Raw genomic sequence first — 57,078 nt, 5'->3', positions numbered from 1 at the left:
GGAGATTTCCAAATAATGGGGATATTGTTTCTCAGAAATCTCCTTAGTAAGCCAGGGTGTAGCATGTAATACTACGTCCTGGCTTTGTTGCTTAGAACCGTCCCATCCCGATCATGGAAGGAACCGATGGAATCTAACTTGTCTTTCAGATCGGCTACCCCATCAGACATTCCTCGGTTGCTGCCAATGATCCAGGCTTACTATGCCTACGACCAACATCCTGATCCCGGCGATCGCCTTCCTCAAGCCCTGGAAGATCTCCTCGCTCACCCTCACTGGGGTCGCATCTGGCTGATCTGCTGTCCTAACCCCATCGGTTATGTGATGCTAGCCCTGGGCTATAGCCTGGAAGCACTGGGCCAGGAAGCGTGTGTCGATGAAATTTACTTGCAGGAACCCTACCGGGGACAGGGCATTGGGCGAAAAACCTTTGACTTTATTGAAGGCTTTTGTCAGCAGCAGGGCATCAAACGGCTTTACCTGGAGGTCGAACGGCATAATTCATCCGCTCAACGCCTCTACCGAAACATTGGATTTGAGGATAATGATCGCCAACTTCTGACGCGATGGGTCAAGCCTTCACAGGCAGGCCAAGTATAAAAAGAGTGGCGCAGTACATTTCACTGTGCCACTGCTGAAGCTTGCTCAAGAATCACAAATAAAACAACCTGTCATTCTTTCTTGGAAGTGGTGGCTTAGCCACCACTTCCAAGAAAGAATCGCAGGTTGTTCAATGCACGATCCCAAGTGAATTGGATGTTATTGAGGGCGATCGCCCAACGACGTCACGTCCGAGCTGGTTACAGATACCTGCCTATAGGGCACACCCCGGTAAGTCAGCTGAATAACAGGTGCTGCCGCTTGAACCGGGACAGCAGGCTCAAGTTTTATTTCTGGAGGTGCAGGAATCTCAACTGGAGGAGCCTGTACAACTGGCGCTGGGCAGGGTGCTCCTCGATAGGTTAACTGCGGGGGAACTAGCCTTTCAGGTTCTGCGATTTGGTCAAGTATTTGAGCTAGCCGCCGTTCATAGACCTTCCGAGGCTGGAGCAAATAGCTAATAAACAGGCAGAAACCAACAAAGAGAGCCGCCGCAAGGGCTTCAACTAAACCGACTTCGATCAGGGTCTCCATGGATGCCTCCAACCTATTTTAGGTCGTGACTCGGTGACAGCTAATTTGATATTTCGGCCATTTCATAAATGCGCCCCTGCCAATCCTTTAAGAGGAAATTAAGAGGCTTATCGCGACGTATTTTATACTGAGCTCCCCGGGTCTGGGCGCGCATCAGCAACAATTCCATACAATCATGGTCGAAGCAGACATGGCGCTGTCGGTCGTTTTGGCCCATGCTGGCTCCTGAAACAACATGAAGCTGAGTGTTTTTTCTGAGTTGATACCACAGTCCTTCTGGAGCATTAGCTGCCCGTGTCGGTGTAGCACCGTAGGCGGCTGTTGAGAAAAACGTGGGGTCAATTGAGGCAGCCCCCAAAGTTTGCTCGTAGTTGTAGTAGTAGTGCAAAGGCACATCCGCCGCCGACAGATCGAGCACATCTTCATAGATGCGACGGGCCAAATCCAGGTCAGACACCATCACTGTGTAGACCTTAGGTGCACTGGTAAGAAACATCCACATGGCTCCGGCGTAGGCCACCAGGAGCATAACCATAACTCCCTGAGTGGACAGCAACCCATCAACTAAGGGTAGAGCCATCAACACTGAGGAGAGGGACGATAGGGATAAATCAAACGCTGACAGCAGCAACATTTAGGGTTCCGAAAGAAAATTTCCTAAATTAAAAGCAAGGGAATATCCTTGCTTGCTTCCAGTTTATCAGCATCTTTTCGAGGGTGTTGGAAAAGGCTTCGAAAGGGGCAATTTTTCATCCACAATCCCCACTTTGTAAATAACCCCGCTTTGGGATTACCTGAACTATCCATTTTTGTGTGCTTTTTGCACACAAAAATGGATCTTTTCTAGTGCCCCGCAATTCGCAACTCTCGAAAACGTCCTTAACCTGAACTCAAGTTGGATATATCAGGCGGCTTTCTGCTTAGGATCGTGTATTGAATAACCTGTACTTGTTTTTGAGGAAGAAGCAGTTTCGCCCGCCCTCAAAAACAAGTACAGGTTGTTTTATTTGTGCTCCCTAGTACGCTGAGGCGGAAATCCATCACCTATGTTTTGTGTGGGGTGCGAAGCACCCCACACAAAACATAGGTTGCGAACTTAGGCCGCAGCCTACTAGTCCTCACCTCTGTTGTTCTCTAGCACAGGTGAAAAGAGGGATCGGAGTTCTGGTGCAAGCTCCGCATCTATCTATTACTATGCTTCTCTGGAAATTGGGATTTTGGCACGGTACGGTAGGAAAGGGTGAATGCCAGGAGAACGGCAGCATTGAGCTCTATAGCCAAAGCATGCCCCTTTCCTTTCAACTGGTACTCCTGGAAACTCTTGCCCCTAAACTGCATACATGGTGGAGATACGCAAATGACTGGACAGTTGTTGCTGGTAGATGATGAACCAGGTTTACGGCAGGCCGTACAGGCTTACCTGGAGGACAGTGGATTTACCGTGCATGTGGCCAGTAATGCCCGCGAAGGATGGGATTTGTTGGAGCAAACTCTACCCGATCTGGTCATATCCGACATCATGATGCCCCAGGTCGATGGTTATCAGTTTCTCCAGCAAATGCGCGACGACCCCCGATTTGAAACCCTGCCGGTGGTGTTCCTTACAGCTCGCGGTATGACGACTGATCGGATTCAGGGGTATCAGGCAGGCTGTGATGCTTACCTACCAAAACCTTTTGACCCAGAAGAATTGGTGGCGATCGTCAATAGCTTGTTAGAGCGGCGAGCTTCTCTCAGTCGGGCAGCCACTGATGGCGACAAATCCGACATTGCCGACATCCGTGAACAAATTGCTCAAATTCGTTCGATGCTTACCCAAAAAGGCGGTGTGACTCAAACCCCAGCTCCGATCAAAATTGACTTTACTCCCCGAGAGCAGAGTGTGCTTAATTTGGTTGTTGAGGGTCTGATGAACAAAGAAATTGCCCGTCGCCTTGAAACCAGCGTACGTAATGTTGAAAAGTATGTAAGCCGCTTATTCAGCAAAACCGGCACAAATAGCCGTACAGAGCTGGTTCGTTATGCTCTGGAGCATGGCCTGACCAATTAGAACTGGAAACTCGTCTACCCATCCGGACAGTTTTTTCTGAATCCCCTAATTTAAGGAGCGCAGTATTTCAAAAGTCAGGGGTTTTAGAAAGACTGGCCAAAATATTGCTGAAAGTTCGGGGCTGGCACATGTGTGGTATGTAGCAGATTTCAAGCACCGTAAATTCTATGAATGCTTCTGAATGCTCGTATCTAGCTCACTTGTGTGAGCCCCGTGGTTAAACAAGACCCTATACAGGAGTCAGCCCTAGGATTTCTAGGTTCTTCCCTTGAGAAGACAGGCAGAGGAGCGGCAAACCGGTAGCATCGTCATGTTGCTGGGGCATTGGCTTCAGACACTAACAGCAGGAACGGTTCGCTCAAGTTCCCCCAGGGAAGGAGGTTGGTATGCGCATGTCACGGGAAATGATGCAGGGGTTATATCTGGCGGTAGTCCTTGTAGGGGCAAGTGCCGTTGTGTTGTACCTTATTGCACTTGGCACACCCTATGGACCCTTGCATTAGGGACAGAGCACAAGGGATAAGCTGTGGCGATCGCCACAGCTTATCCCTTAATACCCTAATCTCAAATCAATAGGAAGCTATACAGAATGGGAGGAGTGGAACTGCATGCCACTCCTCCCATTCTGTATAGCTTCAGAAAAACGACATTACCTATGAATTTCATGCGTAAAGAAGGTGAGTTGAAAGTAATGCTTTAGATCCATCCATATTTGGCTGTTGTGGAGGCATTCTGTACCCTTTCTTCTACAACACACTCGCGGCACGATAGTCTAATGGTTAAGTTGAACCCATCGCAGACTTATGCTTCGCCCGAAAGTCACTGGCTCAAAAATCCTGACTTAAATTATACAGGACTTTAAGTTATAGGTAAGAAAACAATAAAGACTTCACACAAGATTTGACGAGAGATCCTTAAGAAAACAGTTTCGATTAAGACGTGGCCCCCAGCGAACTGAGCTAAAGATTTTGTAATTTAATAGACATATCTCTAGACATCAGGTATTGCAGCAGTTCCTCGTAATGTTTTGCACTGCTTTAAGCGCTATAAAATGCTTGGGTAGCTGTTGCGATCTTAGACGTCCTTTCCTATTAGAGATGGTGCTTTTCGGAAACCGTCAGTGAAATTGCTTGAATTTAACCTGAGTTGTTTAAGCTCGAATTATGCAACCCTTATAAACTCCTAGAAAACAAGGGTTTTCCTCAACCAATCATTCGTTTCGCCAGTAGAATTACGGATGATTTTATAGGGGCTTATCGATCACTCTGAGCTTACTGCATGACGAGTTTAGACGAAATTCAGACCCTTTGCATGATGGTGCAATTCGCAAATTAACTTAGGGAATCCTGAAAATAGATCAAGGCAATTTGGTGTTTTGAAGTTCCAAACATCAGACCCTTTGTTCCACCCATCTTCGCGCCCACAACATTACCCCTGATCAGAGGGTTCCAATGCTAGACCCAAATTCTAAATTACTTTGCCATTACGACGATGCTGCTGAAGCGCTAGATGAGCATCGACGGACAAAGGCGATATCAGAATTAGGGCTGATGGATATCGAAAGCGTGCCCGTATTCGAGGAGGCAACGCAAACCGCAGCCCATTTATTGAATGCACCTATTTGTATCTTGGGTTTGATGGAGCCAGATCGACAGCTCTTCAAATCGGCCTTTGGGCTTTGCCGCATTGGGCTCATGAATGAGTTGGCAACCTCCCGCCAACTCCCACGTAATGAAGCGTTCTGCTCACAGGTTTTTGATACACAACAGGTTCTTACCTTATCTGATACTCGCTTAGATGAGCGGTTTGCTAACAGCCGTTTGGTTCAACGCTATGGGATTCAGGCTTATGCTGGAGTTCCCATATTTACGTCCAGTGGCTACTGCATTGGAACATTGGCTGTGATGGACCTATCTCCTCGCCAATTTACCAGTCGTGAACTCGAAATGCTGGAGTTGGTTGCTCGCTGGTGTATGAGCGAGTACGAGCGTAGCTATCTACGTAAGCAAACGATCGCAGAAAAAATGGCAGTTAGTGCCCCAGCACCTCTTACAAGTAACATCAGTGCCATTAAAGGAACTCTGCTATCCCACATGGCTCAAGAGCTAAGAACCCCACTTACCTCTATTCTCGGTATGGCTAGTGTTCTCAATCGCGAGATCTATGGCCCCTTGACCGATAAACAGAAGGAATACATGGACATCATCCACAACAGTGGCCAGTATTTACTCTCTGTGCTGAATGAAATGCTGGAGTTAGGGGCTCTGGAAGAGAAGAACGCTTCCCTGAACCTATCCACTGTTGATATTGAAATGCTTTGTCAGCAGTCGCTTACGGCTCTTCAGCAGGCTGCACAACGGCAAGAGCAGCAGTTGCGTTTGACAATGGGGCTGGGGCCGAGCGATCGCATCTGGCTACTCGACAAGGATAAAATTCGGCAAATGCTGTATCACCTGGTTCTCAGTGTGATTCAGGCCGCCAGCCCTGATAGCGATATCCGAGTTCATGTGTCTCGTCGTGACAACCATCTAACCCTGGCTATTTCTGTCTATCATCCCTGGCTAGGAGATGGGCTGCCCCATGCCGACTACTTGTTGCGGCAATTGATGGAAAGCACTCCCGGAAGCACCTGGGATAATGGAGCGAACTATCCTGAGCTTGCTTCAGAAAACATTGATGAAGAAAGCCCTCTTGCGGAAGTGCAACGAGCTAAGAAAATCGCTACCGTCTCCCGCCAAAGCCTGGAATTGAACCTCTGTAAGCAGCTCATTGAGCTTCATGGAGGTGATATCAAGCTACAGGGTACTCCGGAGAGCGGATATCGCTATCTTGTAACAATTCCTCAATTGTCGGAATAAGCCGCAAGCCCCTGAGTTGAAGGTGGGGGCAGATGTTAGCGGCCTCTTCATAGCAGGCAGGCTCAAAAAGTAATACTTGATCATTTTCGATGATTCGTTATGATCTATTTACTGAGATCGAAAGATTAGAGGTTTTGTCCCTGTTAAGCGATCGCTGCAGGGGCAGGGCTGCTCTAAGCTACCTAAGGAGCTAGCAGATCAATGGATTTCATTGAAAATGTACTGGAAAAGCTACGGGAATGGGCACAAAAGCTGATCGAAGCTATCCTTGGGCCTGATGTGCAGCCCGAAGCTGAGCCGATTCCCATTCCTGTTGATGATCGGGGGCGCCGCCGGTAAGCCTTGCTAGACAACACTTCGCCTCTCAATCTTTTGGTTCTTCATGGGCCAAATCTTAATTTGCTGGGGAAGCGTGAGCCCGAAACCTACGGTCGTATAACCCTTCAAGAGATTGATCGTCGCTTGCGGGAAGAAGCGAATGCCCTGGGTAATGTATCTCTCGAAAGCTTTCAGGAAAATCATGAGGGGGCCCTTATAGACCACATCCATGCTGCGATGGGAGTGCGTCATGGCTTGCTGATTAACCCAGGAGCCTATACTCACACCAGCGTTGCTATTCGGGATGCCATTGCTGGCACCGAAATTCCAACGGTTGAGGTTCACCTCAGTAATATCTACCGGCGTGAAGAGTTTCGTCACCACTCTTACATCGCTCCGGTTGCCATTGGGCAAGTGAGTGGGTTTGGAGCCGATAGCTATTACTTGGGCCTGCGTGCCCTTGTGCAATATTTGCGGCGTTGACCGCAACATCTACCTGAAACAGGGAGGGCGATCGCTCTCCCTGTTTTATTTATTCAGGTGCTCTTACATTGCACAGGAAATTTCTGCTTATCAGCATGTTTTTCGTTGGGATGCCCGTTACACGGGCGTTCCAACAAAAAACATACCGTTTCTAGAGGAAGCGGAGTTCATAGCAGGTGGTATTACTCCATTGAAATGGCTTTATCCAGAATTCGTTACACTGTTTGATAGTGTAGCCAGGGAAATTTGACTTGGCGGTCAAATGTTGGGGTGAGTCATGGATTTAACGACGCGAACCTTAGCAGAAAAGTATGAGCAGCTAAAAGCCCTGTTTCAGGAAATGGAACAGGCGCTCATTGCTTACTCTGGTGGTATTGATAGTACTTTAGTAGCCAAGGTGGCTTTTGATGTGCTGGGCGATCGCGCCCTCGCCGTCACGGCCGAATCCCCTTCGCTAATGCCTGAGGATCTGGAAGATGCGCGTAAGCAGGCAGCAGAGATGGGCATTCCTCACAAAATTGTCCAGACGCACGAAATGGACAATCCGGACTACACCGCCAATCCGGTCAACCGCTGCTACTTCTGTAAAAGCGAATTACACGACACGTTAAAACCTTTGGCTTTGGCCTGGGGCTACCCCTACGTCGTGGATGGGGTAAATGCTGATGATTTGGGTGACTATCGTCCAGGAATTCAGGCTGCTAAGGAACGGGGAGCGCGATCGCCTCTGGCAGAAGTTGGCATTTCCAAGTTAGAAGTGAGAGAGCTCTCCCGTAATCTGGGTCTGCCTTGGTGGGACAAACCTGCTCAGCCCTGTCTCAGTTCCCGCTTCCCCTACGGCGAAACCATTACCGTTGAGAAATTGCAACGAGTCGGTCGGGCTGAGCGCTATCTGCGGCAATTAGGCTTGAAGAATTTGCGCGTGCGTTCCGAGGGAGACACTGCCCGCATTGAACTGCCGGTTGAGGACATTCAGGCCTTTGTGCAGACTCAAGACCTACCTGCCCTGGTCGAACAGTTCCAGATTTACGGCTTTCTCTACGTCACCCTAGATCTGGAAGGATTTAGCAGTGGCAAGCTCAATCGAGCTTTGGCCTTGAAACAGTCCTAAAAATCAACACTTGAAGGATTGAAGGACTCAGAACTAGCACTATTCTTGCTGTGGCAGTTGACATAGGGCTTGTAACCCAAAGGAGACAGCAATTCTCAGTATGGGTTTCAAAGCTGAGAGTTCGTGCCCGAAGGGCACGAACTCTCAGCTTTGAAATCCAACCCGAAAATAGCCCGCCGAAGGCGGGCTATTTTCGGGTTGGATTTCAAAATGAGAATTGCTGCAAAGGAGACCGGTTTAAGCTAATCTCTCTCCTTCCGGTATAAGTTTTGCGATAGCGGTAGTGTGGGAAAGATCACTGACAAAAATGCGTAATACCAATCCAATGTGAGGATGCGTCTAATCCTAAAAAGATATAGGGCCAGGGATTTTTTAGGAATACTTCAGGCGAATTTAACCTTTGTAGCTTACTGCTATACCATGGGGTTTCATAGTCGTGTTCCGTATTGTCCTGCACCCCGTAATTTTCATGCGTGTATACGTCCTACTGTTCAACCCTGGCACTGAAAACGAAGGCATCTATACCCTCAAAATGCAGGAGGATGACCGTAATGTTGTGCTGATGTTTGAGTCAGAGGAAGATGCCACTCGCTATGGGCTGCTATTGGAAGCCCAAGATTTCCTGTCTCCTAGTGTGGAGCCTATTGAGTCGGAAGAGGTGGAGGAATTTTGCGAGGAAGCGGAGTACGAGTGTGTTCTGGTCCCTGAAGGAACCCTTGCTATCCCCCCTGAAACAAATTTGGACGACGTTGAGTGGGATCCTGAAAAGGGGCCAGAGCCGCCACCGGATGATTTCTCCACCTCAGAGCTAGATGCGATTCGCCGCCGCTTGGAGGGATTGCTGTAATGACGCAAGCCACAGGACTATCAGAGCGCGGTCACCTTCTGACCGAACAGGCCAACCCCGCCAGTGAGCAGCTTGATAGCTTATCTACCTTAGAGATGGTGACGCTGTTTAACCAGGAGGACCAAAAAACGGTTGCAGCTATCGCCGCAGTTCGAGAAAAACTGGCAGAGGCTATTGATCGAACCGCAGCAACCCTGAGCCAGGGAGGTCGGCTGTTTTATGTAGGAGCCGGTACCAGTGGTCGGCTCGGAGTCTTGGATGCAGCAGAGTGTCCTCCCACTTTTTGTACGCCTCCTGAACTGGTACAAGGCATTATTGCTGGCGGCGAGCCAGCTTTGGTTCGCAGTTCCGAAGATAAAGAAGATCGAGCAGAGGATGGGGCAGAGGCGATCGCCCAGCGTCAAATCACTTCGCATGATGTTGTAGTGGGCATTGCTGCTGGAGGCACAACCCCTTACGTCCACGGAGCTTTGGCAGAAGCCCGTCAACGCGGAGCTACCACCATCTTTATCGCCTGTGTACCAGCCGAGCAGGTATCCGCTGCGGTAGACATTGATATTCGCTTGCTGGTTGGCCCTGAAATTCTAGCGGGTTCCACCCGATTGAAGGCCGGAACCGTTACCAAAATGGCCCTGAATATTCTTTCTACTGGAACGATGGTGCGGCTTGGTAAGGTCTACGGTAACCGCATGGTAGATGTGGCTGTTACCAATCAGAAGTTGCTGGATCGGGCCGTTCGGATTGTCCAAGACCTCACCCAATTGAGCCGAGATGGAGCGGCTGAGCTATTAGAGCGCAGCCAGCGGCGGGTCAAGCTAGCACTACTCATGCACTGGACCGGCTTGGATGTGGACACGAGCGATCGCCTTCTAACAGAGCACCAAGGACATCTCCGGCAAGCGGTAGCGGCGGCTCGTCCTGATGCTTAAACACCACCACGTACTTTAAAGCTGTCTGGAAAGGTGTTCTTTCTTACGCTTATCCAAAAAAAACTTCCAAACAGCCCTGTGTTCAAAAGTTTAAGTTTTCCTATATTTGACCTCAGTTCGGGATAAGCTGAAAAGCTCATTTTGGCGTGCGCAAAGCGTACGCCAAAATGAGCTTTTTCGAGTGCCATGCAACGCACGGTACTCGGAAACACCCTTAACCCGAACTCAGGTTATTTGGGGTGGAAGATTTGAACGATTCTCCATTCCAACCACGGTTGATTTCTGCCGCTCATGGCTAGGACCTGCTTTAAAGGTCATTTTTTCGTGTGCTTTATGCACGAAAAAATGACTCTTTCAATCAACTTTAAAACATGCCCCGGCTATTTTTATTAAGACACCAGCACGCTGTCAAGGAGTTTTTGAGGGGTCTACAACCCCTCAAAAACTCCTCAAATTTCATGTTCAAGTGTGGGTCAACCCCACACTTGAACATTGACAGACTACTAGCTAAGGATTAAGTTGTGCAGCGTCTCGCCCTCGGCCTACGTTCTGACAAAAATGACAGTAGCTATACTTAGATGCTATGTCAAAATACGCAGTTTTCGTGTTTTTACCACGTAGCCGCGAGAACATGAGGACTTTGAATTTCGGGATGGCAAGGTGCAAGATGCAACTATAACTTCGCTTATGGGGTGATGGGAAGAGTTGCAAGACTCCATATAATGCAACAACAATGCAGATCTTTTACCAGGGAAAATCCCTTCGTTTTTCTAAGAAGGGAAAATTCTCCTGATAACCTGTAAAGTTTTGTAAAAATATTGCTTGAGTGATGATAATTATTCTGATTTTGCTGGTTGCGCTCGGTGTATTGGTATGGGGATTCAATCGTGCTCGCCCCTATGGCAAGCCTGGGCTATTGGCCTGGCTGCAGTCGGTTGTACTGATGGCTCCCTGGCTTTTAGTCTTTAGCCTGTTCAGCCTGGGTATTTTCATTAACTTGGCAGCTATTTTGGTAATTCTGGTGCTATCGACAGTTGCCTATATTTACTTAGGTAACCAGCTGCGAGCCTTGGGGCAAGATGCCTCAGCTTTTCGTCGTCCGTCAGCAGTTGCTTCAGAGGAACCCAGTGGGCAAACAGAGGTAATTAGCTCCTCAGAGGCTCCTTCTCCTACGTCTGATGTCGTTAAACCAACGCTAGCCGTTGAGAAAATTCCAGCAGAAGATCTACAAAAGATTAAAGAAATTTTCGGGGTTGATACCTTTTTCGCTATCGAAACTATTCCTTATATGGATGGGGCTATCTTCAAAGGCAATTTGCGGGGAGACGCAGCCGAGACCCATCAATCCTTATCGGCTCGCTTAGAAGAGCGTATGGGCGATCGCTATCGCCTGTTCTTGCTGAATGATCCAACGGAGCGGCCGACTGTTGTGATTTTGCCTAGCCAGAATGATCCCAAGCCCACAACCCTGACCCAAAAGCTATTTGCGCTGGTATTGGCTCTGGCAACCCTGGCAACCTGCTTGGAAGCAGCGGGTATTCTTTTAGGGTTTGACCTCAGTACAGAGGTCGCGCGGATTCCAGAAACTCTAGCAATCGGTGGAGGGCTATTAAGCATCCTGGCAGTCCATGAAGTTGCCCATCGCTGGGTGGCACGGCGTTACCAGGTCCGCCTTAGCCCACCCTTCTTCCTTCCAGCCTGGCAGTTAGGGTCTTTAGGTTCCCTTGTCCGGTTTGAGTCGCTTTTGCCTAACCGTAATGTGTTGTTTGATATTTCCCTGGCGGGACCAGCGGCAGGTGGCTTATTAGCCTTCATCTTTCTGATAATCGGATTATCATTATCACATCAGGGTGGTATACAAACGGGTAGTTTGTTCCCATTGCAATCAGAATTTTTTCAAGGTTCAATTCTCGTCGGTACAATGGCTCGAATTATCCTTGGAGAAGCAGTTCAGCAGCCTTACATTGAAGTACATCCATTAGTCGTGGTGGGATGGCTCGGCTTGATCATTAATGCCATTAACCTGATGCCTGCCGGTCAGTTAGATGGAGGACGTATCGTTCAGGCCATCTACGGTCGTAAAGTAGCGGGGCGCACCACTGCCGCAACCTTGATTATTTTAGGGGTTGCCTCTCTGGTCAATCCACTAGCGTTGTACTGGGCTATTGTCATTCTATTTTTGCAACGGGATCTCGAACGCCCAGCATTAAACGAATTAACCGAACCTGATGATGCCAGGGCTGCTTTTGCGCTTTTAGCATTGTTTTTGATGGCAGCAACATTGCTCCCACTCACCCCGGGCCTATCAGGTCGGCTTGGTATCGGAGGCTAAAATGTCGTTCAATCCCCCTGTGCTCGTTGTTTTGGATATTAGCGCCCTATCAGCGGGCACCAATCGGGAATGGCTTGAATTTTCTCGGATTGGTGAAGTCCATATTCCACAGTCTGTCTACGAAGAGATGAAATTTCTCTATGGGCGCACTCCAGATCCTGATCTGGAGTCGCTGGCCCGAGCCTTTCATCACTTCTATCCCACTAGTACCTGGAAAATCACAGAGGCCACAGCCCATCACCCCAGTTTGACGGCGGCGGCCCAAGCCCTTACCAAACGGGCTCGTATTGCGCTGGCCGCTGCTCGCTGTGCCTATGCGTTGTCACTCAGTCACTCAAGCTACCTGACAGTACTGGCCACGAATGACCGAGGGCTGTTGCAAAAGGTTTACGAAATTCCGTCAAATAACTTTTGTGCCATTGATGCCCCATCTCTTATTCAGTGGTGTCGCAGTGGCCAACGACCCATTTCAGTGAGCCAAAAACTTCAACAAATGAGGGCCACGGTCGCTTCTGGAATCATCACCCAGCCCCAGACGAGCGCATCCCGCATCGTCTCTACTTCCGCTCGCTCCACGACGGCAGTTCGTCATCGCTCTCGCCCAATTACGAAACCAGTTCAACCTTCTCTGGTATCCTCAGAGGCAGTGTCTCAGTTCATTTCGCTTATGATGGCCCTGGGAGGGGTTTTAATGGCGGGATGGCTGCTCTGGGCCGTCATTAGTGGTTCCAGTTTTTTAGAACCATGGCGGCAACCGGTTAGCCCGACGGAAAAATCTGGTTGATTTGTCTCATGATTACTGCGATCGCAAACCAAAAGGGAGGCGTTGCCAAAACTACATCTACCATTGCGATCGCAGGGCTTCTTGCAGAAGAAGGCTCCTGTTTGGCGATCGATCTAGACCCTCAGGGTAACCTCACCACAGGTTTGGGGGTCGAGTTGGCTGATGGGCAACCGACGGCCTATGAAGTACTGGTGGGGAAGGTTCCCCTGGAAGATGCCACGGTGACAACCGCCTCTGGTATTACTCTTCTTCCAGGAGGTATTGCTCTGGCAAAAATCGAAAAAGAATTACAACAGCAGCCCAATCGGTTACATAGCCTCAAGAAAGCTTTGGATCCCTACCTGGAGCAGTTTGAACAAATTGTCATTGACTGCCCTCCCAGCCTGGGATTATTGACCTTGAATGCTTTGTCAGCTGCCGACGCATTGCTCGTACCTGTACAATGCCAATTTTTCGCCCTGAAGGGCCTCCAGGGGTTGATGGAGACCATCGACACGGTGCAGCAGCGGTTAAACCCTGACCTGGAAATTTTGGGGGTGCTGCCTACCATGGCAGAGGTTCATACCACCATCACCCAGGATGTGATGAAAATTTTGCGATCGCAATTCGAAGGTATTCGGGTATTCGACCCAGTACCCAAGTCCGTTCGCTTCCCAGAGTCCAATATGGTAGGGAAACCTATCCATCAATTCACTCGTGAGTGGCGACTTGTACAACCCTACCGGGAAGTAGTGCGGCAGCTATTCCTGATGTCCGAAAGGTAAAGAATTCAGATATTAGGGAGTACGTATTGAATAGCCTGTAATTTTTGAGGGGGGCAGCGAGGCCGCCCCTCCCTCAAAAATTTTATCGGTGATCCTAAAACGTATGGACGGGCGGCAATTAGAACGGGTTGAATCTTTGAAGGCAGGTTTGTTAGGGGCAAGTGCGACGCTTCCCGTAATGGGGATCATCCTGGCTCTATCAATACTTTTGTCAGCCCTGGGGCATTCTAATCCCTTCAGCTTTGCATTGAGTAATCATCCCTTAGCCCTGGCACATTGGCTGGAAGTTAGCTTATGTGGATTTTTGTTTGGGGTTACCTATCGCTACACCGTTCGGCAAGACATCAAAAATTTTCAACTGAAGTCGGGGACTGTAATGGCCTTTACCCTGGTGAGGGGTTTAGGGTTAGGAGACATGGGCTGGCAGGGAGAAATCGCCTGGATAGTGCTGGCGGTATGGGTTGGGGAAGGGATTTTGTTGTTTGCGATCGCTGCTCTCCTTCTGGATCTTGCCCTCCAAAAAGGCTGGATCAACCTTTGCAAAACGCCTCCTGAATGAGGCTATCTCACCCTCAGCGTCAATTGCCATGGGTTTATCTATCTCATCATGAATGAATTAAAAGGGACACAGCATTGCTGTGTCCCTTTTAATTCAGACTCTTCAAACGGCATCTAAGCCATGCTATTTTCGATCGCCCATCGAGCTAGCTCCGTTCGATTGTGCAAACCCGTTTTGCCCAACATATTGCTAACGTGGCTTTCAATCGTCCGTTGGCTTACATTTAACTCTTCGGCAATTTCACGATTTGCCATACCGCGGGCCACATATTGTACGACTCGTAGTTCAGTCGGTGTAAGCTCCACGTCGAAGGGGACTTGAATCTTAGGAGCCGAATCCATGCCTTTGTCTTGCCGTTGAATCAAGCGGGAAGCCTGCTTGAGAGAAGACTCGACTTGAGCCACCAATTCTTCCGGTTCGAAGGGCTTGACCATATAAACATCAGCCCCGATATTGAGCCCTTTTACCCGGTCCTGGCTCTGTCCCTTGGCGGATAAGAACAAAACTGGAATCCAACTGGTACGGGGATCTTTGCGAACATGTTCGACAAAGGAGTACCCATCCATTTGCGGCATCATTACGTCACAAATAATCATGTCTGGAGTTTCTCCCTGGAGTAAGTCCAGAGCCTCCTGCCCATTCTCAGCCGTATCGACCTGATAGCCCCGAAACTCGAGATAATCTTTAACCAGCAAAATCAGGTTAGGGTCATCGTCAATGAGGAGGAGACGTTTTTGCTCCCCTGTGCCGCCTTCTTTCGTCATACTTCTATACTCGCCATGCCTATATCCAAGACAAACCTGGAACTGTCGTATTTTCTGGTGGAATGGACGCCGAAGAAGCCGCCCACACGGAAGAAAAGGCCAGTTTGCTGACGACTAATACGCCCTGTTGATTCAGGAGCAGAAAAGTCATTGGCCACTTCTTCTTGTAACCTATTCCTGCATCTATGATACCCAGAACTTTCAGAGTAGATGCGCGAGAAGCATATTAACTATCGGCTCGACTTCTCGCTAAATTATAGTGCCTCACTTCGAAAATGGACTAATCGCTTCAGTACAAAGGATTAGAGGGTTTTTGACATCACTTAAAGGGCTTGTTTGTAGACCTAAAATCTATGGTTTTAGTTTCAGAAACAAGTGTAAATCAATAAAACCAGCAACTTATGCCCTCATTTCTGAAAGCATGCCTCTAAGATTTCTCCACAATTTAGTGGCGCCTCCTAGACAATGGCTATGGTGTAAAGCTTTCAAAAAGTGTTCTACAAAATTCTTCAGAAAGTTCAAACAGCACTCGTCAGTATGATTACAGGTAAAGGAAGAAATAACCGGAAGTGCTGCTTTCTTTCTTAATTCTTAAGCAAATTAGCGGCAACTATAAAGCGACAGCAGAATCCAGTTTCACCACCAAATTTGTCAGGTGTGTCAGGTTCTACCTGTCCTATTCAAGGAAAATTGATTTTCGCCGCTTAGTAATAGTGAAGTGCGCGCATGTGAATTTTGTCTCACATCCTTTGGCTTTATCAGCCCAGAAACGCTATGTGTAAAACCCAAGTCCTGATTTTGCCCTCGCTAGGTGGTTGGGAGAGGATGCACTACGAAGGCATACTCCTGAACGATTTGATTGCCAAGTACATGTTCTTGAATAATCCGCTCAATAACCTCAGGTGTTGCGCTGTGGTACCACACTCCGTCGGGGTATACCACCAGGATTGGCCCCTGTTGGCAAACTCGCAGGCAATTCGCTTTGGTGCGAAAGGTACAGCTAGAGCGAGCTTCTGTCGGAGCATCCAGCCCTAACTCCTTAAGCCGCTTTTTGAGATAGTCCCAAGCGACTAAACCCGTTTCTTTGTCACAGCATTTAGGAACCGTGGTGTCAGCACACAGAAAAATATGCCGTTGAATGGCAGGGATGCCTAAATTTCGGGCTGTGGTTACCAAAGACTCTTGAATAGGTTGACTCATACAGATCCAGCACAAATCAGGGGGACGAGCTGCAAACGCCTGATGGTCATCTCTCCATCAACGTGGCCCACTTTTTAGGGTAGCGTACCTAACACCAGGGTTAGCGCCTCTGTCCATTCCACGACGGCTCCATAGGTATCGCCCGTATGCCCCCCTAACCGACGGTTAAACCAGACTGCGCTTAGAAGGGCGATCGCCCCACCTCCCAAACCCGGCACAAGCCAAGGTGCTGTAGCTGACGAGTTCCAAACAAGGGACCCAAGGGCTATCCCTAGCATGAGCAGGAACCCCGGAAGGGTTCCTGTCCAGGAGGGAATGGCTGTTTTATGAAATGCTCCTTTACCATCAGGTTTCAGGTACGGATAGCAGGCGATTGCAACCTGTTGTCCCCAACGCCCCCATCCGGTTGCCAGCAGTAGCATCCAACTCAACGGGTGCTGAAGGGTAGCGATGGCCGCAATTTTCAGCGCGAGGAGGGCGATCGCTGCCATCACCCCAAAGGCCCCGGTGCGGCTGTCAGCCATAACCTCCAGTCGCCGCTGTGGATCGAGAACCGCTAGCCCATCGGCTGAGTCCATCGCTCCGTCCAGATGCAGCCCTCCCGTAATGGCTACCCATAGTAGAACCAGGACGACGGCTCGCATTAAATCGGGCATGGCTACCCATCGCAGCCCAAAGTCAACTAGACTCAAGAGCCCAGCAATCAGCAACCCCACCAGGGGAGCAAATCGCGAAACCACCTGAAACTCAGGAGCCCAAGATAGAGGGACGGGCAATACCGTATAGAAGGCGATCGCTGCTAATCCCTGCTGTACCAAACGCACCATTCATTCAACCCTGTCTATTTCATTCATAACCATTCAGGTTAAGACAAAAACACAGAGGAGGTGCTTCTCAGCCCCCTCCGTGTTCTTTATGAAATTTTCAAAACTTTGCTATATATGGGTTTGTAGGAAATTACACGCGATCACTTCTCTCGCTAGCACAAATTTTAGTCAGGAGATTCAGCCACAATACGGAATTCGTCCTGGCCAATAGCCGCCATAATCGAAAGATACGATTTCTACCATCCCATTTTCAATTTTTAGGGTTTTCTAAACTTTTGGGATTTATCTTTCGTTCAAGCCAGGAGAACCTCGACGGGTGAGTTAAGATCGCTGCATAGGATACAAATTTGTCCAGCTATCTGGTATTTGGCCCTCTGCTTTTGTAGCTATCAGGCAGTTTACCTGGCAATGGCTACAAGATCTCATCGTTAGGCTACCCATCCGTTCTTGATCTCTAACAGGTTTAACAAAATTTGTATTGTTATCCTGTTCAAGACCGATTTGTTTCGTTGTATAGAGGGTGACCCTGAGTTGCGGTACCCGCCGCTGCTCAATCTCCGAGGTTCGCTAGGGCTGTAGGTTTTGTGAGTTCTATGAATCCAGACCAACTTTCCGGAAACACCGCGTTGCCTGCCCCGTGCTTGGTGGATACCGGCATCATTGCAAGCAAGCAAGATATGCAACGGCTATTGTCTGATTTGAGCCGAGTTCGTTACGGCTACACTCAAGACAGCCATTTGCACAGCGAGGATGAGGGGTATGTTATGGAGGTGTTCGCTGACCCCCATCGCTCAACCCTGGTGGCCAATCGCACTCTGTATTTGAATGTATATAGCTTCGATTATTTGGAGCTAGGCTATACGCAAGAGGGCTATCCTTGCTTCGACCTGATCCAAGAGGGACGCCAGTTACGCCTGATTCCTCTGACCAATCCTCTTGAAGAGCAAAACGCTCGTCGCCTCAATGCCGCAGCCCTCGAAGCTGTCGTAGCGGAGGTTCTCTCGGCTAGCTGGGACATGCGGATTGACGATGAAGAGAATTTTTCCTTCTAACCCAACCGATTTTTAGTGCAGGTAGCGCACCAGAAAATCGTAGTAACAAGCTTTAACTGTGAGTGGTTCGTACTGCAAGTACGGGCCACTTGTAGCTTTATAGTTTTGTTCCATCTGTATTAAATCCAGTTGCAGAATCATGATATGCAATAGTGTGGCCCATTACTGCATATCATGATTCTGCAACTGAAGTATTGCTATTCAGTTGTAGCGATAGGCCCTATCTGTTGCTGCAACTGAATAGCAATACTTTAGTTAGGTCGACTCCCATGAATAATGGAGAAGAGTGGCGGTGGATCGCTATGGGTTAATCCATGGCTGATCTACAATAGCCCTCTGAGCGATGGATTTTTGGTGACACTTTTGGACGCTTCTTATTTTTCCTTTCAGGTACAGACCCGTTGTTCCCACACCGCAGCGCGGGCGGCCACCTTTAAAACTCCCCATGGCATTTTGGAAACGCCGCGCTTTATGCCGGTGGGCACTCTGGCCAACGTCAAAACTCTCAGCCCTGAGCAACTGAAGGCGACGGGGGCACAGATGATCCTGTCCAATACCTACCATTTGCATCTGCAGCCGGGCGAGGGGATTGTGCAGAAGGCGGGTGGGCTACATAAATTCATGGCATGGGATGGGCCAATTCTGACGGACTCGGGCGGGTTTCAGGTTTTTAGCTTGAGTGAAATGCGCACCATCACCGATGAGGGGGTCACATTTCGCTCGCCTCGGGATGGGCAGATGATCAAGTTCACCCCAGAAAAATCTATTCAGGTGCAAAATGCTCTGGGGGCCGATGTGATCATGGCCTTTGACGAATGCCCGCCATATCCTGCAGATTGGGAGGCTGTTAAACAGGCCACCGATCGCACGTATCGATGGCTGAAGCGTTGCATCGAAGCTCATCAACGTCCCGACCAAGCTCTGTTTCCTATTGTGCAAGGAGGGGTTTACCCGGATCTACGCCAGGAAGCGGCAGCGGCGATCGCCCAACTCGACATGCATGGCTTTGCTATTGGCGGCGTCAGCGTTGGCGAACCAGGCCATCTCATCCAAAAAATTGTACAGGTTACAACCCCTCTACTTCCCCTTAACAAACCCCGCTACTTAATGGGAGTGGGTACGTATCGGGAAATGGTGCAAGCTATTGCTGCCGGAGTCGATATGTTTGATTGTGTGATTCCGACTCGATTGGCTCGGCATGGAGCGGCATTGGTGCGGGGCGATCGCTGGAACTTGAAAAACAATCGCTTTCGGGAGGACTTTACTCCTCTGGATGACCAGTGTCCCTGCTATACCTGTAAAAACTTTAGTCGGGCCTATTTAAGTCACTTAATTCATGCCCGTGAGCTACTGGCTTTTAGCCTCATTTCCATTCATAACATCACGGAGTTGGTGCAGTTCACGGCGCGGATTCGTGAGGCGATACTGGGCGATCGGTTCCTCGACGAATTTGGCCATTGGCTCGAACCTCAAGAAGAATTGCTGACAGAAAAAGGTGTAGAAGCGGGTTTAGCAGAGCCCTACCCCTGAAATGAACCTAGTGGCGAAATAGCGTTCAGTGATGATAGTTAGCGATCGCAATACTAATGTTTAGAGGAGGGTACTTTGTACCCTCCTCTAAACATAGGCAAACTTAAGCCGCTGATTACTAGCATGGGTTCAGGTGACGACAAAACCACCCCTGCCACAGCTCATCAACGTTCGATCGCAAAGCTTCATCTGGCGTGCTACCTGGCTAACGCTAAACCGTTGCAGTGCTTGCTGTTTCTCGCAGTTGATCAATGACATCCTTTAATCCATCACCGTTGAGGCGGTAGCTGAGGGGATGGGCAATCAGGCGAGCGGTGCTTTCAAAGAGGGTTTCGATTTCGATCAGGTTGTTCTCTTTCAGGGTGCGGCCTGTGGCCACCAAGTCCACGATGGCTTCTGACATGCCTGTAATGGGCCCTAACTCAACAGAACCGTACAGGGGGACAACCTGCACCGGGAGATCCAGGCTTTGGAAATAGTCGTGAGCACAGTGAACAAACTTAGAGGCCACCCGGCAGTGGGGGGGGAGATCCAGGGCAGAGCGGTAAGGACTGGATGCCTTGACTGCAATGGACATGCGACAGTGCCCAAAGCCAAGATCCGCTAAATGAGCAACTCGGGGCTGTTTCTCCCGCAAAACGTCGTAGCCAATGAAGCCCAGCTGAGCCTGGCCGTACTCCACATACACGGGTACATCGTAGTTGCGAACCAATAATGCTTTTGCGCGATGGCTCTTGTCCCAAATTTCTAGCTGCCGATTAGAGGAGTCTAGAAAATCACTAAAGTCCAATCCCACTTCTTGTAGGAGGCGAATGCTGTCCTTCAATAGGCTGCCCTTGGGCAGTGCAACGGTAATCATGCAATATCACTCAGTAATTTCTGTTGACCCCAGGCATACGAGCTCATCAAGCCGGGGCCTTCTCTAACTTTACCGGGCTTCGACGCCACTCACTTTTAAGATGTCGCTGAGGGTAGCACAATAGGGAACGGCCCCATAGGTCGTAGGATTGACGTAGTGTTGGTGGGTAAAATGGCGATACGTCATACAGAAGCGATCCCATGCCGCCATCTGGATCCGAAAGACCCGGATAAAGAAGTTCGCTAAGGGTAAGACCAGGGGAATCCGGAAGTAGATTTGCTGTTGCAGATACTTGCAGATTTCCTCGATCGCTTGATTCACCGTTAGGGGCGGGTTACCCAGCACCAGCTCACGGCGATCGCTCTCCCCAAGCGGATGATCGACTAAGTGAACCACCACCTGAGCAATGTCGCGGCTGTGCAGGAAATGGAAACTACCGTCTAGCTTAAAAAATCGAATCAGCCCAATCCACTTCAGCACATCGGGCAGCCCACCTGTGAGGTGGGACATTGGCTTGTTCTGATCGCCACCAAAAACCAGGGTGGGAAAAAGGGTCGTGATTTGGGGAGCGATCGCCAGTTTGCTTAACCGCTGATGGCAGGTGAACTTGGAACGGATATAGTCGGTGCCTAACTGCCCGGCTTCCTTGAGGGGCTGGTTGTCCCGCCCTAAAATGCTGGCAGTTGAGAAGTAGAGCACTTGCTCACACACATCGGGGTCCAGCAAGTTCATTAACCGAATGGTTTTGGTGACATTAATGTCGTAGGTTTCTTGAGGACCACCCCAAGCCGCTGCTGTCAGCACCGCTACATCTATGGTCTTGAGCAGCTTGCTGAACTTTTCAATCTGATACATATCCCCCTGCAAGAGATGAATACCTGGGCGTGCCTCAGTATTCAACTTGAACTTATCCGGATTCCGTACCAATAGGAACAGTTCGTGGGAGGTCTGCTGAATCAAAGCATCGACAATGTAATGGCCGATGCAGCCGCTAGCCCCCGTCACGAAGATACGTTTGGCAGTCATGGGCAAGGGAAGTGAAAAAACTGGCGAATGAAAATAGCAACACGAATGCGCGAAATCTCCTGTATAGAAGATCTCCCGCAGCAGTATAGTTCCCTTTGGATGAAGGGTTTCGGTCAGTAAAGAGAAAATTTCGGGCTGGATTGATTATAGGTTGTGAAAGGAGTTCTAACCTCCCATAACGATCAATCCAACCCGATGATGCATCCTCAATGATGGCAGGGTGTTATGACATGTGACGAACACGTGCCATAACACTGGTTTACGCTGTTGCCAGGAGTTGATCCGCCTGTTTTGCTGTTTCGAAGAAGAATGCTGCGTTTTCCTCGGGGGTCTTGGGCAAAATGCCGTGACCCAGGTTGAGGATGTGACCGCGATTTCCGGCTTTGCGAATGGTGTCGATGATGCGATCGCGAATCAGCGCCTTTGAGCCAAACAGGATGCCGGGGTCGATGTTGCCCTGTACTCCAACGTTGGGGCCAAGACGACGACGAGCATCAGCCATATCGACTGTCCAGTCAACGCTGACGATGTCCACACCAGACTGACCCATGCGCTCCAGTACACCGGCGCTACCGCTGATATAAAGAATCATCGGTACATCGGGATACTTGGCCTTCACCTGGCGCACGACTTGTTGCTGGTAGGGCAGGGCGAAGATGTCGTAATCCATCGGGCTCAAGTGGCCGGCCCAGGAGTCAAACATTTGTACGACCTGAGCGCCATTCTCGATCTGGTAGCCAACGTAGGTGGCAATAGAGTCTGCAATCTTGCTGAGGAACTGGTGCAGGATGGTAGGTTCTGAGAAGGCCATGCCTTTGATGATGCTGTAGTCCTTGGAGCCTTTACCTTCGATGGCGTAAGCGGCTAGGGTCCAGGGGGCACCGACGAAGCCCAGAACGGCAGCTTCATTGCCCACTTCGTGACGCAGGGTACGGAGGATTTCGCCCACGAAGGGAAGGCTGGCTTCCGGATCTAGGGGATTAATGGCGTCTACCTGTTCCTGAGTGCGGATAGGGGTGTCGATGATGGGCCCGCGGCTTTCGATGATGTCGAAGGGGATGCCGATGCCCGGAAGGGGAGTCAGAATGTCGGAAAAGAGGATGACGCCGTCGGGACGGAAGGCACGCCAGGGTTGCAGAGAAATTTCGACCGCAACATCCACGGTTTCAGACCGTTCCCGGAAGGAGGGATACTTATCGCGCAGATCCCGGTAAGCCTTCATATAGCGTCCGGCCTGACGCATCATCCACACGGGGGGCCGATCCAACACTTCACCCCGGGCAGCACGCAACAAATAGGGAATCTGAGTCGATTCGGTCATTTCAACTCCGTGATTGCTAAGCAGTGTTTGTAATGCAACTGTTAGCTTACCACTCGGCGATCGCCCTTCCAGTGCCCACCCCAGGCGATTCTTTATAAAACTTCACTGGATCCATCCCGAACCGATCCCGGCTGATCCCAGACGATGTAGTCGCAGGTTCGGTTAAGGAGCTTTGTAGAGCGTTGTGTAGCTGAGGTGGTGATTGTTTGAGGTTTTGTTGCTGAGCAGGGACTTGGTTTGGGGGCACGCCGTCCCCCAAACCCCCAGGCTGAGGGACGGCTGCCCGTCCCCCAGCCCCCCTCGGCAAGGAGGTTTTGTAGAGATGTTGTTAGGCCGCTTCGCATGGCTTGGGTTTTGAAGCAGGTTTCTGTGCCTTCTTCAACGAAGGCTTTTAGAGCCTTATTAGGAAGCGTTTTAGGCTGTGGCTAGGTTTTGGCTGAAGAAGGCGAGGGTTTTCTGCCAGGCATCGGTGGCGGCAGTAGGGTTGTAGGCTTCGGGACGGGTGTCGTTGAAGAAGGCGTGGCCGGAATTGGGGTAGATGTGGGTTTCGAGGGTGCGGTCAGCTGCGCGAATGGCGGCCTCGAGCTGGCTGACGGCCTCGGAGGTGACCAGGTCATCTTGTTCTCCAAAGAAGCCCAATACAGGGCCTTGAAGCTTGGAGAAGTCGGGCTTGACGTTGGGATGAATGCCGTAGAAGTCTACAACGGCACCAATGTTGGGGCTGAGGGTGCCTGCTAATAGTGCGAGTTGTCCTCCCATGCAGAAGCCTACGACGCCGATGGTGTCAGAGGTGACGGCATCATGATTCAGCAAGTATTCAACGGTTTTCAGGAGTTTCTGGGCCGTCTGGTCGATGTTGAGAGCCATCAGTAATCGTCCAGCTTCGTCGGGGCTGGTGGTTTGGGTACCGTCGTAGAGGTCGGGGGCGATCGCCACATATCCCGCTTCTGCAAACCGATCGGCCAGGTTTTTAATATGTGGCACTAAACCCCACCATTCTTGCAACACAATAATTCCAGGCCCTGAACCTGAGGCTGGAGTTGCCAGATAGCCGATGCCTTGAATGTCCGTTCCCATAGATTCCCTTGTGTTGTATTGCGAAACGTTAATTTATAGCCGTTGACTACGATAAGGGAATTTTCAATTTGTTGCCTCATCGTTCCGTGGTCATGTTTCAAATAGATGGATGGGATGAGGTGGAAGGGACACGAAGTGCCCCTTCCACCTCATCCCATCCATCTGTCTAGAACACTACCTGATAGTTCTTGGGAGTATCCCCTTTAGAATGGGATTAGGTTTCAAGTAACTCCGTTAAGCCATGACTGCAACACCGATTTCTACCCCTGATTTGACTGTCCAGGCGAAAGCGACCCGTGAGGCGGCGCGGCATCTGGCGGTGCTGCCAGAGGCAGAGCGCAATCAGGCTGTGGAGGCGATCGCCCAATCTCTCGAAGCGCATGCAGCAGAAATCATCGCTGCCAACGAAGAAGATCGACGGATTGCGGAAGCCGAAGGGTTGGCGAAGGCACTGTATGGTCGTCTGAAATTGGATGCGGAGAAATTGTCGGGGGCGATCGCTGGAGTTCGCGATGTTGCCAAGCTGCCTGATCCGTTAGGCCGAGTGCAGATTCATCGAGAGCTGGATAATGGCTTGCTGATGAAACGGATCACCTGTCCGCTGGGAGTTTTAGGCGTGATCTTTGAGTCGCGGCCCGATGCCTTGGTGCAAATTGCAACTCTGGCTGTGAAGTCGGGCAACGGCGTGATTCTGAAAGGGGGGCGGGAAGCGATCCGTTCCTGCGAAGCTCTGACCCAAGCGATTCATGCAGGATTAACATCCATAGGCATTGACCCGGCGGTGGTGCGGCTGCTAACCACTCGGGAGGAAACCATGTCCCTTCTGAACCTGGATCAGTATGTAGATTTGATCATTCCTCGCGGCTCCAACGTGTTTGTGCGCTTTGTGCAACAGAACACGAAGATTCCCGTACTGGGCCATGCCGATGGGATTTGCCACCTGTATATCGATCGAGCCGCGGATATGGAGATGGCGATCGCCCTCACCATCGATGCAAAAACCAGCTATCCCTCGGCCTGTAACACGATCGAAACCCTGCTAGTGCATCGGGACATTGCACCTCAACTGCTGCCAAAATTAGCCGATGCTCTTCAGACGCGGGCTGTAGAACTGCGGGGGGATGCTGAAACGCAACACCTGTTAGCAACTCACGGCATCACAATTCAGCAGGTGACCGATGAGGACTGGAAGACGGAGTATAGCGATCTGATTTTGGCGATTAAGCAAGTGGAATCGGTGGATGAAGCGATCGCCCACATCAACACCTACGGTTCCCGTCATACGGATGGCATTGTGACTCAGGATGAGCAGGTCGCCCTCACCTTCATGAACCAAGTGGATGCAGCGGGAGTGTTCCATAATTGTTCCACCCGCTTTGCTGACGGATTCCGCTACGGCTTTGGCGCAGAGGTCGGCATCAGCACCCAGAAAATGCCGCCCCGTGGCCCCGTTGGAATGGAGGGTTTGGTGACTTACAAGTACTGGCTTACCGGGGAAGGCCATGTGTCTACGACCTACTCCGGCCCAGATGCTCGCCCCTTTACCCATCGCGATCTGTAATCTTTTGATTGGTTAAGTAGCAAAAGAACTGGACACTGGGTGTTCCTCAAACATCCAGTGTCGGGTTGGAATGCCAGTATTTCTGCCGGAGCTGTTTTGAGGAACGCTAAATGGCTGATTGCCTTCATATCACGAACATTCGTGCCTATGGCTACGTCGGTCTGTACCCGGAAGAACAGACCCTCGGCCAGTGGTTCTCGGTGAATCTCACCGTTTGGCTCGACCTGACGCGGCCAGCTCAGACGGATGAGATTACCCATACCTATGACTACAGCGTCGTCGCTCAGGAAATCCAGACCCTGATCCAAACGATGAAATTTAAGCTGATTGAGCGAATGGCAGGGGCGATCGCCGATCATGTTCTCCAATCCAATCTGGTGGAACAGGTGCAGGTATGCCTGACCAAGGAGCGTCCAGCCATCCCCAATTTCATGGGCAGCGTCACTGTGGACATTACTCGTACCCGTTCCAATTCCCTGTGAAGATGTGCCTAATGTTCTACGTCCTGCTTAGGCAGGCCATAGAGCATTAGGCACATCTTTAATAACCTGAGTTTGGATTAAGGGCGTTTTCGAGTGCCGCGCAACGCGCAGCACTCGAAAACAGGCACTCGAAAAAGCCCATTATTGCGTGCGCGTCGCGCACGCAATAATGGGCGGTTCGGCTTATCCCGAACTGACGTTAAAAACAGCAGTGAAACGATAAGTTTCACTGCTGTTTCCGCTATAGGTGATGAGGTTAATTCACCTCTTCCAGGAAGGTTTGGACGCGGCCATCAGGAGCCAGGATAACCCGCACCATAGCACGTTGATAGGGAGCTAGTGGGCTGACGAAGTTGTCGCCTAGCAAAGGCATATTCGTGCGATCGATATAAACCCCAGCTGCGTCTCCCAGAGGAGTAATCTGCTCCACGCTTCCATCAGCCCCTAACGTTAGGCGATACTCCAGGGTTTCGCCCAGGTTCTCAGGGGGCTGCCAGCGCTCCTGGAAGTAACTCTGAACCTCATTGGTTTGTGGAATTTCTACCCCAGCGCGGCTCAAATCAGTGGTAGGGCGATTGCGGGCCGTAGGTGGCGGGGCGATCGCTGCCGTATCTCCAGCCGCCGCTTCAGGATCCGCTTGCCTCGCCGCGCTGATGCTAGGTGCCTCACTGGTGGAGAAAGTTTCGGGTGGAGCTTGGCGCACGGTTGGGTTAGAAGGCACATTGGCACCTTGAGTAGTACTGGCCCCTCCACCAGGAATGATTTGGGGTGATTGTGGCACTCTGGTTGGTGCGGGCTGCACTGCAACAGCCCCAGGAGGAACAGGGGCCCCTTGCCCACGGGGGGCTGTATTCCCCTGGGGAGGCGGTACAGGGAAAGGGAACCCGGGTTGCACTGACCCTGGAGGTGCCCCAGGGGGAACCTTCGTAGTTTGGGACAAGCCATTGGGTTGGGGGGTTGCGCCGGGCACGGGGAGAGGCGCACCTGCTGCGGGTGGAGGCGTGGTTGGCACGGATTGAACCGCAACATTTTCGGGCGCAGACTCCTGAGCTACCTGGGTAGGGGCTGGGGCCGAAACATCCATGACAAATTTAGTGATGCCGCCAGTAGCACCAATGGCTAATACCAACATCGCCGCCATGCTGGCCCATCGTCGGGTGCTGGAAACAGCGCGTTGCTGGCTCGGTAAGGCCAACATCTCAGCAGAGTAATCGTCTAATGCGTTAGCCAGATCAAACAGTTGAACAGCACTGAGGCGAACGACATCTCCCGATTCTGGAGTGGATAAGGTTCCCAGATGAAGGTCGTGGGCCAGTAAACCTCGGGGTTCGATAAAAATCCCGCTTTCGGCTGCGGCTACTGGTGTGTGGAGCGCAATGGGTGAACCGTTTGTCGCTGTAGACCGTTCAGCACCCAGGGGAAGTACCTCTAAATTTCGCTCAAGTAGTCGAGGGGATTGAGGGGTCAACCGAAGCAGGGCAGAATCCGTCGTATCAACGTCCGAATCCAGCAAGTTCTGCACGTAGCGGCTGACCACATCGCCCAGGGCTTCCAATTGGTTGCGATCGCCCGATATCTGTACCACACGCGCATCAGGCCGCTGAGGGTCATCTAGATGGAGGTTAAACCGCACATCTCTCAATACTGTCTGGTCAGCCCACCGAGATAGGGAAGACTGGTTGGCCCGCACTTCCAGGGTGCAAGTGGGTGGGGTATATCGGCGAAGGACGGAAGTAGGCATTGGGGTTTAGGGGTGCGTAATCAGGCGTCAACAAGCAAGGGGGTCGTTGCAGGTGGTTGTTATTTAGCGCGTTCCATCAGGGACACCCATAAACGGCGAGTACCATTTGGCGCACTGTAGAACAGCAGATCAATCAACAACTTGAGGGCCAGGTAGGAGAGTTGATTGGGATTGGCCTCATCCTCCATGCGCTCCTCGTACATGTTATTAAAATTATCCAGGTAATCGCCCAGAAGGGCCGCTTCATGGGGGGGGCGGTTTTGCTCGGTTAGTTGTTCTAACAGAGTTACCCCACGTCGCACCAACTCCTGGTGCTGGTTTGCCAAATGGCAGATGATCATCACCAGAGCTCGTGCTTCCTCTACATCCATGCGCTTGCGGCCCTGGCCCTTCCGCAGGGGGCTGGCCTGGCGGAGCCGCCAGAGGGAAACGCGATCGCCGACGCGATCGGTTAAATCGAGGGCTTCCGCAGCCTGAAGCATTGCTTCAGATCCTAGGCCGGTCAGGGCTTCCAGAGATAACAACACCAGATCCAGATGGGCCTTGATGTTATCTAGCTGAGCCACATCAGGTTGATAGGTGAGGCTCAGATTATCCCAGGCGGGATGAGAGGTTGGGGCTTTGGCGGTAGAGGGCATAGCTCTAAAGTAAGACGAAACGATCAAACCGACGTTTGGGTTACAAGACTTGAAACAGCTTGAAGTCGTCCAGCACCGGAAAATGTAGAGAAATCAAGCCACAGACCTCAAGATCGTCCTGACAAACCCGATTGATTTCAGGACGGTTAGGTTTACCTGCATTTAAGCAAGGATGAGCCGGTTTTGGGCTAAATCCCATTGACACTTCCTAAAGTGGTTAGAGTCAAAGCCCTCCAAAGAACGAAGGCGCACAAGGCCAATGCAACTCATATGAATAGCCCTTGTGTAGTACAAGGCGCAAGTCAGGAGATCGGGTGGGTAAATACGAATTGGAAAGGGCGATCGCCCTCCTTCCTGATTTGAGCCACCCAACGAGGGCCAGTCACAGAACCTTCACTGACTTCGAGTAATTAATAAAACCTCTGTAAACTTGGTAACGAATTAAAGCGGTGGTCAAAGAAAACATTATACAAAGTGGGAGATTGTGGGATCTGCCTTAAGTTTTGTTCTTGGTAACTTCTGGATGGCAACATCCGGTGGGTGCGTCGAAGCGGTACGCCTGTAAGCATTCATACTGGACATCTAAACCATGGAAATGGAAAAGGTTCTTTATATTCTGAGCGAATTGAGCGATCGCGACGTAGATTGGCTGGTGCAGGTGGGTAAGAAAACTCCCGTTGCAGCAGGCAGTACGCTCATTCGAGAAGGCCAACCCGTTAATACACTCTATATTTTGCTAGAGGGCGCACTGGTCGTATCCATCTCTGCTATGGAGCGACAAATCGCGAAACTAGACAGTGGGGAGGTGGTTGGTGAAATGTCGTTTATCGATGCTTACCCTCCATCCGCGACCGTGCAAACTCTGGAAGATTCGTTAGTACTGGCAGTGCCACGTGCAAAACTGGCTGCAAAGCTACAGCAAGATGAAGGGTTTGCCAGCCGTTTCTACCGAGCGTTAGCGATTCTTCTATCTCAGCGATTGCGGGGTACGACACGCCAGTTAAGTGAGGAAAGCCATGCGGCTTCTGAGGCTCGTGCAGCCTGTCATGTAGATGGGCAATTGATGCTTGCCCAAACTCGCTTTGAGCGCCTATTGCAAGAACCTGAGTTTGTCCAGTCTTAAAGAGCTTTCGTAGGTCAAAAGCCTCACAGAAAGTTTTTCAGTCCAACTCTTAAGGGCGATACTTGCCCTCAAAGATCACAAGGCTATAGGAGAAATCCTATAGCCTTGCAAATTGATTACAGCGCTTTTCAAACACTTAAAATCTGGTTATTTTTGTGAGAGCCGCACTCCGCGCGGCTCTCACAAAAATAACCGTGGCTGACTCAAGCGCAAAGCGCTGTAACCTAAGTTCGGGTTAAGGACGTTTTTGAGTGCGCTTCGCACACCAAAATGGGCACTTCAGCTTATCCCGAACTGAGGTTGATTAGGTCAATTTTAGTTTGGTGAGCAAGTATTGGGTGGAACGATACGCCAAAGAGTCAGAGCCATTTCGTCGGCCGTGAGACGAGAAGGAACATAGGCTTCCTGTAATGCTCCAGGACGGCTGGAGAATTGCTCCATTAGCGTTGGAGAGGGATTGAGGACAAAGGTATCGAGTTGACAGGGGCGTAGTTGTTGAAGCAGGCGATCGCCCTCTCCCACCTGAATTTCTACTTCTGGCTTTAGAAACTGAGTGAGTGAAATTAAGTCATACACCTCGGTTGGCTCGGCCAACACTCGGGGGCGAGGCACCTGGTTGATGAGGGTGGCGATCGCCGGATTGTGTAGGTTTCGGGTTTTGAGGTAGCGAGGCGACCGCCACAGGTTGCCAATAGAGCAGGTGAGAGCGATCGCTAATAACACCGCAACAATTTTCTGCCACCGGCGGTTCCAGTCTTTTGGGTAATACTTGTAGGCCGCTTGGACACCCAGCCATCCCGCCACAATTAGAATCAGTGCTACATGGGTGGGAATCCAGTAGCGAGGGGCCGTCGAGCGTTTTCCGCCCAACAATAGATCCGCCAGCATTAGCATCAGTGGGGTTGGTAGGCCCAGAGCCAGCACGAAGCCCCAAATGCGGGGGGACGTGTTGCGCACCAAACCCATAGCCGCCCATGCAAACGCAATCAGAATCACAATAGAGGTGCAAATTTGCAGATTTGAGAGGGGAGTGCCAAGGGGAGCCACCGGAGTGTCGAATACCAGGATGCTGAGGGTATAAATCCAAATACCAATCCGCTCCACCAATCCCATTGGCTGTTGCATCCAGACGGTGTTACTTTGCAGCGTGTCCCAACGCGATACAACAATCCACAGCCAGGGTCCAAAGGAGACAAAGCTGGCAGCGATCGCTAATCCTCCCCTCCGTACAGTACGGGTTAAACGACCCTTTTCCAGGCAAATAAGGTAGATGCCCTGGGCGATCGCCAACGGTATTGAAAGCAGCGACGTATAAAGGCATAAGCTGAGGCTGAGGCTGTAGCCGAACCAATCATGGGCTTTGCCAGTATTGAGCGATCGCAACAACATTCCTCCGGAGAGCACCAGCAGTAGAACCCAAAGGCTGTAGGGGCGGGCTTCTTGGGCGTAGGCGATAAGCAAGGGCGAACTGGCCATTAATCCTACAGCCAGCCACCCAGCCAGGGAGGAGCACATCCACTCCCAGCACAACCAATACACGGCTGGTAAGGCAAGCAGGCTGAGAATCACGGAAAGGCTACGTAATGACTCAGGGTTGCGGCCAAACAGTGCTGTCCATTGTCGCGCGATTAAAAAGTAGAGGGGGGCATGTTCGGGGCTGTTAGCCAGGGCTTGTAGCGTAGCCTGGGCAGAGCGCGGGCTTGGCCCCTGAATGTACGGCCGTAAATCGCCTGGAGTTCGAAAGTGGCCGTCTGAAACTTCCGCCACCACTTCCGCTTCGGTGTAGCCACCAATGCGCACAGCTGTTGCCACCTCATCGACCCAGAAGACGCGCTGATCAAGCTGCGCCCACCGCAACCCAAAGCCAAGCAGCAGTAACACCAACAGAAACACAAACCAGAAGCGGGTCAGCATCCGACTCGGCCGCCACAACGGGAATCGGCCTCCCCATGAACGTGGAGTCAGCATCGCTAAAGGCTCAAATCGAGGCATATCAGTTTGCAGGACAGAGTCGTGTAGCGTCCACTCGCCACAGAGACAGGTGGACGTCGTTTGCGGTAAGAAGAGGGGGGCGATAGGCTTCCTGCACCTGCGCGGTGGGTGGAAGTTTTTGGATTAGGCGATCGCGCCACTCCACTGACGGATTCAGCAAAAACACCGTCTCTACTGTCTCACAGAGCGGCACTGCATCTACCTCGGTTCCTTTCGGTAAAATGCTCAGGCTGACAGAATCTGCCAGGTTATGGCTGAGAGAAAGGAGGTCGAAGGTTTGGGTTGCTTCTGCCAACACCAGGGCGGCTGGAACTTGGTTAATAACAGCGGCAATCTCAGCGTTATGGAGGTTACGACCCTTTTGGTACATAGGCGATCGCCCAACTCCAATGCAATTTGATAACAAACAGAGGAAGAGCAGGGCGATCGCGATGCCCCTCGTACGTTGAGGATGTTTATGCCATCCATACCCCAACCATCCTGCGAGAGCCAATACTAGCCCTAACTGCGCTGGAAATAAATAGCGTGAGGTTGCGGATACCTGCCCACCCTGTAATCCATCTAGCAACACTAGGGCGAGCGGCGTGGGTAGGGCTAAGGCCAACCCTAACCCCCATCGCGGGAAGGCGGCCTGTCGAATCGCTGACGCGACAGCCCAACCCATGGTCACCAGGACCAACAGCGCCATAATGCCCTGAAGCAGGGCGATCGCACTGGGAAACGGCGCGATCGGTACATCAAACACTAGAATGGCAACGCTGTAGAGCCATACGCCAACGATCACGGGCCAGGGTAATGGCGACTCTGCCCATGACACATTCGACTCCAGAGCTGACCAGTTCTGCACCATGACCCATACCCAGGGCAAAAATGCAATAAATCCTATTCCGGCTGCCCAGCACCAGGGCTTCCAGACCATGCTCTTGCCTTTCAGGGCCAGAACTCCAACGTAAGCTCCTTGCCCAACGAGTACGGGCAGGAAAAGTAATGAGGTGTAGAGGTTTAGCGTCACCATCAAGCTATAGGTAGCCCAGGCTGCAAAGGTGGTGCGATGCAATGCCCGAGCCAAAGCTCCACATCCCAGGACCAACGCCAGTGCCCACAAACTGTAGGGCCGTGCTTCTCGCGAATAAGCAATAAAGTAAGGAGAAATTGATACCAGAGCCAGGGCCAGTTCCGCCATCCTAGGCAACGGATCGATCTGACGGCACAACCCATAAAGGGCCGGTAGTAGCAATAGTCCCAGCAAAACTGAAAGGCTGCGAATGGCAGCGACGGAACTGCCAAATAGACTCATCCAACCCCGAGTCAACAGAAAGTAGAGTGGCGCATGTTCGGGACTTCGGGTTAAGGCGTGAACCGTTGCTCCAAAAGGCCGATCGCCTACCTGTTGATACTTTTTTAGATCGGTGGGCGATCGCCGTTGCCCATCTACCACCGCTGCCAAAATTTCAGCCTGGGTGTAGCCGGAGACCCGTGTTGCCGTTGCAACCTCATCCACCCAGAACACGGGAGTATCTAATTGGTTAACCCGGAAGCCGATACCGAGTAAGATTAGGAGCCCCAGTACCACTGGCCAGACAGTTCGGATGAAAGCAGTTGGGCTGGGTTGTGAAGGCATTGCGATCGCCACACCAACATAAAAATTCGCTCCCTACCATACCTGTTCCCTTGTCCCTTTGGAAAGCTATGGCTCTGTTTGCCTTTTGCCCATATGGGAGAGGAGCTGATCAACTCTGAGTTTAGTTGCTGTGGAGGAAAGGCTTAGCCTTTCCTCCACAGCAACTAAACTCATGCCTAAAACCTTATTCACAGAGGTTTCGAGTTCCTGCCATTCCCAGTATGATAGAGACGTTCTAGCCCCTTACCTCTGTTTAACCCATGCTAGCTGCACGTAGACTTACTCGCCTCTTGTCCGTTCTAGCTCTATTGGGATTGGTGGTATTCCTGTATTTAGGAGTGCAAGGAGAAGCCTGGGCCGAATCCCTGTCTACTGCAACTCTGGAGAGCACTTCCTCAGACAATAGCCTGCGAGGAGAAATAACGTTTACTCCTACGGAGTCGGGCGTTTTAGTTGAAGCTCAGGTGACCGGAGCCCCGGCCGGCCCACATGGTTTTCATATCCACGAGAATGCCAGTTGCGCAGATGCTGGAAATGCGGCTGGGGGGCACTTTAATCCAGATGGTTCTCCCCATGGCAATCTTCAGCGTGATGGATTCGCCAATGCTCATGCCGGAGATTTAGGCAATTTAACCATTGCTGCTGATGGTAGCGGTTCGTATCGGGAGGAAATTCCAGGTTTAACTCTGACCGATGGAAAGTATGCGATCGCCAACCACGCGGTCATTCTCCACGAAAAAGTTGATTCCTATGTGCAACCCACCGGAGATGCGGGCGGACGCATCGCTTGCGGCATTGTCCAAGTTGCTGAATAAAACAGTTCTGTTGAAATAAAGCAATAAGCAGGGCATAGCAATGCTATGTCCTGCTTATTGCTTTAAGGATGTACAACGCCCAGGTATCCCCAACCATTGCCCTTCTTGACAGCAGCGCGACCGCCTCGGAAAGAGCTGGCATCTTCAAATTGTGGCTCTACAAGAAACTCGCCCTGCGGGTTAATGTAACCCCATAGATTGCCCATCTTCACCGCCGCCAATCCCTCCGAGAAGGGGTAAGCATCTTCAAATCGCAGGGGGATGACCATGTGCCCCAGGGGGTTGATGAAGCCATAGTGATTCTCATTCCGCACTAGGGCTAAGCCTTCGGTAAAGCTAAACGTATCATCAAAGGCAGGGGCAATAACGGTTTTACCGGTTTTGTCGATGTAGCCATATTTGCCATCAATACGCACCCGAGCCAACTGCTGGCTGAAGGTGTGGGCGACGTCAAACTCGGCGGGAATGACCAACTCTCCACTCTTGTTGATGAAGCCATACTTGCCATCAAGGGTAATGCGAGCCAGTCCTTCGTGGAAATAGTCGGCACTGTCAAATTGCGGCCGAATGACGACAGCGCCGTGGCGATTCACATAACCGTACTTGTGGTCAATTTCTACCGCTGCCACTTCTTCCCGAAAGGCGTGGGAGGCACTTTCAAAGGAGGGGGCGATCGCAAACTTACCTCGCTTATTGATGTAACCGTAACGATGCTCCACCTCCACCCGCGCTAACCCATTGGAGAAATTCTCAGCTCCATCAAATTGGGGGGGAATCAAGATTTTGCCCGCTGGGTCAATGTAGCCCCACTGGTGGTCGATCGCCATTCGCGATAACCCCTCAGAAAATTGGTACGCCCCTTCTCGATACAGGCTTAAGGGATCAACTTCGAGCAGAGGGGGAATGATAAACCGCCCCGCCTTGTCGATGTAACCCAGGCGGTCTTCTACCATGACTGCCGCCAGCCCTTCCGAGAAATCTCGGGCAAAGGAGAAGTGGGGTTCAATCACCATTTCGTAGGTGGGCGGTGGTGGCTCTCCTAAAAATTCAGCCAGTTCTTCTGGGGAGAGACCCCGTTGTTTGGGGCTGGGCAATGCCGCTAGGGCAGCCATCGCAGTTGGGTACCGCTCTGCCATATCGGGATGCACCATCTGATCCAGAATTTTCATCAATTCAGGACTAACGGCGGCCTGGTCATGCCACTCTACAATCCGCGTTGCGGGGTTGCGGGGAAGCTGGTTGGGGGTATAACCGGTGAGCGCCTGAATGCCCATCATGCCCACCGCATAGACATCGCTAGCAGGAGTCGGGACGCCATCGATCTGTTCCTTAGGCATGTAGCCCGGAGTACCCACGGGGGTCGTATACTTGGGCTCTCCGGTTGGAGTTAGGGTAAGGTGCCGAATGACTTTAATGCCACCGACATCAGAAAGCATCAGCTTCTTGTCCTTCCAACGGCGGATCAAATTTTGCGGCTTCACGTCTTGATGAGCAATGCCCCGCTCGTGAAACACAACTAATAACTCTAGAATTTCGCGCAGTTGGGCAACTACGTCTTTTTCGTCCCAACGATCGCCCAGCACAAAGGTCTGCCGCAAATCATGACCATCAACCAGTTCTTGGACGAGATAAAACTCCCCGGCCTGCTCTAGATGGTCGAGCAACCGTGGTGTTGCCCCCGTTGCTCCCAGGTCGTAAAGCTCCTGAACCCCAGTATCGAAAATCATACGGGCTTTTTCTAGAACCGAAGGGAGTTTTGAAGTGGGTTGTAGCTTTTTAACAACGCACTTGGGGTTGCCCCGGCGATAGGTGTCTTCCGCCAGGTAAGTTCTCCCAGAGCCTCCCCGGCCCAATTCGCGGATTGTCTCGTAGCGCCCGCCGATCAGCATTGGTGCCCTCTAGGTCACAAGAATTATTAACGTTTTGCTAAGAAGCTTGAAAACTACCGTAGGAGGTAGAATCGAGCGATCGCACCTCCCTTCAGAATGCCCAGTCTCATTCTCGAAATCTCTTTGAAAATCAGATTCCCTCCGCATTTTCAACAATCCCTGGCATCCCAATCAAGGGGTCATTTCCCCCGTCCCACTGCGACCGAACCTTCCTCTAAACTCAGCGGTTGCCCACAGGTCTGGATCAATTCCTCGACATCCGCAATGGGCAGGATCGGCACTCCTAATTCCCGGGACACCTCATCCACGGTTCTGTCATCCAAAAACCGGGAATCATCATGTTTCAACATGAGAGACGGCAATAGAATAGCATCCCCCAGGTGGCGTCCCTTCAAACGGCCAATCAAATCCTCCCCGGTTAGGAGCCCCGTCACTGTGATGTCTTGACCCCAGTAGGTGCTATTCAGGGCGGCCATCGTTACTGTTAAGCCTTTCACCTGATTAAGACGCTCGACCACGGGCTGAAATGCAAATTCAACAGCGTTCCCAACGACCCAGGTCAGCTCACAGGCAGGAGAGACCTGTGCAGGCAGTTGTTGAGCAGCCTGGAAGAAGTCTTTCAAGAACAGCTGAATCGACCCAACGCCGTTGCCAATTTGTGGATAAGACTCATAATGAGACTCTGGCGGTAGCGCCTGCCGACCGATTAAGAACCACTCATCGGCTAACCAGGCGAAGGTCGACCCTAGTGTTTTACGAAATTCTTCTTGAAGCGACTGTACTTGGGCGATCACTTCCTGTGCTTTCTCGGTGGAAACAGGAATTAATTCGTCCTCGTCAGGGCGAAAGCGCGTGAGACCCACCGGTACCACCGCCACAGAAGCCACCGCTGGTAAATCCCCCCGGTGAAATTGTGCTAAGTCTCGCAGGGTACGCTCTAGATGTGGCCCATCATTAATGCCAGGACAGAGTACCACCTGAGCATGAATTTGTAGCCGCTGCTCCTGAAACCAGGCGAGCTGATCCATAATTTGCCCAGCTCGGGGGTTTTTGAGCAGGCGGCCCCGAATTTCTGGCTCGGTGGCATGGACACTGACATAGAGTGGCGAGAGGCGCATTTGGGCAATGCGATCCCACTCCGGTGCTGTTAAATTCGTCAGGGTAAGATAGCTCCCGTAGAGAAAGCTCAAACGGTAGTCATCGTCCTTAAAGTAAAGGCTCTGGCGCTTTCCGGGGGGTTGCTGGTCAATAAAGCAGAAGGGACAGTGGTTGTTACACTGCATCAAGCCATCAAAGAGCGCGCTCTCAAACTCTAGCCCCAGGTCTTCGTCGTAATCTTTTTCCAGCTCGACCTGGTAGGTTTTGCCATCCCGACCCAGCACTTCCAGTTCTAAAAACTCGTCCGCGCATAAGTAGCGATAATCGATCAAATCGCGGGGACGATCGCCATTAATTGCGACCAGGCGATCGCCCACTTCAAACCCTAATTCTTCAGCAATAGACCCTGGCAGGACACATGTGACCTGGGCAGGGCGAATAGTTCCTTCACGCATAGCCGCACAACAATTCCTCTCCCATTCTCAAGCATTTTTAAGAAAGTTAGTGGCGAGTGCGGTTAAAATCGCTACGCCAAAGGCGAGGCGATACCAGACAAAAACCCAGGTGTTTCGGGTTTTCAGATAGCGTAAAAGACCGGCGATCGCTAGATAAGAAAAGATGGCCGCAGAAATAGTGCCCACGATTAGAGGCATCAACTCCTTCTGGCTAACGCCCGTCTCCAGCACGTCTTTGAGCTCGACTAGTCCCGCCAGCGTGATTGCCGGAATCCCCAGCAAGAACGAGAAGCGTGCGGCAGCGGCCCGTTCCATTCCCATAAATAGTCCGGCTGTGAGGGTCGAACCGGAACGCGAAACCCCTGGAATCAGCGCTAGAGATTGAGCCAGTCCCATCAGTATTCCATCCCTGGTGGTGAGGTCGTCGTAGTCACGCTTGCGGCGTCCTAACTTTTCCGCCAGCCCCAACAGTAGGGCCATGAGGATAGAAACAATGGCAATGGTGGAGAGCGATCGCAAAGGCGAGTTGTCAAAGTCAGGAATGAGAACTTTAATCAGCAACCCAAAAAACAGGATCGGGATGGTACCTAACGCAATGCCCAAGGCCATGCGGAATTCCTGGGTCTGGAAGTCGCGGCGAACAAGAGAAGCGATCGCCCCTCGCACAATCTGGCTCAAGTCACTCCAGAAGTACCACAGCACTGCTGCAATACTCCCCAACTGAATAATGGCAGTGTAGGCCACACCTGGATCGCCCCACCCTAGAGCTACGGGTACCACTTTAAGGTGAGCAGTGCTGCTAATAGGTAAAAATTCCGTCATTCCCTGCACAAAGCCCAAAACCAAAGCCTGAAACAGACTTATGGGAGCGGCGGCTGAGGTATCTACGGTAGGAGCTGTGGCGATCGTCCCCGTTAAGGGCAATCCACCCATAACTGGATTAAATAGTGCTCCCAATGCGACTCCAAAACTCATCTCAGACACGGGCAGTCCTCTCAGCCTGGCTAGAAATGTCTCAATGAGTCTACCCTATGCTTTTTCCCTTCTATCAGGTATCCCGAGGCAACTTTATGGAAGTACCAATATCGAACTTTGTGAGCTGAAGCGCTGACAAAGTTAATGCTTCAGCTCATAAAACACAGCAGGCTCTACGGTTATCTTCTTGATGTGTGCGGGTCATGTCTCAGGGTACATCCCACTTTTGTAACGTCAGTTCGGGATAAGCCGAACCGCCCATTATTGCGTGCGCGTCGCGCACGCAATAATGGGCTTTTTTGAGTGCCGCGCGAAGAGCGGCACTCAAAAAAGCCCTTAACCCGAACTGAGGTTTTGTAAGTGAAGCGGGCTTCGCCCGCTTCACTTACAAAAGTGGGATGTACCCATGTTTCAAGCATGAGATGGCTGTGTGAATGAGACGGTAAGCGCCCCATTCAAATGTTTAGAATAGTACCGAGGATGTGCCTAATGCTCTAGGTCCTGATTAACCAGGACCTAGAGCATTAGGCACATCCTCTTGGACGAGTAGTAAATTACAGCAAGTTTTCGGACACTTGTCCAATTACGGTTCAGGCGTTTTCTGAGAGGGTGAGCTTTTCCTTACAGAGGGGGCTCAGTCAAACTAAAACTTCTAGACACTGCACTGAAGCTTTGAACTTTGCTAGTTTCTAGACACTTTAAGAATATCTAAATATGCCCCCCGGGGGATTGTCCGTACAATCGAAGACACAGCAGGCTATTAGAAGCATCCCCTGGCATTGCATTTTGGGATGCAATCTTTTGTTAAATAACGTAAACTAAATGAGTGCGATAAATTGTTTCAATTAATTAAGCCATTGATTACCATTTCGTCGTCTACCCCCTCGCTGGCCGAGCGTCAGGAAGCCGCTTCTTCCCTGACTTCTGCTTCTCTCAAGGCTCCCATGGGTTCCCTTTCCGGTATTGGGAAGTGGGGTGTTTTGGGGGTAGCCGTGTTTCTGGTATCTGTTCCCGTCTTTTTTCAGGCTCCGCTTGTACGGTTGGTGCCACTACTCAGTCTGTTATTGACGGGGGTGCTGGTAATCATGGCGCGTTCTCTTGCCCGGCAGCCGGATACCTGGGTACTGGGTGACCTGACTTATGGTTTTGCCTGGACCTGGTTGGCGGGGTCAATCTACTGGGGGTGGTTTCGTTGGGAGCCGCTGCTGCACTTGCCCATTGAGGCGATCGCTCTACCTTTTGCTCTGATTGGGATGCGACGCATACAGACCCCTGTAGGCCATTGGTTTTACTTGGGTTCCCTACTGGGGACTGCTTTGACAGATCTGTATTTCTACCTGGTCAATTTGATTCCCTATTGGCGACAATTGATGCAGGTAACTCCTGATCAAGCTCCACCGATCTTTCAGGCGGCTCTGGCTCAGATGCAAACTCCTTGGGGAGTTGGTAGCGCTGTGCTGATCGTCAGTCTACTGTTGGTGGTGGGTTTATTGCCGTTGCGATCGCAACAGCTTCACCATTGGGCTTTTAGTGGCGCTATCCTTAGCACGGTTATGGTTGATGGTTTGTTTCTTCTGCTGGCTATGGCTGCCTGAGTTCACACTACCTACCCTGAACCCTGTCAATGCTGTGCGAATCCTGAAAGTTGATGTCAGGTGCTGAGTTAGTAAGGCTATGATTTGAGTATCTTGGGCTAACTTAGTAGTTGTAGTTCGCGGGCATGATCTAGCTTCTGGCTGGGCAACCAGTTTAGGAGGCCATGTGACTCCAGCGATAAACCTTGGCGGAAGATCGAAATTTTGTCCTGTTGCAGGTCAAAAACTCTTGTGGATGATAACCAGAAGATGACTGTTGTCTTCTCTCATCCGTTCCGCAGCCTCAGGATGCATCAGTAAAAGCAAAGTAGCGGTTTCATGGTTCGCAGTGATTGCACAACCTGTTCCCCACCTAATCCTACGAACTGAGTCCGGTAGCCGTTATCTTTCCTTGACAAGTAACAATTGCTGGACAATTGGTCGAGGAGATGACAACAACTTCGTGTTGCCTGACCGCTGGATTTCTCGTAACCATGCGATGCTTCAGCGCATGGAGACGGGCGAGTTCTATTTAATCGACTTAGGAAGCCGGAATGGTTCCTTTGTCAATGGACGGCGTGTCAGTGTTCCTGTCACGCTGCACAATGGCGATCGGCTCACTTTCGGGCAAACCGAGCTGGAGTTTTATTCTCCAGATATGGCACCCGCCTCGGATTCCTCCCTGGGTATTGACTCTCAAGAGTTTACGGCTACAGCTACCCTCCACGTACGACGTCTGATCTCCGTGCTGGTAGTTGATATCCGGGACTTTACTGTGATGACTCGACAGATTGACGAAAAGATTCTCTCAGAAGCGATCGGCACCTGGTTTCGCTGTGCCGGAGACATTATTCGGGAGTATGGCAGTTGGGTCGATAAGTATATTGGTGACGCCATTATGGCCGTCTGGATCCACGGAGCCCAAGGCGTTAGCCAGGAAGAAATGGTACGGATCGCCCGTGCCCTCAGTTCTTTACACAAAATGACTAGTCGCCTGCATGAGCGGTACCCGCTTCCATTTCCGTTACGGGTTGGGGCCGGCTTGAATACGGGCTATGCCATGGTGGGCAATACGGGGACGGGCGATCGCCCCGATTACACCGCCCTGGGTGATACCGTAAATGCCGCCTTTCGCTTAGAATCGGCTACGAAGCAGATTGGCATGGATGTGGCTCTAGGTGAGGCGGCTTACGAGTACCTCATCACCAGCATGTCGAACCCGAACCTGTTCAAGCAGCACTCGGTCAATCTGAAGGGCTATGACACCCCAACCGTGACCTATGCTGGCTCCTTTTCTGATCTAGATACTTTTTTGCAGTTGACTACTCCTTCTTAGGAGATTTCCAGTAATGAAATTACCCCCAGAATGTTGGTGCTTTGCCCGCGAAGCGGGCAAAGCACCAACATTCTGGGTAAATTCTTATGCAGAAACCTCCTTAAAGGTTAAGCCTCAAAAAACGATGGTGGGCGTCGCAATACGACACCCACCATCGTTTTTTGAGGCCTAATCCAAACAGATGGAAATGAACTCTATAGGCATCACTTTTTGGTCATTTGTAATGGTAGTCTCTATAGGTAGAGTCTGGAATTGGATAAAAGCGGCTTCGCTCCCTGTTCATATACTCTTTTTTTGCTTTTGCTGTGTTTTATTTAGCCTCTTGGGCTAAGACAATCGGAATCATGAAATCGGAGAAATCGGAAGGGATTCAACCAATGAAGCGATTTGTAGGGTTGTTGTTGTCCCTGGCTGTGCTAGTGGCTAGCTGGGGTTGGGTAGGGGATCTGTCGGCGATTGCCGCTCCTTTCAGTCGTCTCGTGCCCATCTCATCTCCCCTGGTGGCGTTAGAGTTTCGTAACGCTGTCGATGACAAGCTGGCAACAGAATTCGGCGCAAAAATCGACCTGAATAACACCAACGTGCGGGCATTCATGCAATATCCGGGGCTGTACCCCACCATCGCCAAGCAGATTCTAAAGAATGCTCCTTATCAAGACGTGAACGATGTTCTGGATATTCCCGGACTGACGGATCGTCAATTGGAAGTACTGCAAGCCAATCTGGATAAATTTACCGTTAGCCCTCCCGAAAACGCATTTGTTGAAGGGGATGACCGGATCAATAACGGGATTTATCGCTAAACAACTCGTTGGGCCTGTCCCTCCGTTTGGCTTCTAATCCTATGTTTTAATTTATAGCCCTTAGCTTTTGCTAAGGGCTTCTCGTTTTAAGGGAGTTCCTCATTCTCAGCGCTTAAGTATGCTTGGGGTTGAAGTTGGTGAGTACCGCTGTGCGCGTTGATTAAGGAGATTTCCAACAATGAAATTACCCCCAGGATGTTGGTGCTTTGCCCGCTTCGCGGGCAAAGCACCAACATCCTAGGTAGATTCTTATGCAGAAACCTCCTAAGTACGGTGGTGTGGGGCACTTAACACATTTGCACATTGCTATAGTTTCATTGCGGCAACAGGAGAATGTGGGGCTAAGGCCATGTTCTCCTGTTGCCGCAATGAAACTAGAAGGTGACTATAATTATGTTCTGCTCATGAGTGTTGTTGCCTGTGTCTCAATCTGCTGCGTGGGATGACCTGAATCCGTTTGATGTCATCGTTGTAGGGGGAGGGGCCGCCGGTCTCTACAGTGCCCTCTGTCTCCCCGACCACTACCGGATTGGCCTGATTACAAAAGAACCTTTGGAGCAATCTGCGAGCGACTGGGCGCAAGGGGGCATTGCAGCGGCGATCGCCCCCGATGACTCCAGCGAACTACATCTAACCGATACATTAAAGGCGGGCGCAGGGTTATGTGATCGGGATGCTGTTACCCTACTCGTGAAAGAGGCGAGTGATTGCATCCAGCATCTCATTGATCTGGGGGTTGCCTTTGACCGTCAGGGCGATGCCCTGGCTATGACTTTAGAGGCCGCCCACTCTCGCCGCCGAGTACTGCATGCTGCAGATACTACAGGTCGTGCTGTCGTGACTATTCTGGCCCAACGAGTATTGGCCCGTCCTCACATTCATGTGCTTCAGGGGTTTGTGATGGATGTGTGGATGCAGGGTGGTGAGTGCCAGGGTGTTTTGTTGCAGGTTGGTGAGGAAGTCCGAGCGGTACCGGCTCGGGCCATCATTCTGGCGACCGGGGGCGGAGGGCAGGTGTTTGCCCAGACGACTAATCCCCCTTTAAGTACGGGGGATGGGGTGGCGATCGCCTGGCGGGCCGAAGCCTTGCTACGGGATCTAGAATTTGTCCAGTTCCACCCAACTGCCCTTACCCTGCCGGGAGCGCCTCGCTTTCTGATCAGTGAAGCTGTGCGCGGGGAAGGAGCACATTTGCTGGATGATGAGCAATATCGCTTTGCCTTTGACTATCACCCTGATGGCGAATTGGCTCCCCGAGATGTCGTGAGTCGTGCCATCTTTACACATTTACAAAAGACCCATCCCGACAACCCGAATGCTCATGTCTGGCTAGATTTGCGCTCTATTCCACCGGATCGAATTCAGCATCGCTTTCCCAACATTATTCAGGTGTGCCGTCAATGGGGAGTGGATGTATTTACGCAACCCATTCCCGTTGCTCCGGCGGCGCATTATTGGATGGGCGGCGTTTTTGCCGATCGCTACAACCAGACAACTATCCCCCGGCTCTATGCAATTGGAGAAGTGGCTAGTACGGGGGTTCACGGTGCGAATCGGCTGGCGAGTAACTCCTTACTGGAATGCCTGGTCTTTGGGGCGCAATTTATGGCCCTTCAGCTACCGGAGTTGGACTATTCACCTACTTCATCTGACGCATCGGATACGCTCTTAACGGATCAGGATAAGAGCCAGATTACGACCATTCGGCAGATACGTACCTGGTTGGCGGGCGTGACGTGGCAGAGTGCCGGAATCTGTCGCACCGAGGAAACCCTGGAGCAGGCGATCGCCCAAATTCAGGTTGCTCAGCAGGAATTTGCAAACCTGTCCCTGAGCCAAACCCTCAATAAGTATCTGCAAACCCTGGCAAGTCAGGGTGGAGCTTTAACAATCGATCACCTGATCCTACGAGATTGGGGCGAGACTCGTAACCTATTGGATATTGCCAGTTTGATTTTACGAGCTGCCCACTTTCGTACGGAAAGCCGGGGCGGTCACTTCCGGACTGACTACCCAAGTACAGACGATCAACAGTGGCGAGTCCATACGCTGGTGCAGGGCGATCGCCAGTGGAAGTCTGCTCCCGTTGAGTAGGGCTACATTTTCTATCGACTAAACCTTTGATGTTCAGTTGGTTTTGTTGATAGGAGAGCGTGAGGCTCAATCTCACGCTCTCCTACGAAGATTGTGCAGTTAGTCATCTGTAATTTCTTTTTGTGAGCGTGGCAGCGAAGCCATCAAGCTCACAAAAAGAAATTACAGATTGTTTTATTTACGATCTTTACGGAAGGACGTATGGACGTTTGTTGCTATGTAAAACACATGGGATGCAGTGAGGGGTATGGAAAGCGCAATCCCGCTGATTGACTACTGTATCGCTACAAGATCTACTGTTAACGAGTACCGGACCCCTGAGTGCTTCCAGGGCCGCCCTCCACAGGAGGCTCGTAAGATGAATCTTGGTTGTAGTCAGATCTCAGCTTTGATGTCGGCAAATCTGATGGGGGGTTCATCAAATCTGACGGAACTGCTTGCTGGGCGAGGACAGGGGATGCAGCACTGATGGAAGCACTAAACAGCCAAACCACACTACCTAATAAGACGCGACTCATAGTTGGCATAGTGCGGATAACACACTATTACTATAGGGCAGTTTTACGGACACAAGGGGGCAGCGAACGTAATTGCACGGAAACTTGACATAGATAGGAGTTTGTGGTTTCCGTTTCCCTAGCATAAGAAATAGGATGACTAAGGTATAGAGAGCTCTGCCAGGGACAACGTGAACGATTTCAGTAAATTTGCTTGTTTATACCAATTTTGCTCAGCAGCTTCTTAAATTCTAGATGAACTTCAACATATATTCATAAATATTCAGGGGTTATTACGCTTCTCGATGAAGAAGCTAATTCCTCTTGAACTTCTATCCCACGAAGAATTACGGAAACGGATGACGCTTTTCCTTAGGCTGAAATATGGAAAGTAGGCAATGCCTATTTGTGCCGTTCATCTGGTTGTATCCCATGCGATTGCAATTCGCGATGTGACCTATGGCAGATTTTGACGCAATTATTGTTGGTAGTGGTATTGGAGGGTTGGTTGCCGGAGCCATGTTGGCTCGCTACGGTTGGCGATCGCTCGTCTGTGAAGCCCATACCCAACCGGGTGGTGCCGCTCACGGCTTTTCCCGGCAAGGCTTTCGCTTTGATACGGGGCCATCTTTCTATTGTGGCCTTAGTGATCCAACCTCCCTCAATCCTTTAAGGATGGTGCTGGATGCTTTGGAGGAGACGGTGGAGGCGATCGCTTACGACCCGCTTGGTCACTATCATTTTCCGGAAGGGGTATTTCCTGTCTGGTGTCGCAGTGAGGATTATCAACAAGCGATCGCCGCTGTCACACCCACCGGAGCCAAAGAGTATGCTGCCTTCGAGCAGCGTATGTTGCAGCTCTATGAGGCCTTGAAAGGAATTCCGACCTTGGCCCTACGCCCAGATTGGCAGGCAATTCCAGTTTTACTCAGCCGCTATCCTCTGGCCCTGCTTAAGCTCTTGCCCCATTTACTTATGATCCAGGGGTCGGTTGGGGATGTGTTGGATCAAACAGTACACAACCCCTGGGTACGACGATTGGTGGATTTGGAGTGCTTTCTCCTGTCAGGGCTTAAAGCGGAGGGTACCGTGGCCCCTGAGGTGAGTTTTATGTTGGGGGAGCGATCGCGCTCTGTCGTGGATTACCCAGTTGGCGGTAGTGAGGCGATCGTTCAGGCCCTTGTGCGGGGGTTAGAAAAATGGGGTGGCCAGCTGCGGCTTAAGACCCCGGTGAGACAGATTCGGGTAGAGTCTGGTCGTGCGATCGGTGTGGAACTTGCAGATGGAGAGGTGGTCACAGCTCCGGTGGTGATTTCAAATGCTTCTGTTTGGGACACCTTTACCCATCTTTTGAAACCTGAGGATGTTCCTGCGGCTTACCGTCAACAGGCGCTACAAACTCCAGCGGTAGATAGTTTTATGCATCTACATCTGGGATTCCGCGCGTCTGGATTGAAGGGATTAACCGGGCACCATGTCGTGGTTCACGATACCCAACAAGATATTACGGTCCCTGGGAATACTTGTATGATTTCCATCCCGTCGGTTTGGGACGCGGCCCTCGCTCCGGAAGGGCATCACGTGCTTCATGCCTATACTCTGGAACCGTTTGAGGGTTGGAGCCGGGATGCAGATTACGATCGCCGCAAACAAGAGCGAGCGGCATCTCTCTACCGAGCTGTAGAGCGGGTGATTCCAGATGTACGCGATCGCATCACCCTGGAACTAATCGGCACTCCCCTGACCCATGCCCATTACCTGCGACGGCATCACGGCACCTATGGAGCGGCGATCGCTGCTCATCAAGGCCAGTTTCCACCACCCCAAACCCCCATTTCGGGGCTCTACCGGGTGGGTGACAGTACAATTCCCGGCATTGGGATTCCGGCAGTTGCTGCCTCTGGCATCCTTTGTGCTAATGCTCTTGTGTCACCCCAAAAGACAGCTAATCTGCTCCGACAAGTTTTATCCACCCGGTAATACGGCTATTATCAATGGCCTAGGTTCCGTTACAACGTACAGGCTATCTCTATCGGTATGAGCTTCATTCTTGGCCTTTTTTTACATTTATTCGCTGCTTTTGCCTGGCCCTATTTCTCAATTTTCTGCCATGAACATGGGCATTTCTTCGCTGCAAAGTTAGTGGGTTTCCGCCCCTATCATTTGAAGATAGGTAGCCGTACCTCTATTACTTGGAAGTGGCTATTTAATTCAAAAATTGAACTGGGTAGCTATCCAGGTGGTGGTCTTACTTTTGCTTCAATGGCTAATATTGACGGCTCAAACTTTAAGACTTTAAAGCTCAGAACGTCTATTTTTTTGTTGGGGGGAGCTTTTGCTAATCTCCTGCTGTTTTTAATGTCACTCACAGCCTTTTGTCTGCATCCCTCAATTCTACTTTTATTTTTTATATATATAGAGCTTTATCTAATAATCTATTCCCTTTTTCCGATGAATGTCATGATTGGAGGAGTCAAACACCCTAATGATGGAAAAATACTGCAGACTACTCTTAAGAAAAACTATCAGGAATACTATAGAAATGCTGCTATTAGCTACCAGGAGGCTATTTCGGCGTATGGGGATTTGCCTAGAAAAAGGTCTTTTCTTGGAGGAGATCCAAATCGACTTCAGCTATTAATTGACGCTCAGGTAGCTGTTCTCTACGAGCATTATGATGAAGCTGTCAAATTATTAGAACAATTACTTGAGCTGGGTAGTCTTGATAAAATCGAAATCGCTTATATTTTAGATACCCTGCTTTCTATTGTGATCAACAATGGGCAAATGCAGTACTTAACTCAGGCCGATCATTGGTCAGAACGAGCAATAAAAGCGGCAGGTCATTCTAAAACAATCCAAGGAACACGAGGCGCAATTTTGGCAGAATTAGGCCGTTATGCAGAAGCCAAGAAAATGCTACTTCCCTTAACGGAGCCTGGACAAGAAGCAATCGATTTTACAATTAGCTGCTGGTATCTCGCCAAAATAGACTATCACCTTGGAAACTCCGAAAAAGTTCGATATTGGTTAAAACAAGCTGAACAGTTTGGCTCGGATAGTGCAAGTATTTCGAGCATATTAGATCGCATATTAAATGAGATTGGGGAAAAACCTTAGGGGCTTAAATTAGTTTCATGCTGTTTTGGGTGAACACATTTAAAGGGGAACTGGCTGCTTTGGGGGCAGCGCTGATCTGGGCGATCGCCTCTTTCATCTACCTCAAATTAGGGCAACGCATGTCGCCCATCGTGTTGAATAGCGCGAAAAGTACGATCGCTATCCTCATGATTGGTCTCACCCTGCTGGCGATGAGACTAGAACCGGCCTTTACATGGCAGTCTCTGAGCCTGTTGGTTGTAAGCGGAGCTATCGGTATTGGCTTAGGAGATTCGGCCTTCTTTAGCAGTATTAATACCCTCGGTCCCCGCCGAGCCTTGTTGATGGAATCCTTGGCTCCCCCACTGACAGCCCTGATCGCCATGGCCGTTTTACAGGAGCGGTTAGGGGCGATCGCCTGGTGTGGCATTTTCCTGACGGTGACTGGAGTAGCCTGGGTAGTAGCCGAGCGTGAGGCTGATGTAGGAGGCGATCGCTCCCATGTGGGCCGAGGAGTTTTGATGGGCCTGGCGGCGGCTCTTTGTCAAGCCGTGGGTTCCGTCTGCTCTCGGGCCGCGCTAGCAGATACAACTGTCAGTCCTATCTGGAGTACCTTGATCCGTCTGGTTGCAGGAGTGCTGGTTCTGGCGATCTGGCTGGGGGCACAACCCGCGCCTTTAAAGGAATTGCGGTGGTTGCGATCGCCCCGCTTTTTAGCTGTCATTGTCGTTACAGCTTTCGCAGGCACCTTCATTGGTATCTGGCTCCAACAGATTGCCTTAAAGTTTACGGCTGCGGGAATTGCGCAGTCTCTCAACTCGACTAGCCCTCTGTTTGTGTTACCCATTGCGCTATGGGCCGGAGAGCGGGTGAGCCTTCGCTCCGTGTTGGGGGTGATTGTTGCCCTGACGGGAATCTGGTTGCTTTTTCGGGGGTAGCTTTACGTTTCGGTTAAGGGCGTTTTCGAGTGTCGTGCAACGCGTAGTACTTTAAAACGCCCATTCTTGTGTGCGCCTCATATACAAGAATGGGCACTTCAGGTTATCTCATGAGGTTATGAGGCTTGGGGAAGCTGGGAGGGCGATCGCTCAGGATAGCTAGCCGTCCTCAGTGCATCTAAAAATGCATATACAGCAGGGGGAAGGAGCGCATCCTGTAACACAATGGCACGAATCACACGTTCCAGCGGGACAGGCAGCTGGCGCACTTGGATTTCGGGCGGCAGTGGCTCCGCTGCCAGACGAGCGATCACGGTTGCCCCTAAGCCACGCATCACCATGCCCACAATAGTAGAGTCTTCTTTAATTTGATAGGCCGCTCGCAGAGGTTGATTAAGCTTTTCAAAATGCTGACGAATCAACGTGAAACAGTAGTCCGTTTCATTAGGCAGGATGAGGGGAAACTGATGTAGCACATCCCAGGTAATGGGGTCAGGGGGAATTTTAGCCTTGGGTGGAAAGAGCACGATATATTCATCCCGGAATAACTCCCAGGCTTCAAAGTCATCCGCGGTGGGTAAACAGGTGAAACCGACATCTGCCTGCCCCCGACGTAGCGCCCCTTCGCACAGATCATCGCCTTGATACTCTGTGATGGAGAAGTTGATGTTGGGGAGGCGTTCATGAAAACGAGCGATGATGTCCGGCAAAACATGGGTGGCAACGCTGCGGAACACGGAAATGCGCACGTCACCGCCCTTCAGACCCTTGGCGATATTGGCCTCTCGCTCCATTTCATCCAGCAAACCCATCATGGATTGGGCATGCTTAACCATGCGCTCGCCGACTGGGGTCAGTTGGGCTCCATGGCGGCCTCGGGCACAGAGGACGATGCCCATCTCGGCTTCCAGACTGGCGATCGCATGACTAACAGCCGATTGCGATACACCCAACTGTAACCCCGCTTCACCAAAGTTACCGGATTCGGCCACGGCAATCAGGGCACGCAATTGGGATAGCTTAATCTGGTCTCGCAGCATAGTCGCCCCCATTTCACAACGTTGTCAAGGTCAGGCTAAACGGGATAGGTCCCAGTTTATGAAACCTTTTGATATCTAATGATTTTTACCCATCTTTTCCGTTCTATTGCGATCGCTTTCCATGAATTTTATTCATATACGCGATTCATCATGTCTGTTGAATCTTTCAGTTGAGGTTCCTAAAGTGGATGCATCAAAGGCATTCGACCACAACAACCGAAAGGATTTCAACCATGAAAAGTGATTGTTATGTTTGGCAGAACGGGCAAGAGTTATCCTCCCAGGAGTTTCAAAGCTCTGTTCAAAAACGTTCCGTAAAGTCTCCTTCGGCTTGGCAGTCTCTAGGTTATCGATTGATGAGCTATTTTTCAGGCAGCTCTGAGCCACAAATTCGGCAACGGACCTACGGTGATCAACTGGTCTGGCATGTGTATGACCCTATGACTCAGCAGCAGATGCAATTTAGCTCTGAACAGGAAGTGCGCATGTGGCTTGACCAGCGTTACTCTGCTTAAGGTGTTGTGAAATGGTGTTAATGCGATAGATCACCATGCATCAACAGTGTGTCCACGAATCCATGAATCACATTAATGCTCACCATATAGCGGGGATTCTTCTCCGCTTTTTTCATGGGGCGATAATGCTATCAGGACTGACGCATTTGTGTCAGGACTTACGCAAGCCCGCTATCCATAGTGTATTTGTGTTGTGGGTGGGGTGCGAAGCACCCCACCCACAACACAAATGCGTAAGTCCTGTGTGTTTCCGATCTGGCGAGAGATAGACGTGGAAGGAAGTTCCACCTCCATCTCGCGTCAGATCGGAAAATACTGTGTTGAGAATGCTAAAGTTCAGAAATTTTCTAGATGCCCGTTCCCGTGAATACCCCGTTAAGGCGAATTTCCCTGCGTAAGGACTATGGGAAAACGCGCCAAAATACGGATTTCACGCAGATGTACGATTGTTAGGATGTCCTCGGATTCGGTGGCAGTCAAGCTTTCCGCCAGTTACATCCTCGTTATGCTTCTACCTCAAATTCCAGTTGATGAATTAATAGATCATATTTTGGCCGTTCGTCGTATCTCTCGTCACGAGCAGGATTATGTCATGTCAATGCTGCTTGCTAAGCAGCGGTTATCGGACAAAGAACGGATACAAGTTAATCAGATCTACGATGGCTTGCGAAGTGGTCGCATCCGAGTCGTGGACTAATTTCAAAAGAGAAGGGTGGGCGTTAGCGCCCACCCTTCTCTTTTGAAATGTGCCTGGCACAAGGTGCTAAGCTCCAGCGATCGCTGCCGTTAGCGCAATTCTTTCAACCTGGCGCCTGGCTGCTTCTAGAAATGCGGCAACAGCTTCGGGCGAAGTGTTAAAGGCTGTTACCAAACGGATTGTACTGGCATCCTCACTTTCCCAACGGTAAAACTGAAAGCCTTCTGCATATAACCCTTCAATAACCGCATTGGGCAGTTTTACGAAGAGTTCATTGGCCTGAACGGGATAGCACAGATGCACCTCGGGCAGTGCCGCCAGCCCATCGGCTAATTGGCGAGCCATACGATTTGAGTGGGTAGCATAGCTGAGCCAGCGATCGCCCTCCAGATACGCCTCCAATTGTGCTGATAGAAACCGCATCTTGGAAAACAGATGTCCCCCCCGCTTGCGACGGAAGTGGAATGTCTTGGCATATTCAGGATTGAAGAACACCACGGCTTCGGCTGCAAGTGCTCCGTTTTTCGTCGCCCCAAAAGACAGCACATCCACCCCGGCCTTCCAGGTCACCTCAGCAGGGGTGCAGCCTAGGGAGGCGATCGCATTCGCAAATCGCGCCCCATCCATATGAACCGGGACGTTGTACGAGTGGGCGATGCGGGCAAGCTCTGTCACCTCATCCACCGTATAAACAGTGCCGGCCTCTGTGGCTTGAGTCAGGCTCACGGCTGCAGGTTGCACATGATGCACGACCCCGATCCCACCATTTTTCAGACTGGTGTCTAACTCTGCTGCCACGAGCTTGCCGAGGTTGCCGGGCATCGTAACGAGCTTGGCTCCACCCGCGTAGAACTCTGGCGCACCACATTCGTCCACGTTAATATGCGCGTCTTGATGGCAGTAGATCGACCCGTATGGAGGCGTCAGCACCGACAGCGCCAGGGCATTGGCTGCCGACCCGGTCGCCACCGGGAAAATGTGTACCTCTTTCTCGAAGACCTCAGTAAATCGGGCTTCGAGTCGCTGGGTAATGCTATCAGCGCCATAGGGCATGGCAGTTCCTTCGTTGGCTGCCGCCAAGGCCGCCAAGATTTCGGGAGCCATGCCCGTTACATTGTCACTACAAAAGTTCATGGAAATTTCTAGTTGCTAGGAGTACCCGTAACGCGGGATGGGGAAGAAGACTCCTGGGAACCGGAAGGAGAAGCACTGGGGGCATCTGTCTTGGGTTCTTCTGGGACAGGGTTGGCGGGGTCGCTAGGACTTTGGGCCCCACTGGCCAACTGGCTAATTTGATCACGATATTGAGCTGGAGCCAGGGATGCGGCCTGTTCAAACAAAGGCTTGGCCTCATCCTGACGACCTGCGGCGCGTAGAACAATGGCTTTACCCAATAGAGGCCGGAAATCTTCACCGGCAGTTTTGATGGCTTCGTCGTAGATGGCGATCGCTTCATTAAAGCGCTCTTCTTCGGCGTAAACCTGACCCAGCAGCAGTTGAACTGAGGTTAAGTTGATGCTACCGGGTTTCGCTTTATTTTGCTCATCGGCGATCTTGAGGGTGTCTTGAAGCAGGGCGACCGCAGCCTCTGGCCGCTTCTGGCTGATCATCAGACCTACCAGCCCCTGCAATGCATTCATGTCACCGGGTTGGCGAGACAGGATGTCGCGGTATACCCCGGCAGCACCTTCCGTGTCACCCACTTGCTGTTTCGCCTGGGCCAGAAGGACATGGTATTCCGTTTGGTCAGGATTAAGTTTTGCTAAGCGTTCGAGGGGAGCGATCGCCCCTTGCACATTCCCCTGCTGAATGCGAACCTCAAGCAAACCCCGCAGGGCCGTCTGGTTATCGGGTTCTCGCTGAAGTACCAATTCATACCCACGGGCCTGATCTTCCAGGGCTTTCTGCTGATCTGCAGGACTAGCCGCAGGGTTTGCCGCATTATTGGCAGTTCGGTTTCCTTGCTGGAAAGCCCCGACTACCGGAAGCAGCATCAATGCCACAAATACCAGGGATGCGGCGATTAGAACGCTGCTTAAAATAACTCGATTGCGCTTAATAAACACAGAACGGCCCAAACTCATTCTGCCATTATTACCCAACAGCTTGATTTCGAGTCGATAGGACTAACCAGCATTTCTTTAGACTCGAAGCCTGCACCAAACCCCAAAAACCGGAATTTCCCGTTATAAAACAGCCAGAAGATGAGGGTTCTGGGGTTTGGCTTGGCAAGATGTAAGCTCCTTACCTGGAAATCGTTCCACAGTTCTACCCAGCGAGATACATAAGGAAACAGGTTTGTTTTTTAGGCACTTCAGAGTGGATGAGGGCGATCGCCCTCCAGCCGCTCAGCTACAGAAGAAAGAGGTTTTGTGGGAGTTAACATTTGTGCAGCCCTCCATGCTCTGTGGATCTGCCATGTCATATGAAGGGTTACAGAAATATTTCTAGGCGCTAAATTGTGAAGACTGAGCTTCCCACAAGAGTGCTCAGAAAACCCGCAGACCTACCTGATGAAGCCAAATGCTTTTGTATAACAAATAAAGATAAAGACCAAAGGATAGCCTTTGAACCAGCAATCTTCCAATCGATGGTGGGTGAGTTCTAAGTGGATGCTAACCTAGTGTTTACTTAAACTTGGTCTTACACTGTCGGTGGCAAGCGGGTTCACCGGGTCGCCTCTGAACAGCCCTTGGCTGACAGATTTCAGGTTTTGGGCTAACCTGCCTTCCTGTGACCCTCTCGCGGGTTATCCTGACCCCTCAAATCTCAACGAGTTTTGAGCTATTCCACCCGCAGAGACCGATAATGGATCAGCCTTCAGCTTTGAATTTTGAAATGGACTCCTCCGCCGTGCCGACTCCATCCGAAGGGATGTCATCACCAACGCCTCCCTCCCCTGAACCCACCGCTGACGCTCCCGAGCTCAACGATGAGATTGTTGTCAATCCCCGACAGCATCCCATTCCGCCGGCCAGCGAGCCGATGCAGTATCGCGCAATTGGGCTGGTTGAAGGAGTTTACACTCCTTCAGACGATCAGTTTACCCGTGGCAACCTAGTGACCGGCGATGGTACCGTAATCGATGCGGTGCTATTAGGGCGGGTCATGAGCTTAGTGAAAAAGCACATTGACCTGGAGAAGCCTCATCTTTGGGTGGTTTATCCCCGTACTCGTGAAAAAGGGTATGACCTGCACGTCCAAATCGTCGGCATCTGGGAACCCGAAAACCTATCGAAGCAAGCTTCCGAAGAAACGCCCTCAGAATCAGCTGCTGAATCAACGTCTTCCAGTGGCCTGGTTGCAATTCCTCCCAAGCCGCCTAATTCCCAAGAGCCGCAAGATCCCAGTGATGGCTACTTCTCCATTCGGGGTGAGATTCTTTTCTACTCTGAAGAGCATAAAAATCTGATTGTCCGGATTCAGCAGACTTCGAAGAAGAAAGATAAGCCGCCCAAAGCCTTCAAGTTGCTCTTGACGGGTGAACTGACGGGCAAAACTGTTGGCTACTTCTGGGATTTCCACATCCAGCGGGAAGGAAACCTGCTGGTTATCCGGGAAGGCAAAGCCATTGGGCTGGTGCCACCTCGTAAGCGCAAAGGCCGTCCTGACTTTAGCGGCCCTGGCGCCAAGAAGCGACCGCCCAGTCGCAAGCCCTGGAAGAAACCGACTCCGACTCGGGCAGGTGAGCCAGGTAGCGCGCCACCCGCAGGTGCTCCTCGGGATTCTGGCCCCCGGGAGGCTCCCGGTCGGCCCATCAAGCGGGCGAACCGTCCCCCCCGGGAATCTCAGGGGGATCAGGGCTAACAAAGAGGAGGGTAGGCATTAAATATTTGCCTTCCTCCTGATCTCATTCAAAAGAGGGGCAGGCAAAAAGCGCCTGCCCCTCTTTTGAATTGAATGCAAAGATGGGCACTTCCGCTTATCCCAACTGAGGTTATTCGAACCTGAGTTCGGGTTAAGGGCGTTTTCGAGTGCCGCGCGTTGCGCGGCACTCGAAAACGCTCATTTTGGCGTGCGCAAAGTGCACGCCAAAATGAGCACTTCCGCTTATCCCGAACTGAGGTTATTCGAGATTAATTTGGGCACCCCAACGATCCTGGGCAAGAAACGGGCGATCGCTCGGTAGGGCCGCTACGGGCTCTGTTAGGGTAAAACGCCCCTCCTCAATCCACTGTTTCAATTCCTGGGCGACCTGTCGAGATAAATAAATGCTGGCAAGGGGAGCGACCCGAACGCGTTTGCCATCGATGGTAATCCGCCCCGATTTGAGTTGGGCGTAGCTGACTTGCCCAAAGGTCGGTCGCACCCGTCGGGGAATAGAAAAATCGACGACGGGTGCCACTAAATCTGCATCCTGCACGGAGCAGCGCAGCACGACCTCCTCGTTCAGTACAGGTAATGGCACTCCGATCCCTAACATGAGGGAAGGGCCATAGCTTTTGAAGTAGCAGCCCTTAACCCAGCGAGGATCCATTTGCTTCGCATCGCCAATGAGGGCCAGGGTCGCTGCTGGGCCAATCGGAGTGTGATTGGGCAATCGTTTTTGAAGGGGAAAGTGCTGTGTTCCCTCCCAGGCCACATAGCCGATGCCACCTCCCAGGAAAAGGCGAGTACCAACCCCAATGACTTGTAAGTCGGGGTCATTAAAGAGCGGAGAGATGGCCCCTGGGTTAGAGTAAACGGCGTTACCTAGCTGGGGCTGCAAAGGACCCAGATAGGTAAACAGTGGGCGATCGCCTCCATTGACTCCCACAATAAAGTTTTGATATAGGTTGCGCGGATTGTAGAGATAAAACTGGTTGATCGTGTCGCGATTGATGGTGGTTTCGATGGAGGAGCGAGGGTAGCAATCTGTTACCTGCCCAATCGCTCGCACTTTCACGGGTTTTCCTGCAATTAGGTCAGCAATGACATGGCCGCCGCCGCGTTCCTGAAGGGGCGATCGCAGGCGCATTTCCCGTGAATCTTCCAGATCGCCGGCCTCTCCCATGCCACTGTAATCAGCCATCTGGCTGGCTCCCAAGTACAAATCCACGGCCCCGAACCCAGCATAGGCCTGTACCCCATCCAACCAACACTGGCGAATTTTAATGGGTGGATCCGTATGCCCTAGATTAAGAATGGCCCCAGAGGATTCCATCGGCTCGAAAGTGCCTGTGGTTACGACATCTACCTGACGAACCACCTCGGCCACGCTCGTTTCTTGCACTCGGGCTTTTAGTTCTTCAACTGTCCAGACCACGGCCTTCTTGGCCTGAATTTTTTCGTTAATTTCAGGAATAGTACGCATAGGAGGAAGCAGGCAGAGGGCAGGAGGCAGAAGGCAGAAGTACAACTCGAACTATAGCCCCGAACGGGCTCTCTAAATTTCCCTTTTCATTGCCTCTTCCCAGACGATGCGATCGCCGATGGACTGCGCGTCTCATAACCTGTATTCCTTTGTGTGGAAACGGCTATGCTGCCGCCCCCCCATGAAGAAGTACAGGTTAGGAGGTTTCTGCATAAGAATTTACCCAGAATGTTGGTGCTTTGCCCGCTTCGCGGGCAAAGCACCAACATTCTGGGGGTAATTTCATTACTGGAAATCTCCTTAGAGAAGTACAGGTTGCTTTATTTACAGTCTTAAGGCATCCACTCCAAAAACAGCCCCCACTGCGTGTCCTTATCTTCAGGAGAATTTTGCCAACGAAAATCAGCGGAAAGGCGCAGGTCCGGTGTAAAAGCATAGCCAGCAGACAAGGCAGTGAGACCTACCTCGTCGTCACTGCCGGGATCAACCCAACTTTGGGTGAGGGAAAGATCGGCCGCGCTCGTACGGGACGGAACAGCAACTACCCTCAAACCTAAATGGATGCCATCCGTGTCATAGGCATCGGTTTCCAGGCTGCGGTAGCCCAGAACAGGGGCAATATTGATGTAGCTACCCAAGGGGAGTACGTAGTAGCGGAGGTCAGCTCCAAATTGGCTGCGATCGCCCTCCCAGTTTTGCTGAAATTCACCACTGACCGTAAGGGGAGTATCGCCCAGAAACAAGTCTTCTACGCCAACCCCAAAACCAGTTCCTTCATCTGTAGAGGGAAGCTCCACGCCACCCACTCGCAGCCGAGTTCGAAAGGCCGGATCATGGTGAATTTCTGCATCAACATCAGGGACTTCTTCTACCCAACGCTGAAGAAGAGGGCTCTCCTCTAACACCTCAGGGGGGATATCCACAGGATTGGGATGAGATTCGTTGGCCTGGAGGGGTAGGGTGAGAGCGAGCCAGAG

Annotated in this window: 54 protein-coding genes (1 of these 54 cut by a window edge); 29 read left to right on the top strand and 25 right to left on the bottom strand. The window is 51.2% G+C overall.

From position 1 onward, the window contains the following. The first annotated feature begins 126 nt into the window (after positions 1-126). Complete coding sequence (locus NDI52_RS17315; RefSeq protein WP_190772322.1) at positions 127-600, top strand: GNAT family N-acetyltransferase; 474 nt, start codon at positions 127-129, stop codon at positions 598-600. A gap of 159 nt (positions 601-759) precedes the next feature. Here the strand turns inward: NDI52_RS17315 and NDI52_RS17310 are convergent, their stop codons facing one another. Next, complete coding sequence (locus NDI52_RS17310; RefSeq protein WP_190772321.1) at positions 760-1,134, bottom strand: hypothetical protein; 375 nt, start codon at positions 1,132-1,134, stop codon at positions 760-762. A gap of 40 nt (positions 1,135-1,174) precedes the next feature. Continuing rightward, positions 1,175-1,768, bottom strand: a complete 594-nt coding sequence (locus NDI52_RS17305) for a glyoxalase-like domain protein (RefSeq protein ID WP_190772320.1) — start codon at positions 1,766-1,768, stop codon at positions 1,175-1,177. A 723-nt stretch (positions 1,769-2,491) separates the two neighbouring features. Here NDI52_RS17305 and NDI52_RS17300 point away from each other — a divergent pair. The 7 genes from NDI52_RS17300 (at position 2,492) to murQ (ending at position 9,730) form a co-directional block, all read left to right on the top strand. Continuing rightward, a complete protein-coding gene (locus tag NDI52_RS17300) occupies positions 2,492-3,184 on the top strand; it encodes a response regulator transcription factor (protein WP_190772319.1) in 693 nt (230 codons plus the stop codon). Positions 3,185-4,635: 1,451 nt separating this feature from the next. After that, on the top strand, positions 4,636-6,042 hold the full coding sequence (locus NDI52_RS17295; protein ID WP_190772318.1) for a GAF domain-containing sensor histidine kinase: 1,407 nt from the start codon (positions 4,636-4,638) through the stop codon (positions 6,040-6,042). Between the two features lie 201 nt (positions 6,043-6,243). Continuing rightward, positions 6,244-6,381 carry a hypothetical protein gene (locus NDI52_RS17290; protein WP_190772317.1) on the top strand — a complete coding sequence of 46 codons (138 nt, stop codon included), beginning with the start codon at positions 6,244-6,246 and terminating at the stop codon, positions 6,379-6,381. A 3-nt stretch (positions 6,382-6,384) separates the two neighbouring features. Further along, positions 6,385-6,843 carry a type II 3-dehydroquinate dehydratase gene (gene aroQ / locus NDI52_RS17285; protein ID WP_190772316.1) on the top strand — a complete coding sequence of 153 codons (459 nt, stop codon included), beginning with the start codon at positions 6,385-6,387 and terminating at the stop codon, positions 6,841-6,843. A 277-nt stretch (positions 6,844-7,120) separates the two neighbouring features. Continuing rightward, entirely contained in the window at positions 7,121-7,954 is an 834-nt protein-coding gene (larE, locus tag NDI52_RS17280) for an ATP-dependent sacrificial sulfur transferase LarE (RefSeq protein ID WP_190772315.1), read from the top strand. 469 nt (positions 7,955-8,423) lie between these two features. Further along, positions 8,424-8,801, top strand: coding sequence for a DUF3110 domain-containing protein (locus NDI52_RS17275; RefSeq protein ID WP_190772314.1), 378 nt, complete (start codon positions 8,424-8,426; stop codon positions 8,799-8,801). Continuing rightward, positions 8,801-9,730, top strand: a complete 930-nt coding sequence (gene murQ, locus NDI52_RS17270) for an N-acetylmuramic acid 6-phosphate etherase (RefSeq protein WP_190772313.1) — start codon at positions 8,801-8,803, stop codon at positions 9,728-9,730. Before NDI52_RS17275 ends, murQ begins: the two co-directional genes overlap by 1 nt. Here the strand turns inward: murQ and NDI52_RS17265 are convergent. Continuing rightward, a complete protein-coding gene (locus NDI52_RS17265; RefSeq protein WP_190772312.1) occupies positions 9,727-9,918 on the bottom strand; it encodes a hypothetical protein in 192 nt (63 codons plus the stop codon). The two genes, murQ and NDI52_RS17265, sit on opposite strands and share 4 nt — an antisense overlap. A 641-nt stretch (positions 9,919-10,559) precedes the next feature. Between NDI52_RS17265 and NDI52_RS17260 the strand changes: the two genes are divergently transcribed. The 4 genes from NDI52_RS17260 to NDI52_RS17245 all read left to right on the top strand — a co-directional run bounded on the left by NDI52_RS17260 (position 10,560) and on the right by NDI52_RS17245 (position 14,169). Further along, on the top strand, positions 10,560-12,062 hold the full coding sequence (locus NDI52_RS17260; protein WP_190772311.1) for a site-2 protease family protein: 1,503 nt from the start codon (positions 10,560-10,562) through the stop codon (positions 12,060-12,062). A 1-nt stretch (position 12,063) separates the two neighbouring features. Then, positions 12,064-12,846: a hypothetical protein gene (locus NDI52_RS17255; RefSeq protein ID WP_190772310.1), complete on the top strand. Its 783-nt coding sequence runs from the start codon at positions 12,064-12,066 to the stop codon at positions 12,844-12,846. A gap of 8 nt (positions 12,847-12,854) precedes the next feature. Further along, positions 12,855-13,610 (top strand): AAA family ATPase, encoded by a 756-nt coding sequence (locus tag NDI52_RS17250; RefSeq protein ID WP_190772309.1) that lies wholly within the window; start codon positions 12,855-12,857, stop codon positions 13,608-13,610. A gap of 103 nt (positions 13,611-13,713) precedes the next feature. Next, positions 13,714-14,169, top strand: a complete 456-nt coding sequence (locus NDI52_RS17245) for a hypothetical protein (protein ID WP_190772308.1) — start codon at positions 13,714-13,716, stop codon at positions 14,167-14,169. A gap of 113 nt (positions 14,170-14,282) precedes the next feature. Here NDI52_RS17245 and NDI52_RS17240 read toward each other — a convergent pair whose 3' ends face one another. The 3 genes from NDI52_RS17240 to cobS form a co-directional block, all read right to left on the bottom strand. Continuing rightward, positions 14,283-14,933 carry a response regulator transcription factor gene (locus NDI52_RS17240; protein WP_190772307.1) on the bottom strand — a complete coding sequence of 217 codons (651 nt, stop codon included), beginning with the start codon at positions 14,931-14,933 and terminating at the stop codon, positions 14,283-14,285. Positions 14,934-15,740: 807 nt separating this feature from the next. Next, on the bottom strand, positions 15,741-16,133 hold the full coding sequence (locus NDI52_RS17235; RefSeq protein WP_190772306.1) for a ferredoxin: 393 nt from the start codon (positions 16,131-16,133) through the stop codon (positions 15,741-15,743). Positions 16,134-16,207: 74 nt separating this feature from the next. Continuing rightward, on the bottom strand, positions 16,208-16,960 hold the full coding sequence (gene cobS, locus NDI52_RS17230; RefSeq protein ID WP_190772305.1) for an adenosylcobinamide-GDP ribazoletransferase: 753 nt from the start codon (positions 16,958-16,960) through the stop codon (positions 16,208-16,210). Between the two features lie 593 nt (positions 16,961-17,553). Between cobS and NDI52_RS17225 the strand changes: the two genes are divergently transcribed. Both NDI52_RS17225 and tgt read left to right on the top strand, forming a co-directional pair. After that, entirely contained in the window at positions 17,554-18,012 is a 459-nt protein-coding gene (locus NDI52_RS17225; protein ID WP_190772304.1) for a hypothetical protein, read from the top strand. A 276-nt stretch (positions 18,013-18,288) separates the two neighbouring features. After that, the gene (tgt, locus tag NDI52_RS17220) at positions 18,289-19,542 is read left to right on the top strand and encodes a tRNA guanosine(34) transglycosylase Tgt (RefSeq protein WP_190772303.1); all 1,254 of its coding nucleotides are present in this window, start codon (positions 18,289-18,291) and stop codon (positions 19,540-19,542) included. A 211-nt stretch (positions 19,543-19,753) separates the two neighbouring features. On the opposite strand, the gene hisG is transcribed toward tgt, so the two are convergent. The 5 genes from hisG to NDI52_RS17195 form a co-directional block, all read right to left on the bottom strand. After that, positions 19,754-20,401: an ATP phosphoribosyltransferase gene (gene hisG, locus NDI52_RS17215; protein ID WP_190772302.1), complete on the bottom strand. Its 648-nt coding sequence runs from the start codon at positions 20,399-20,401 to the stop codon at positions 19,754-19,756. Between the two features lie 69 nt (positions 20,402-20,470). Further along, positions 20,471-21,427 carry an NAD(P)-dependent oxidoreductase gene (locus NDI52_RS17210; protein ID WP_190772301.1) on the bottom strand — a complete coding sequence of 319 codons (957 nt, stop codon included), beginning with the start codon at positions 21,425-21,427 and terminating at the stop codon, positions 20,471-20,473. 259 nt (positions 21,428-21,686) lie between these two features. Beyond that, positions 21,687-22,748 carry a uroporphyrinogen decarboxylase gene (gene hemE, locus NDI52_RS17205; RefSeq protein WP_190772300.1) on the bottom strand — a complete coding sequence of 354 codons (1,062 nt, stop codon included), beginning with the start codon at positions 22,746-22,748 and terminating at the stop codon, positions 21,687-21,689. 46 nt (positions 22,749-22,794) lie between these two features. Then, a complete protein-coding gene (locus tag NDI52_RS17200) occupies positions 22,795-22,995 on the bottom strand; it encodes a hypothetical protein (RefSeq protein ID WP_190772299.1) in 201 nt (66 codons plus the stop codon). A 167-nt stretch (positions 22,996-23,162) separates the two neighbouring features. Beyond that, a complete protein-coding gene (locus NDI52_RS17195; protein ID WP_190772298.1) occupies positions 23,163-23,825 on the bottom strand; it encodes a dienelactone hydrolase family protein in 663 nt (220 codons plus the stop codon). A 241-nt stretch (positions 23,826-24,066) separates the two neighbouring features. Here NDI52_RS17195 and NDI52_RS17190 point away from each other — a divergent pair, with 241 nt between their 5' ends. Both NDI52_RS17190 and folB read left to right on the top strand, forming a co-directional pair. Further along, a complete protein-coding gene (locus tag NDI52_RS17190) occupies positions 24,067-25,386 on the top strand; it encodes a glutamate-5-semialdehyde dehydrogenase (protein WP_190772297.1) in 1,320 nt (439 codons plus the stop codon). A 110-nt stretch (positions 25,387-25,496) separates the two neighbouring features. Further along, the gene (gene folB / locus NDI52_RS17185; RefSeq protein WP_190772296.1) at positions 25,497-25,868 is read left to right on the top strand and encodes a dihydroneopterin aldolase; all 372 of its coding nucleotides are present in this window, start codon (positions 25,497-25,499) and stop codon (positions 25,866-25,868) included. 256 nt (positions 25,869-26,124) lie between these two features. Here the strand turns inward: folB and NDI52_RS17180 are convergent, their stop codons facing one another. Genes NDI52_RS17180 through NDI52_RS17170 form a run of 3 tightly spaced genes read right to left on the bottom strand, consistent with a single transcriptional unit; the run spans position 26,125 to position 28,446 of the window. Beyond that, a complete protein-coding gene (locus NDI52_RS17180) occupies positions 26,125-27,609 on the bottom strand; it encodes a DUF4335 domain-containing protein (RefSeq protein WP_190772295.1) in 1,485 nt (494 codons plus the stop codon). Between the two features lie 59 nt (positions 27,610-27,668). Next, the gene (locus NDI52_RS17175) at positions 27,669-28,247 is read right to left on the bottom strand and encodes a DUF3038 domain-containing protein (protein WP_190772294.1); all 579 of its coding nucleotides are present in this window, start codon (positions 28,245-28,247) and stop codon (positions 27,669-27,671) included. Between the two features lie 40 nt (positions 28,248-28,287). Further along, positions 28,288-28,446 carry a hypothetical protein gene (locus NDI52_RS17170; RefSeq protein ID WP_190772293.1) on the bottom strand — a complete coding sequence of 53 codons (159 nt, stop codon included), beginning with the start codon at positions 28,444-28,446 and terminating at the stop codon, positions 28,288-28,290. A 390-nt stretch (positions 28,447-28,836) separates the two neighbouring features. On the opposite strand from NDI52_RS17170, the gene NDI52_RS17165 reads away from it, so the two are divergent. Next, a complete protein-coding gene (locus NDI52_RS17165) occupies positions 28,837-29,370 on the top strand; it encodes a cyclic nucleotide-binding domain-containing protein (RefSeq protein WP_199307773.1) in 534 nt (177 codons plus the stop codon). A gap of 315 nt (positions 29,371-29,685) precedes the next feature. Here the strand turns inward: NDI52_RS17165 and NDI52_RS17160 are convergent, their stop codons facing one another. Together NDI52_RS17160 and NDI52_RS17155 are read right to left on the bottom strand one after the other, a co-directional pair. Continuing rightward, entirely contained in the window at positions 29,686-31,338 is a 1,653-nt protein-coding gene (locus NDI52_RS17160) for a glycosyltransferase family 39 protein (protein WP_190789328.1), read from the bottom strand. 25 nt (positions 31,339-31,363) lie between these two features. Further along, positions 31,364-32,983, bottom strand: coding sequence for a glycosyltransferase family 39 protein (locus NDI52_RS17155; RefSeq protein ID WP_190772291.1), 1,620 nt, complete (start codon positions 32,981-32,983; stop codon positions 31,364-31,366). 260 nt (positions 32,984-33,243) lie between these two features. On the opposite strand from NDI52_RS17155, the gene NDI52_RS17150 reads away from it, so the two are divergent. Further along, positions 33,244-33,798: a superoxide dismutase family protein gene (locus tag NDI52_RS17150; protein ID WP_190772290.1), complete on the top strand. Its 555-nt coding sequence runs from the start codon at positions 33,244-33,246 to the stop codon at positions 33,796-33,798. A 62-nt stretch (positions 33,799-33,860) separates the two neighbouring features. Here NDI52_RS17150 and NDI52_RS17145 read toward each other — a convergent pair whose 3' ends face one another. The 3 genes from NDI52_RS17145 to NDI52_RS17135 form a co-directional block, all read right to left on the bottom strand. Then, complete coding sequence (locus tag NDI52_RS17145) at positions 33,861-35,687, bottom strand: WG repeat-containing protein (protein WP_190772289.1); 1,827 nt, start codon at positions 35,685-35,687, stop codon at positions 33,861-33,863. 179 nt (positions 35,688-35,866) lie between these two features. Further along, entirely contained in the window at positions 35,867-37,240 is a 1,374-nt protein-coding gene (locus NDI52_RS17140) for a TIGR03279 family radical SAM protein (protein WP_190772288.1), read from the bottom strand. Between the two features lie 27 nt (positions 37,241-37,267). Next, positions 37,268-38,215: an undecaprenyl-diphosphate phosphatase gene (locus tag NDI52_RS17135; protein WP_190772350.1), complete on the bottom strand. Its 948-nt coding sequence runs from the start codon at positions 38,213-38,215 to the stop codon at positions 37,268-37,270. 944 nt (positions 38,216-39,159) lie between these two features. On the opposite strand from NDI52_RS17135, the gene NDI52_RS17130 reads away from it, so the two are divergent. The 5 genes from NDI52_RS17130 to nadB all read left to right on the top strand — a co-directional run bounded on the left by NDI52_RS17130 (position 39,160) and on the right by nadB (position 44,022). After that, positions 39,160-39,810: a DUF3120 domain-containing protein gene (locus tag NDI52_RS17130; RefSeq protein ID WP_190772349.1), complete on the top strand. Its 651-nt coding sequence runs from the start codon at positions 39,160-39,162 to the stop codon at positions 39,808-39,810. Positions 39,811-40,138: 328 nt separating this feature from the next. After that, entirely contained in the window at positions 40,139-41,125 is a 987-nt protein-coding gene (locus NDI52_RS17125) for an FHA domain-containing protein (protein ID WP_190772287.1), read from the top strand. 13 nt (positions 41,126-41,138) lie between these two features. Beyond that, positions 41,139-41,297: a hypothetical protein gene (locus NDI52_RS17120; protein ID WP_190771699.1), complete on the top strand. Its 159-nt coding sequence runs from the start codon at positions 41,139-41,141 to the stop codon at positions 41,295-41,297. 205 nt (positions 41,298-41,502) lie between these two features. Beyond that, positions 41,503-41,928: a photosystem II complex extrinsic protein PsbU gene (gene psbU / locus NDI52_RS17115; protein ID WP_190771698.1), complete on the top strand. Its 426-nt coding sequence runs from the start codon at positions 41,503-41,505 to the stop codon at positions 41,926-41,928. A 420-nt stretch (positions 41,929-42,348) separates the two neighbouring features. Beyond that, a complete protein-coding gene (gene nadB, locus NDI52_RS17110; protein ID WP_347280032.1) occupies positions 42,349-44,022 on the top strand; it encodes an L-aspartate oxidase in 1,674 nt (557 codons plus the stop codon). Between the two features lie 299 nt (positions 44,023-44,321). Here nadB and NDI52_RS17105 read toward each other — a convergent pair whose 3' ends face one another. Beyond that, positions 44,322-44,549: a hypothetical protein gene (locus NDI52_RS17105; protein ID WP_190771696.1), complete on the bottom strand. Its 228-nt coding sequence runs from the start codon at positions 44,547-44,549 to the stop codon at positions 44,322-44,324. A 429-nt stretch (positions 44,550-44,978) separates the two neighbouring features. Between NDI52_RS17105 and NDI52_RS17100 the strand changes: the two genes are divergently transcribed. The 3 genes from NDI52_RS17100 to NDI52_RS17090 are packed head-to-tail and all read left to right on the top strand — an operon-like array spanning position 44,979 to position 48,556. Further along, positions 44,979-46,499, top strand: coding sequence for an NAD(P)/FAD-dependent oxidoreductase (locus NDI52_RS17100; protein ID WP_190771695.1), 1,521 nt, complete (start codon positions 44,979-44,981; stop codon positions 46,497-46,499). A gap of 57 nt (positions 46,500-46,556) precedes the next feature. Further along, a complete protein-coding gene (locus NDI52_RS17095) occupies positions 46,557-47,639 on the top strand; it encodes a M50 family metallopeptidase (protein WP_190771694.1) in 1,083 nt (360 codons plus the stop codon). Between the two features lie 29 nt (positions 47,640-47,668). Further along, entirely contained in the window at positions 47,669-48,556 is an 888-nt protein-coding gene (locus NDI52_RS17090) for a DMT family transporter (RefSeq protein ID WP_347280031.1), read from the top strand. 116 nt (positions 48,557-48,672) lie between these two features. Here NDI52_RS17090 and NDI52_RS17085 read toward each other — a convergent pair whose 3' ends face one another. After that, positions 48,673-49,596, bottom strand: a complete 924-nt coding sequence (locus NDI52_RS17085) for a LysR family transcriptional regulator (protein ID WP_242035743.1) — start codon at positions 49,594-49,596, stop codon at positions 48,673-48,675. Positions 49,597-49,829: 233 nt separating this feature from the next. Here NDI52_RS17085 and NDI52_RS17080 point away from each other — a divergent pair, with 233 nt between their 5' ends. Beyond that, positions 49,830-50,111, top strand: coding sequence for a hypothetical protein (locus NDI52_RS17080; protein WP_190771691.1), 282 nt, complete (start codon positions 49,830-49,832; stop codon positions 50,109-50,111). A gap of 454 nt (positions 50,112-50,565) precedes the next feature. Further along, the gene (locus NDI52_RS17075; protein WP_190771690.1) at positions 50,566-50,808 is read left to right on the top strand and encodes a hypothetical protein; all 243 of its coding nucleotides are present in this window, start codon (positions 50,566-50,568) and stop codon (positions 50,806-50,808) included. Positions 50,809-50,874: 66 nt separating this feature from the next. Here NDI52_RS17075 and NDI52_RS17070 read toward each other — a convergent pair whose 3' ends face one another. Then, positions 50,875-51,942 carry a low specificity L-threonine aldolase gene (locus NDI52_RS17070; protein WP_190771689.1) on the bottom strand — a complete coding sequence of 356 codons (1,068 nt, stop codon included), beginning with the start codon at positions 51,940-51,942 and terminating at the stop codon, positions 50,875-50,877. A gap of 8 nt (positions 51,943-51,950) precedes the next feature. After that, positions 51,951-52,892 carry a tetratricopeptide repeat protein gene (locus NDI52_RS17065; RefSeq protein ID WP_199307770.1) on the bottom strand — a complete coding sequence of 314 codons (942 nt, stop codon included), beginning with the start codon at positions 52,890-52,892 and terminating at the stop codon, positions 51,951-51,953. A gap of 754 nt (positions 52,893-53,646) precedes the next feature. Here NDI52_RS17065 and NDI52_RS17060 point away from each other — a divergent pair. After that, positions 53,647-54,615 (top strand): hypothetical protein, encoded by a 969-nt coding sequence (locus NDI52_RS17060; protein ID WP_190771687.1) that lies wholly within the window; start codon positions 53,647-53,649, stop codon positions 54,613-54,615. 259 nt (positions 54,616-54,874) lie between these two features. On the opposite strand, the gene NDI52_RS17055 is transcribed toward NDI52_RS17060, so the two are convergent. Both NDI52_RS17055 and NDI52_RS17050 read right to left on the bottom strand, forming a co-directional pair. Next, complete coding sequence (locus NDI52_RS17055; RefSeq protein ID WP_190771686.1) at positions 54,875-56,101, bottom strand: homocysteine biosynthesis protein; 1,227 nt, start codon at positions 56,099-56,101, stop codon at positions 54,875-54,877. 332 nt (positions 56,102-56,433) lie between these two features. Continuing rightward, positions 56,434-57,078, bottom strand: partial view of a hypothetical protein gene (locus NDI52_RS17050; protein ID WP_190771229.1) — the 3' portion only. The gene runs 42 nt beyond the window's last position; the window shows 645 of its 687 coding nt (coding positions 43-687); its start codon lies beyond the right edge, outside the window; its stop codon occupies positions 56,434-56,436.

Origin of the sequence: Leptolyngbya sp. PL-A3 (genome assembly GCF_039962325.1) — a bacterium.
In the GTDB taxonomy this organism is placed as follows: domain Bacteria; phylum Cyanobacteriota; class Cyanobacteriia; order Elainellales; family Elainellaceae; genus Vacuolonema.
The sequence above is the reverse complement of the archived record's forward strand: the minus strand, read 5'-3'. Positions and strand labels throughout refer to the sequence as shown.

Bases quoted from the DNA above. Each gene is read 5' to 3' on its own strand.
- NDI52_RS17315 (WP_190772322.1), top strand. From the start codon at position 127: ATGGAATCTAACTTGTCTTTCAGATCGGCTACCCCATCAGACATTCCT.
- NDI52_RS17190 (WP_190772297.1), top strand. From the start codon at position 24,067: ATGACTGCAACACCGATTTCTACCCCTGATTTGACTGTCCAGGCGAAA.
- NDI52_RS17145 (WP_190772289.1), bottom strand. From the start codon at position 35,687: ATGCTGATCGGCGGGCGCTACGAGACAATCCGCGAATTGGGCCGGGGA.
- NDI52_RS17130 (WP_190772349.1), top strand. From the start codon at position 39,160: ATGGGTTCCCTTTCCGGTATTGGGAAGTGGGGTGTTTTGGGGGTAGCC.
- NDI52_RS17080 (WP_190771691.1), top strand. From the start codon at position 49,830: ATGAAAAGTGATTGTTATGTTTGGCAGAACGGGCAAGAGTTATCCTCC.
- NDI52_RS17155 (WP_190772291.1), bottom strand. From the start codon at position 32,983: ATGCCTTCACAACCCAGCCCAACTGCTTTCATCCGAACTGTCTGGCCA.
- cobS (WP_190772305.1), bottom strand. From the start codon at position 16,960: ATGGTGCGTTTGGTACAGCAGGGATTAGCAGCGATCGCCTTCTATACG.
- NDI52_RS17225 (WP_190772304.1), top strand. From the start codon at position 17,554: ATGAATCCAGACCAACTTTCCGGAAACACCGCGTTGCCTGCCCCGTGC.
- NDI52_RS17120 (WP_190771699.1), top strand. From the start codon at position 41,139: ATGAAATTACCCCCAGAATGTTGGTGCTTTGCCCGCGAAGCGGGCAAA.
- NDI52_RS17295 (WP_190772318.1), top strand. From the start codon at position 4,636: ATGCTAGACCCAAATTCTAAATTACTTTGCCATTACGACGATGCTGCT.
- NDI52_RS17265 (WP_190772312.1), bottom strand. From the start codon at position 9,918: ATGGCACTCGAAAAAGCTCATTTTGGCGTACGCTTTGCGCACGCCAAA.
- NDI52_RS17195 (WP_190772298.1), bottom strand. From the start codon at position 23,825: ATGGGAACGGACATTCAAGGCATCGGCTATCTGGCAACTCCAGCCTCA.
- NDI52_RS17170 (WP_190772293.1), bottom strand. From the start codon at position 28,446: ATGGGATTTAGCCCAAAACCGGCTCATCCTTGCTTAAATGCAGGTAAA.
- NDI52_RS17100 (WP_190771695.1), top strand. From the start codon at position 44,979: ATGGCAGATTTTGACGCAATTATTGTTGGTAGTGGTATTGGAGGGTTG.
- NDI52_RS17150 (WP_190772290.1), top strand. From the start codon at position 33,244: ATGCTAGCTGCACGTAGACTTACTCGCCTCTTGTCCGTTCTAGCTCTA.
- NDI52_RS17055 (WP_190771686.1), bottom strand. From the start codon at position 56,101: ATGCGTACTATTCCTGAAATTAACGAAAAAATTCAGGCCAAGAAGGCC.
- murQ (WP_190772313.1), top strand. From the start codon at position 8,801: ATGACGCAAGCCACAGGACTATCAGAGCGCGGTCACCTTCTGACCGAA.
- NDI52_RS17310 (WP_190772321.1), bottom strand. From the start codon at position 1,134: ATGGAGACCCTGATCGAAGTCGGTTTAGTTGAAGCCCTTGCGGCGGCT.
- NDI52_RS17275 (WP_190772314.1), top strand. From the start codon at position 8,424: ATGCGTGTATACGTCCTACTGTTCAACCCTGGCACTGAAAACGAAGGC.
- NDI52_RS17290 (WP_190772317.1), top strand. From the start codon at position 6,244: ATGGATTTCATTGAAAATGTACTGGAAAAGCTACGGGAATGGGCACAA.
- NDI52_RS17250 (WP_190772309.1), top strand. From the start codon at position 12,855: ATGATTACTGCGATCGCAAACCAAAAGGGAGGCGTTGCCAAAACTACA.
- NDI52_RS17305 (WP_190772320.1), bottom strand. From the start codon at position 1,768: ATGTTGCTGCTGTCAGCGTTTGATTTATCCCTATCGTCCCTCTCCTCA.
- NDI52_RS17160 (WP_190789328.1), bottom strand. From the start codon at position 31,338: ATGCTGACTCCACGTTCATGGGGAGGCCGATTCCCGTTGTGGCGGCCG.
- NDI52_RS17165 (WP_199307773.1), top strand. From the start codon at position 28,837: ATGGAAATGGAAAAGGTTCTTTATATTCTGAGCGAATTGAGCGATCGC.
- NDI52_RS17105 (WP_190771696.1), bottom strand. From the start codon at position 44,549: ATGCCAACTATGAGTCGCGTCTTATTAGGTAGTGTGGTTTGGCTGTTT.
- NDI52_RS17260 (WP_190772311.1), top strand. From the start codon at position 10,560: ATGATAATTATTCTGATTTTGCTGGTTGCGCTCGGTGTATTGGTATGG.
- NDI52_RS17065 (WP_199307770.1), bottom strand. From the start codon at position 52,892: ATGAGTTTGGGCCGTTCTGTGTTTATTAAGCGCAATCGAGTTATTTTA.
- hisG (WP_190772302.1), bottom strand. From the start codon at position 20,401: ATGATTACCGTTGCACTGCCCAAGGGCAGCCTATTGAAGGACAGCATT.
- NDI52_RS17240 (WP_190772307.1), bottom strand. From the start codon at position 14,933: ATGACGAAAGAAGGCGGCACAGGGGAGCAAAAACGTCTCCTCCTCATT.
- tgt (WP_190772303.1), top strand. From the start codon at position 18,289: ATGGAGAAGAGTGGCGGTGGATCGCTATGGGTTAATCCATGGCTGATC.
- NDI52_RS17255 (WP_190772310.1), top strand. From the start codon at position 12,064: ATGTCGTTCAATCCCCCTGTGCTCGTTGTTTTGGATATTAGCGCCCTA.
- NDI52_RS17140 (WP_190772288.1), bottom strand. From the start codon at position 37,240: ATGCGTGAAGGAACTATTCGCCCTGCCCAGGTCACATGTGTCCTGCCA.
- folB (WP_190772296.1), top strand. From the start codon at position 25,497: ATGGCTGATTGCCTTCATATCACGAACATTCGTGCCTATGGCTACGTC.
- psbU (WP_190771698.1), top strand. From the start codon at position 41,503: ATGAAGCGATTTGTAGGGTTGTTGTTGTCCCTGGCTGTGCTAGTGGCT.
- NDI52_RS17245 (WP_190772308.1), top strand. From the start codon at position 13,714: ATGGACGGGCGGCAATTAGAACGGGTTGAATCTTTGAAGGCAGGTTTG.
- NDI52_RS17135 (WP_190772350.1), bottom strand. From the start codon at position 38,215: ATGAGTTTTGGAGTCGCATTGGGAGCACTATTTAATCCAGTTATGGGT.
- NDI52_RS17235 (WP_190772306.1), bottom strand. From the start codon at position 16,133: ATGAGTCAACCTATTCAAGAGTCTTTGGTAACCACAGCCCGAAATTTA.
- larE (WP_190772315.1), top strand. From the start codon at position 7,121: ATGGATTTAACGACGCGAACCTTAGCAGAAAAGTATGAGCAGCTAAAA.
- NDI52_RS17095 (WP_190771694.1), top strand. From the start codon at position 46,557: ATGAGCTTCATTCTTGGCCTTTTTTTACATTTATTCGCTGCTTTTGCC.
- NDI52_RS17060 (WP_190771687.1), top strand. From the start codon at position 53,647: ATGGACTCCTCCGCCGTGCCGACTCCATCCGAAGGGATGTCATCACCA.
- hemE (WP_190772300.1), bottom strand. From the start codon at position 22,748: ATGACCGAATCGACTCAGATTCCCTATTTGTTGCGTGCTGCCCGGGGT.
- NDI52_RS17070 (WP_190771689.1), bottom strand. From the start codon at position 51,942: ATGAACTTTTGTAGTGACAATGTAACGGGCATGGCTCCCGAAATCTTG.
- NDI52_RS17210 (WP_190772301.1), bottom strand. From the start codon at position 21,427: ATGACTGCCAAACGTATCTTCGTGACGGGGGCTAGCGGCTGCATCGGC.
- NDI52_RS17180 (WP_190772295.1), bottom strand. From the start codon at position 27,609: ATGCCTACTTCCGTCCTTCGCCGATATACCCCACCCACTTGCACCCTG.
- NDI52_RS17300 (WP_190772319.1), top strand. From the start codon at position 2,492: ATGACTGGACAGTTGTTGCTGGTAGATGATGAACCAGGTTTACGGCAG.
- NDI52_RS17085 (WP_242035743.1), bottom strand. From the start codon at position 49,596: ATGCTGCGAGACCAGATTAAGCTATCCCAATTGCGTGCCCTGATTGCC.
- NDI52_RS17175 (WP_190772294.1), bottom strand. From the start codon at position 28,247: ATGCCCTCTACCGCCAAAGCCCCAACCTCTCATCCCGCCTGGGATAAT.
- NDI52_RS17075 (WP_190771690.1), top strand. From the start codon at position 50,566: ATGTCCTCGGATTCGGTGGCAGTCAAGCTTTCCGCCAGTTACATCCTC.